This is a genomic window from Paraburkholderia ferrariae NBRC 106233, assembly GCF_000685035.1.
In the GTDB taxonomy this organism is placed as follows: domain Bacteria; phylum Pseudomonadota; class Gammaproteobacteria; order Burkholderiales; family Burkholderiaceae; genus Paraburkholderia; species Paraburkholderia ferrariae.
Map to the genome: position 1 here is coordinate 114,095 of NZ_BAYB01000018.1, position 57,147 is coordinate 171,241.

The following is a 57,147-nucleotide window of genomic DNA, read 5'->3' on the forward strand; positions in this document are numbered from 1 at the left end:
TGGACGACGGGCGTACGTCTCGGCGCGATTCCGTACTACATGTTCGTCGAACGGGACACCGGCCCGCAGCGCTATTTCGAGCTGCCGCTCGCCGAGGCCTACGAGATCTTCAAGGCCGCCTATCAGGGAGTATCCGGCCTGTCGCGCACGGTGCGCGGGCCGTCCATGAGCACGCTATACGGGAAGGTGGTAGTCGACGGCATCGCGACGATCGGGAACGAAAAGGTGTTCGTGCTGCAGTTCCTGCAGGCGCGCAATCCCGACTGGGTTCGTACACCGTTCTTTGCGAAGTTCGACCCCGCAGCAGTGTGGTTCGACGAACTTCAACCGGCCTTCGGCGAGTCCGCCTTCTTTTTCCAGAACCAGGGCCGGCCCGCGTCGCGCCAACCCGTCTATCTGCACCGTGACATCTCATCCGAACATCAACTCACTCTCGCAAGCCAAGACGATGACGAAATCAGTTCAGGTAGAACTGCTGTATCAACTTTGCGAAAAAGCGGCAGCCGAACGCGGTCTCAGTGAACAGCACGCGACATGGTTCGCACAAGGGCTGATCCGCACCTCGCTGATGGGGATCGACACGCACGGTGTGCGCCTCCTGCCTCTGTATCTGCGCGAGCTTGACGAAGGCCGCAGCAACGCGCGTCCGAACATGGAGACGGTACGGCAGTTTAACGGCACCGCGCTCATCCATGCAGATTCGGCACCCGGTGTTGTCGCAGGCGCTCATGCCGCCCGACTCGCGAGCGACCTCGCATTGGAGTACGGCGTCAGCGTGGTCACTGTCGGTCACTCCAATCACTTCGGCGCCGCGTCGGTCTACGGCGAGCGGATCGCGTCGCAAGGGTTGATCGGCATCGTGACCACGAGCGCCGCCGCGCGGATGGCGCCCTTCAACGCGAAGCGCGCGATGTTCGGCACCAACCCGATCTGCTTCGCCGCGCCGGCTCGCGGCACCGATATGTACCTGTTCGACATGGCGACGAGCCAGATCTCCTACTCGCAGGTCAAGCACTTCCGCCGCAACGGCCTCGAGCTAATGCCCGGATGGGCGCTGGACCGGGACGGCCACCCGGTCAGTGACCCCGCGCTTGTCGAATCGCTCGCGACGCTCGGCGGATACAAGGGTCAGGGACTCGCGATGATGGTGCAAATCCTCAGTTGCCTGTTGACGTCGATGCCATTCGATCACCAGCTATCGCATCTGGATGCCGAACCGTACAGCCACGGCCGCCAGATCGGTCATTGCCTGATCGCCATGGATCCGGCGCGCTTCGGTTCGCTCGATGACTTCAGGGCTGGCGTGTCCGAACTCATGCAGACGATTCGCGCAACGCCCGCTACAGAAGGGGCGCACGTGCAGATCGCCGGTGATTCGCAGAAGGCCTCAATCGCCCGACGCACACAGGAAGGCATTCCACTGAACGACGACGAGCTTCGCGGCCTGTCCCAGGAAGCACAGCGTCTCGGCCTCGCCCACATTTTTTCGCGCGATGAAGCGCACAAGGAGTTCGCATGACTGGCACCCCGACTGTCCCGTTCGACCAGCGCGACGGACATATCTGGCTCGACGGCGAGTTCGTCGAATGGAAGCACGCGAAGATTCACGTGCTCACACACGGGTTGCACTACGCGAGCTGCGTATATGAAGGCGAGCGCGTCTATTCAGGCAACGTATTTCGCCTGCGCGAGCACACGGACCGGTTGTATCGCTCCGCGCAGATTCTCGACTTCGAGATTCCCTATTCGAAAGAGGCACTCGAAGCGGCGACCGCGCAACTGATCGAGCTGAACGGCATTGTCGACGGGTATGTGCGGCCGGTTGCATGGCGCGGTTCCGAACAGATCTCGACCTCCGCGCGCGCGAGCCGCATCCATGTTGCGCTCGCCTGCTGGAGCTGGCCGAGCTACTTCGATCCGGAAGCGAAGAAGCGCGGCATCACTCTCGAAACCGCGCAGTGGCGCCGGCCGCCGCCTTCGTCGAGCCCCTGTCAGGCGAAGGCATCGAGCCACTATATGATCGCGACGCTGTGCAAGCACCATGCGGAAGCGAATGGCTTTCAAGATGCGCTGATGCTCGACTGGCGCGGCCGGATCGCCGAAGCGACCAGCGCGAACGTATTCTTTGTGCGCAATGGCGAACTGCATACGCCAACGCCGGACTGCTTCCTCGACGGCATCACGCGGCAGACGGTCATTGACCTGGCTCGCGAGCAGAACGTCAACGTGATCGAACGCGAGATTCTCCCCGACGAACTGGACTCGTTCAACGAGTGTTTCGTGACCGGCACCGCCGCCGAGGTGTGTCCGGTCAGCCGCATCGACCAGCACGCGTTCATGCCGTCGGCGATTACGTTCGATCTGATGACCGCGTATTCGGACCGCGTGCACAACCGTCGGGGAGTCGCTGTCCATGACTAGCGAGCCCGCTTTCGATCAGTTGCGGACGGCCTCGCCGTTCGATGCCGCCTCCGCGGAACTAGAGCGGCAGGGCTGGACCGTGCTGCCGCCGCAGGCGCTCGAGGCCGGCGTGCGGGCCGCGCTCGCGCGGTTCGGCACAATCGTGCCGCAATACAACGGTGAGGACACCTGGGAGGTCAAGGTGAAACCCGGCTTCGAGAAGTTGCCGTACTCACAGAGCAGCAACGGCATTGGTCCGCACACCGAAGTGCCGGTCGGCGATCCGCCGCCGCGTTATCTCGCGTTGCACTGCCACCGTCAGGCACGCTGTGGACAGGGCCACACGAGCCTCGCGGACGGCGCCGCGTTTTGCCGCTCACTGGACGCGAAACTGCAAAAGTACGTCCATGACGTGCCGGTGCAATTCGCCGCCACGCTCAAGCCGGGGGGCGCTTACCGGCAGATGCTGTCCGCACCGATCCTAAGCCGGGAGAGTGGGCGCCCGATTTTCCGCTTTAGCTTCAACCAGTTCCGATACGGCGACGTGAACCCGTCGGAGGCTGCGCTGAACGATGCATCCAGGCAGCCCGACACGGATAACCCGCTCGTCCGACTCGCGACGCTCGCGGCCGCGTATTTCGAATCAGACGCGCAACCCGTACTGATCCCAGATGGCCATCTGCTGATCTGGGACAACCACCGGCTGTTTCACGCCCGCAGCACATTTTCGGACCCCGCGCGCCATCTGACGCGGTACTGGCTGCATTCCAGCTAACCGAGGGATCATCCAATGACGAATGTAAACACGGCGCTGATCGCGCAACTCAACAACGCCTGGCCGCGCCGAGCGACCGTCTGCGATATGGAGCGATTCCGCGTGGAAGGCGAGTTCGACGCGAAGCGGCCGGACTATCCGGTCGCGCTCGTGCCATTCTTCGAGCACGAAGGCATCCAGCGACTCGATGAGCCGCTGAAGCGGCAAATACTCTCGTGGGGCTGGATTGGATACAACCGCCGCACGGTCGCCGCCGAAGATCACGTCGTCAATCCGGCATTGAACTATCTGGCCAGCGAAATCCTGCCGGACGACGACTGGATCTTCACCGAGTCGATCCGGCAAACGCTGATCGATGAGCACTATCACACGCTGATGCATCTGAACGCGATCCAGCGCACGCGTCACCAGCGTCAGATCGATATTGACATGGACTTGCCCATGTCGATTACCTACCTCGAGCTCGAGAAACTGAAACAGCAACTGGTCGAGCCCTGGGAGAAACAGCTTGCGGCAGTCGCCTTTGCGACGGTCGCGGAAATCAGTGTCAACGCGTTCCTGGACATTCTCGCTGACGACGAGACGATCCAGCCGCAGAACAGCAGCGTGGCGAAGCTGCACAACCGCGACGAGTACGCGCACAGCAAAATGCTCGGCGAGATCGGCAAGGTCGTATTCCACCGCCTGACTCCGAAGCAGAAGGCATTTTTCGTCGCTACGCTGCCGCTCGCACTACGCGCGTTCGTCGCGCAGGATTTTTCGATGTGGGAAGCGATCTTGAGGCAACTGAAGGTGCCGAACGCGGCGGGCATCATTCGCGACTGCCAGCAGCCGGGCAAGGAAACCGCGCTGACCCGCGATTACAGCGGCTTGCACCGTCTCGCGGACGAACTCGGCATTCTTGGCGAACTGGACTTCAACTTCGACGGCGATCGCGCAAGCGCCGCTGGTATGCAGCGCACAAATTGACGAGCACATCTCCCAACCTCTTTCCGAATCGACCCATGACCGACCTGGAAACGCCACTGTATGAGGTCTACGCGCTTCGTATCGGCAGCAACGCGCAACGCACCGCGCGTGAGAACTTCTTCTTCGATGCATGCTGTGGGCCGCCCGATGCATCGATGCCTCTTGATTATTTCTTCTGGGTGATCCGCGACGGCGCGCGCACCGTCGTGGTCGACACCGCGTTTCCGGTGTCGACCGGAGCGCGCCGCGACCGGCAGATGCTTCGCTCGACCGGCGAGGCACTGGCCGCACTGGATATCGATCCAGCCAAAGTGACCGACGTGATCGTCACTCATCTGCACTGGGACCACGCGGGTAACCTCGATCTGTTTTCGAACGCGCGCGTGCACTTGCAGGGTGCAGAACTGCGCTTCTGCACCGGCGCCGATATGCAGCATAAGCCGTTGCGCAAGCTCTACGAGCGCGACGACGTAATGCAGACCGTCAGCATTCTGTACGACGGCCGGCTTGTCGTGCACGAAGGCACGAAGACGTTCGCGCCAGGCATCGAGATGTGCCTCGTCGGCGGCCATACCCCGGGCAGCCAGGTGGTTCGCGTCGCGACGCGTCGCGGCAACCTCGTGCTTGCCGCAGACGCAGCGCATCTCTGGGCGAACGTGCGCGGCCGACGGCCGTTTCCTATCCTGCACGACCTGGCGAAGATGCTCGACGCGTTCGAAACGATCGACGCGCTCGCCGACGGTCCCGACCACGTGATACCTGGTCACGATCCACTCGTCGCTACAACATTTCCGCGCTTCGGCAACGACCCGAACACGTTCTGTCTTCACGAGGACCCGCTCTGCGGCCGGGCGAGCCGATCGACGCGGGAGGGCGGCTGACATGAGCGAGACCGTCACCCGGGGCAAACTGTTCGAGTACAACCAGTACCGCAGCCATTTCGCCGATGCTCAACCCAACGCGGTCGCATGGGCGTGGTCGGACATCGTCACCGGACTCGCCGCCTCGCGGCACGGGGAGCGAGGCACCTTCACGCTGTCGAAGGACGGCGCGGCGGCCGGCTGCGAGATCCTGCCCGGCATGGCCGTCAACGTGCAGGTCGTACAGGCTGGCGCGTCGACGCGGCCGCATGCGCATGCATGGTGGCATCTGTTCGTCGTGCAATCGGGTAGCGGCACCGCGTATCTCGGCGCGGACCCCGAGCCGGTGCGGCTTGCCACGCGTGATCTGCTGCTCGTGCCGGCGTGGTGCGACCACGCATTCCAGTGCGATCCACACGACGCGCTCATCCTGTTCAGCGCCAGCAATCTGCCGCAGCAAACCGGGCTCGGCAACCAGAAGGCCAGCGAACCCGTAGACGAACCAACAGGGACGGGACACCATCCATGAACTCCTCGAATCATGCGCCCATTGGCTTGTCTCAGGACCGCGGGGATAGGTACCGCTGGATCGTACTCGGCGTTGCCGCGCTCGCGCAGACGGCGGCGTCGATCACCGCGCAAGGGATCTACACGCTGATCCCGTCCCTTCAAAATGCCTTTCATCTGTCCGAGGCCACCGCCGCGCTGGCGGTTTCCGCCCTGAATGGCGGCCAGGTCGTGACGATGCTGATGCTCGGTTGGCTGATCGACCGCTTCGGCGAACGTTATGTCGTCGCGTTGACCATGGTGGCAATGGGTGTCGCGGCGCTGGCCGGTTCGTTCTTGTCGGCCAGCTTTTCGATATTGCTACTGTTTTTCGTGATGATCGGTACTTCGTATGCGTCGGTGCAACCCGGCGGCACGCGAGCGATCGTCCGCTGGTTTCCGCCCAACGAGCGCGGGATGGCGACCGGCGTGCGGCAGGCGGGTCTGCCGCTTGGCACTGCGGTTGCGGCGATGGTGTTGCCGCTGATCGCCGCAACCTATAGCTGGAATGCCGCGCTCGCGGTGCAGGGCGTGATCGGCATCGCCGGCGGTATCCTGTTCGGCCTTCTACATCGTGACGATCGCGGCCTGCAAGGCGCTGCCGCGGCCACCCCGCCGAATCTTCTGAAGGCAGTCAAACTCGTGATCGGTCATTCGGCGCTGTGGCCGGTGATGCTGGCCGGCGCGGTGATGGTCACGTTTCAGTACACCTTCGCCACGCATGCCATTCCGTTTGTCGCCGCGCACTTTCACTATCCGGTCGTCGCTGCCGCGCTACTGTTCTCCGTATCGCAATGGATCGGCATTCTCGGGCGTATCGGTCTCGCGTGGATCAGCGACCGCTTCTGGCCAAACCGCCGCGTACGCTCGCTCGGGCTCAGCATGGCCATTTGCGTCGCGGCAACGATGTCACTGCTGGTGCTGCCGACTGGCGCAGGCCATGTTCCTCTGACGGCGATTTTCTGCGTGATCGGACTGTTCGGCGTCGGCTGGTATCCACTCTATCTGCTGCAAATCGCGGAGATGGCGCCGAAGTCGGCGGTCGCCTCGACGATCAGCTTCTCAATGACGCTCAACATGGTGTCTATCTGCATCATGCCACCGCTGTTCGGCGTGATAGTCGACCACTTTGGCTACGGTTCTGCGTGGAGCGTGCTGATGTTAGTGGTTGTGTCCGGGATCGCTGTGCTGTGGAAAGGCGCGGCAACCGCGGAGCGCGCTCGCGTGAGCGTATGAACTTCGGCCCGGCGAGGCACGTTGCCCCCTGAACAGCCGGTGCAGCTTCGCCGCCCCCCATATTTATTCCAGTTTCCAGTTGCCTTAAAGGAACTCTAGATGAGCAAGAACCCGATCTATCTGTACGTCGGCGCCGATTGCATCAGCGCGTTCGCGATGTCCGCTTTCGTCGTCCTGAAAGAGAAAGGCCTCGACTTTGATCTGCGCACTGTCGATCTGAAGAATGGACAGCAACACAGTTCCGCGTATCGCGAGATCTCGCTGACACGCCGCGTGCCGACGCTGCTGCACGGGAACTTCGCGTTGTCCGAATCGTCGGCAATCGCCGAGTATCTGGACGAGGTTTATCGCGCGCCGGCGCATGCTACCGTCCTACCTGCGGATCGCGAGACGCGTGCGCAGGCGCGCCAACTCCAGGCGTGGATCCGCAGCGATTTCATGCCGCTGAAAAGCGAGCGCCAGGCCGACCGGATCTATTTTCCAGAGCCGGTCAAGCCGTTGTCGGACCCGGCTCAACGGGCATGCGACAAACTGCTCGCGGCCGCGGACCGCTTGATCAGCGACGACCGCTACGGTGTGTTCGGCGACTGGTGCATTGCCGATACGGACTTCGCGCTGATGCTGAATCGGCTCATCGCGTGTGGCGACCCGGTGCCACCGAAGCTCGTCCGCTACGTGGAACGTCAATGGGCACGGCCGAGCGTACAACAGTGGGTCAATCAGAAACGGGTATAGAGGCGCGCGGAGCTGGATGACATCGCACAATCAGGAGATCGCATGAGTATTGGATATGATGAGTTCAGGAAGCAGGGACATCGCGTTGACATGTCCCGCGGCAAACCTTCGCCGGAGCAACTGTCACTGTCGGCCGGGTTGTCGAGCGCTCTGTCGGCGGACGATTTTCGCACCGCCGATGGAATCGACTGCCGCAATTATGGGATTCTGGAGGGTATTCCCGAGGCTCGGTCGCTGGGCGCAGAGCTGCTTGACGTTGCCGCATCGCAGGTTCTCGCTTGTGGCAATTCGAGCCTGGAACTCATGTACGACTTCCTGGCGGGAGGGATGCTATTCGGCATGCCGGGCTTCAGGCCCTGGAAAGAGGCGCCGTCGGTTTCCGTAGTTTGCCCTGTGCCCGGGTACGACCGTCACTTCGCGATCTGTGAAGCATTGGGCATCCGGATGATCAATGTCCCCATGAATGCCGACGGCCCCGACATGGACCGGGTTGAGGCCATCGTCGAACGGGATGAGAGCGTCAAGGGTATCTGGTGTGTACCACTCTACAGCAATCCGAGCGGTGCGATCTATTCCGGCGATGTCATTCGACGTCTTGCGTCGATGCGTGCCGCCGCGCCGGATTTCAGGTTGCTGTGGGACGACGCATACCGGTTTCACCATCTAACGGACGAAAAATTCTCGACGGTCAATGTCGTTCGTGCCTGCGCTGAGGCTGGCAACGAAGACCGGGCGGTTGTTTTCGCTTCGTTGTCGAAAGTAACGTTCGCAGGCGCCGCCATGGCATTTTTCGCATCGTCGAAGAGGAACCTGGACTGGTGGTGCGAGCGGACAAGAGTCCGCTCCATCGGTCCAGACAAGTTAAACCAACTCCGACACGTGCGTTTCCTGCGGGACCTAAAGGGCATCGAGCAATTGATGGATCGGCATCGCGAGATCCTTGCGCCCAAATTCGACTTGGTGAAAACGAATTTCGGCAACATGTTTGGAGAGCGCGATGACGTCCGCTGGACGAACCCTAAAGGTGGCTACTTCATCGATCTTTCAACGCCAGCCGGTTGTGCGGCGCGGGCCGTGACACTCGCGGCCGACGCAGGAATCACGTTGACCGCCGCTGGCGCCGCGTTTCCGTACGGCAAGGATCCGGATGATCGCCATATCCGAATCGCACCGAGTTATCCGACTCTCGCGGAACTCGAAGCGGCCACGGCAGGCATTGTGCTGTCGGTGCTTCGCGCGATCGACAGCAGGTCTGCGCCGTAACCGGCAATGCTCGCTGGGGCGTCGATGCTCAGCGGGCTTTTCGGAGGGCCGCGCCCGCGCGGCTCAGAAGCGTGCGACGCGCGAACCATGTTCGGAACCACTTGACAACCGGTACGGCGGTTGCGATTTGAATATTGACCGACGCCACAGCGGAAGATTCGCCGGACACTGTTACGCAGCACGAACGCTCCATTACGTATGAGTCGCCTTCGTGCAGTTTTAACCTGGTGACTGGCACCGCTTCGCCGAGCCAGTCGAGCGTTGGATCGAGAAACGAGAGCTGCACTGCCCCTTCCGTCGCTACCAGGTGTGCGTTGCGGGGCAGCGGAATGGCGAGCGTTTGGTTGGTGTGTAGCCTTAGTGTCGACGACGTCGAACCAGGACGAGCGATTGGATCGTGCTTGTTCATGCCCCCTCCATGGTGACAGGAGTTATGTTCCCTTCAGAGCAGGGTAGCCGCGCCATGCGCCTAAGAACAGCAACAAAAGATCTCAATTTTTCCCGATACAGATGGCGATGCAGGTTACGCCTATCACTGTTGATCCTAACCATTCGCTCGAAGAACGCGTCGCACTGGAGATAACGCGCCGCAGCCACGAATAGCTTGCCCCCTTTGCTTGTGACTAGAAGGCGTTATGCATTTTTGTTAAGGATTACAAAGTAGATGGGTATAAATACGGAAAATACGACGAAATGCAAGCCAGCCAAGGTTTCGGGCAATTGTTCGTAGTCTCTGGCCAGCCGCCGGAAGCGGTTGAGCCATCCGAAGCTGCGCTCGACCACCCAGCGACGCGGCAGCGGCACGAAGCCTTTTTTCGCCTCCGCCAGTTCTCCGAACTGTGTCCGCTCCTGTTCGTTGGCAGGCGTCACATGCACGGCAAGCCGTTGTCCCGTCTCGTCCCCGCACCGTCCTCCACATGAATATGGAAGCACGCGCCAGTCACGACCCAGCGCGCGTTGGGCTGCCAGGTCGCGCCCAGCCGGTAATGGTCGGCACGATCGGGGAGACCCGCTGGCGTATCGGGCGCCGAGTAATGCGTATAAGCAGCCTGAATCATGAACTTTTGCACGCGAATGTTCGCTCTCGCGAAGTACTCGCGCGAGGCCGTGAAGATGTTGCTGGAGCGCCCGTACTGGTCGCGCAGTTCGTCGTAGATGCGGCGCAGACCGAGCATGCTCGTGCCCCAGTCGCCGCCCTCGGCTCTCCAGCGCGTGGCGCTGCCGGATGCCGTGGAGACGTGATTGACACGCTGCGCAACAGACAATTGAAATTGTAGTTGCCTCATAAAAATAATAAGCAATGCGAATGAAGTGAAAATTGGCATTCGCAATTCATTCGCTTCCTGTGCCGGGGCAGCGCGCCGCATTCCCGCAGCATCACGTGTTTCACCCCTTGATCTGGCGCTGATTCTTCAACCCAACATCGATATCGCAAAGCTTTCAAAACATTACATTAAGACTTCAATATATTACATTTACATTAATATCTATGTAATTTTCGGAAACAAAATGAAGTATTGCTGTCGATCTCCCTACGATTGAAATAAACGGAAACATATGGAATGATATCGATTCTCATTTGAATCGCATAAACCGGTTCATTCAACAACAACAGCCAGCCTCGCGTCGTGTCCTTGCCAGTGTGAAGAAGGGCGGCCAGCCAGCCAATGCACCCGGGCCGCCGTGCGCCTTCGCGCATGCCCCGCCGCCCGGGTCTTCGTCGGACAGGGACCCCATGTTGAACAGGACGCCGCTCGCGAGTGCGCTCGCGCTGGCTTTTGCCGTGCCTTTTGCTTCCCCCGCGCTCGCGCAGAGCGCCCCCGCTACGCAAGCTGCCCAGGCCGCCGCGCCCGCTGCGGCTTCCGGCGCAGTTGCCTCCGGCGCGGCCGAAGGCTCGACGCTGCCCGCCATCTCCGTTTCGAGCCAGGCCGCCCCGCAGGACTTCCAGGCGGAACGCTCGACGGTTGGCGCGAAAACGCCCACGGCGCTGCGCGATATTCCGCAGGCGGTCACGGTCATCAACAAGGCGGTGATGGAGTCGCAGGGCGCGACCTCGTTCCAGGACGCGTTGCGCAACGCGCCCGGCATTACGATAGGCGGCGCCGAAGGCGGCCAGATCGGCAACAACATCAACCTGCGCGGCTTCACCGCGCAGAACGACATCTATCTGGACGGCTTTCGCGACCGCAACCAGTACTACCGCGACACCTTCGATCTGGACGCCATCGAAGTGCTCTACGGTCCCTCATCGATGCTGTTCGGCCGCGGCTCGACCGGTGGCGTCGTCAATCAGGTGTCGAAGAAGGCGAACCTCACGCCCTCCGCCGAAGTCTCGACGACAGTCGGCACCGACGACCACTACCGCACGAGCGTGGACCTGAACCACCCGCTCGGCGACACGGCGGCGTTCCGCCTGAACGCATTCGGCCAGTCGCTCGGCTCCACGCGTGACGAAATGAAGAGCAAGGATTACGGCATTGCGCCCGAACTGCGCTTCGGTATCGGCACGCCCACCGAGGTCACGCTTTCCGCGCTGATCCAGCACAACGACGACATGCCCGACTACGGCGTGCAGTCGATCAACGGTCACGCATTCGCACCATCGAAGAGCACCTATTACGGCCTCACCGACGACCGCACGATCCAGGACATCCAGACCGTTACGGCGCGCGTCGATCACAAGTTCAACGATCAGTTCAAGATCAGCAACCAGACGGAGTTCTCGCATTCGCTCACGGATGCGCGCGAGACCGCGGCGGGCGCCGTGCTGACCGGGCCGCTCGCCACCAGCCCGGCGCTGAAGAACGGCAACTACACCACGCTGCCGCTCACCGACCTCTACGTGAAGCTCGCGAGCCACGACCGCGTGATCGAGAATCACTCGGTCTACAACGACACGATGGCCGAGTACAAGTTCGACACGGGCTTCGTGAAGCACGACCTCATCGCGGGCTTCGAAGCGGGCCACGACAGCTACACGAATCAGGCCTATACGCGCAACAACCTGCCGATTCTCTCGCTGCTCGACCCGGTGTATATCCCCACGCCCTCGAATGTCACGCAGACGGTGGGCAACCACGCGGAGTCGGGCGCGACGTCGCTCGCGGCGTACATGAACGAAACGATGTCGCTGGGCGAGCACTGGAAGCTGGTGGGCGGCGTGCGCTGGGACCGCTTCCAGGCGCATATCGCGAACACGGTCAGCTTGCCGGCGTATGCGGCCCAGACCAATACGTTCACGAGCGTGCGTGCGGGCGCGATCTATCAGCCCACCGACTGGCAGTCGTATTACTTCTCGTACGGCACGTCGTTCGACCCGTCGCTCGAGGCGCTCACGCTCACCAACAACACGCAGGACCTCGCGCCCGAACATACGAAGTCGTACGAAGTAGGCAGCAAGTGGGACCTGCTGGGCGGCAACCTTTCGGTGACCTCGGCGCTCTTCCAGCAGGAGATGGACAACGCCCGCACGCAGACTGCCTCCGGCGAATACCTGCTGGAGGGCGACGTGCGCGTGCGCGGCTTCCAGGCGGGCGTGACGGGGCACGTCACCGACAAGTGGCAGGTGTTCGGCGGCTACACGTATATGGACGGCGTGGTGCTCCACGCGCTGGACGGCACTCAGGGCCACACGCTCGCGAACACGCCGCGCAACACCTTCACGCTATGGACCACCTACGCGTTCGCGCCGCACTGGGAAGTGGGCGGCGGCCCGACCTATATGTCGGCACGCTCCGCGGCCAACACGAACTATGTTTCGGTGGGCGGCTATACCCGCTGGGACGCGATGGCCGAATACGAGCAGAAGAAGTGGGACGTGCGGCTGAATCTGCTGAACCTCACGAACAAGTTCTACTATGACGCGCTGATCCAGTCCGATGGCGGGCGTTCGGTGCCGGGTATCGGGCGCACGTTCCTCGCGACGTTCGACTACCGGCTCTGATCGCGGCACGCCGTTCAGCTGTTTTTGCCGTGTCACGCAGTGTCACGAAAAGCGCGCACAATGCGCGCTTTTGCGCGAGCGGCAAGGAGCGCATGAACGGCGTGAACCGGTCAGGCGCGGCGCAAGGAAAGGAAACACGATGCTAGTGCACATACCGAACGTACTCACGCAAGAGCAGGTGCGCAGCCTGCGCGAGCGGCTCGACCAGGCGGGCGACGCGTGGGTGGACGGCCGCGCGACGGCCGGCTACTCGGGCGCGCCCGTGAAGCGCAATCAGCAGATCGCCGAGCACACGCCCATCGCGCGCGAACTCGGCGACGTGATCCTGGCCGCGATCGAGCGCAATCCGCTCTTCATCAGCGCCGCGCTCCCGAATCAGGTGTATCCGCCGCTCTTCAACCGCTACGAGGGCGGCATGACCTTCGGCAGCCACGTGGACGGCGCGGTGCGCGTGCTGCCCAATGGCGTGAAGCTGCGCACGGACGTTTCGGTCACGCTATTTCTTTCCGCACCCGACGAGTACGACGGCGGCGAACTCGTGATCGAGGACAGCTACGGCGTGCAGCAGGTCAAGCTGCCGGCCGGTGACATGATCGTCTATCCGGCCACGAGCCTGCACCAGGTCACGCCGGTTACGCGCGGCGCGCGCGTGGCCAGCTTCTTCTGGGTGCAGAGCCTCGTGCGCAGCGACACGCAGCGCGCGCTGCTCTTCGACATGGACACCGCCATCCAGCGCCTGAACGCGAGCGATGCCGACGCGCAGGCGCGGCGCAGCCTCGTTGGTTGCTATCACAATCTTTTGCGTATCTGGAGTGAAACGTGAGTTTTCCCGAGACTGTCGAGATCGAGGCGGCACAGCCGCCGCGAGCGGCCCACTCGCCACTCGATGCCGCCGCGCGCGAGGACCGGTCGAAGCGTTCGCGCCGCGCCACCTTCATCAAATGGCTGCGCAAGGTGCACGGCTGGGTGGGGCTGTGGGGCGCGGCAATCGGGCTGCTGTTCGGCGTGACGGGGTTCGTGCTCAACCATCGCGGCGAGCCGCTGCGCATTTCGCCGGGGGCGCCGCAGGTTTCGACGATGCAGCTCAAGCTGCCCGACCCCGCGCCCGATACGCCGCGCGAGCTCGCGAAGTGGCTCCAGTCGCAGCCGGACCTGAAGCTGCCCGCGCGCATGGGCCGCGTGCAGAAGGAACCCGAGCATCCGGTGGCCTGGGGCGACCGCGAAACGGTTCAGCCCGAGCACTGGCAACTGATGTTTTCGTCGCCGCACGAGAGCGTTTCGGTCGAGTACTGGGACGGCAACGACTTCGTCACGCTCAAGCGCAATAACAACTCGCTGCTCGCCACGCTTACCAACCTGCACAAGGGCGTGGGCATGAGTATCGGCTGGGTGCTGTTCATCGACACCTTCGCGGGCGCGCTGATTCTGCTTTCGCTGACCGGCGTGCTGCTGTGGACCGAGCTCAACAAGCGCAAGACCGTGGGCGCCGTGCTCGTGATCGGCTCGATTATCGCGGCCGTGTGCGCGGGGCTTGCCTGACCGGCGAGGGACCGGATGACCGCCCAGGCGCGGCGATCAGTCCTCCTGATCGTTCACGCCGCGCCGGCGCAGCAGATAGGTATCCATGATCCAGCCGTTCGCGTCGCGCGCTTCGCCGCGCACGCGTGCGATCTCCTCCTTCACTTCGCTCAGGCGCCCGGACAGCAGGATCTCGTCGGGCGTGCCGACGTAGGCGCCCCAGTAGATGTCGAGGTCCTCGCCTGCCAGATCGCGGTAGGCGTTCTGTGCGTCGAGCATCACGACGACGCTGTCCGCATCCTCGGGAAAGCCTGCTGCGAGCCGCCGTCCCGTTGTGATTTCGACCGGCCGGCCGATGAAGTTCAGCGGCACGCGATGTTTTGCGGCCAGCGCCTGCACGCTGCTGATGCCGGGAATCACTTCGAAATCGAACGTGAGGCGGCCTTCGGCGAGTATCGCGTCGAGAATGCGGATCGTGCTGTCGTAAAGCGCGGGGTCGCCCCAGACCAGGAACGCGCCGCACTGGCCCGCTGCGAGCTCTTCGTCGATGAGCCGCTCGAACACGCGCTGCTTCTCGCGGTTCAACTCTTCCACCGCCGCGCGATAGTCGGCGCCGTCGCGGCGGCGCTCGGGGCTCGCCGCTTCGACGATGCGGTAGTTCGTGTTCTTGATGAAGCGCGCGCAGATTTCCTTGCGCAGCGCCACGAGCTTTTCCTTGGCTGGGCCCTTGTCCATGACGAAGAAGACATCGGCCGCGTTGAGGGCGTTGATGGCTTGCACGGTCAGATAGTCGGGGTCGCCGGCGCCGATGCCGATCACGAGTATGCGTTTGGTGTTCATGGTGGTGCTGTCCGTTCACTGGCTTGGGCGCCAAGAATGATAGCGCGACTTCGATCGCGCGCGAGCAGGCGGCCGCAGGCGTGGCTCGCGGCGCTTCCGATTCGCGAGGGTAATTTCCTTCAATACGCGCCGGCGCCTGGCGCTTACGCTCATCCTCATGATTCATCGCCCGCCGGGCGTAACGAGGATGAATGTGAGCATGACGCTTTCCATGGCCGCCTTCGCGCTGGCCATGTCGATTACCCCTGGACCCGTCAATGTCGTCGCGCTGGGCGCGGGCGCGCGCTATGGCCTGCGCGTGAGCCTGCGCCACGTGACCGGCGCGACGGTGGGCTTCGTGCTGCTCCTGCTGCTGATCGGGCTGGGCCTGCGCGAACTGCTCGTCGCGTGGCCGTGGCTTACGCGCGCGATCCGCTGGACGGGCGTGGCTTTCCTGCTCTATGTCGCGTGGCGTCTTGCCGTCGATGACGGCAACGTCGAAACCGATTCCGACGCGCGCGGCCCTTCGCTGATGATGGGCGCGACCATGCAGTGGCTCAACCCGAAGGCATGGCTCGCATCGGTGGCGGGCATGGGCGCCTATGCGGCGTCGGGCGAAAAAGCGCTGATCTGGCAGTTCGCCGCGATCTACTTCGTGATCTGCTATCTGTCGATCGCGTGCTGGGCGTGGGCGGGCGCCGCGCTGCGCCAGGCGCTGCGCGAACGCGTGCGGCTCGTGAACCGCAGCATGGCCGCGCTGCTCGCGGCCAGCGCCCTCTGGTTGCTGGTGACCTGAACCGCGCCTCGCACGCTTATGCGTTGCCGCGATACTGTCCCGGCGTGGCCGCAACGAACTGGCGGAATGCCCGCTGCAAGTGAGCCTGATCGGCGAAGCCCGCATCGGCGGCGACTTCGGCAATCGCGCGGCCGCGCCGCAACTGCGTGCGGCTGAACTCGATGCGCCGGTTCACCACATAAGCGTGCGGGGTCATGCCGTACTGCTCCCGAAACGCGCGGATCAGATACGAAGGCGAGAGCTCTGCCGCCGCGCAGATGTCTTCGAGCTTGAGTGCACGCGTGTAATTGCCGTCGATATATTCGGCGGCACGCGCGAGGCGATGATTCGGCTCGCGCCCTGTGACGGGCGCCGGGTTCAGCGTCTGCTGCAGCATCGAGAAATAGGCCGTTACGGCGCTTTCCTTGTGCAGCGTGTCTGCGTGCTCGTCGGTGAGCAGTGCGTAAAGGCGGTTGAGGCCCGCGAACAGATCGGCCCGCAGACTCAAGGTCTGCTCGAACGCACGAAAGCCCTGCTTCGGGCTAAAGCCGAGTTCCTGCTGAAGCCGCGCTAGCCAATCCACATCGAGATAGAACATGCGGTAGGCCCACGGCGTGTCCTTCGCCGGATTGCACGCGTGCACCACATCCGGATTGATGACGACAATGGCGCCTGCGCCCACGTGTTCGAGCGAGCGCCCGTTCAGATAGGTGCTGTGCCCGCCCGTGACCGCGCCGATGGAGAACGTGCTGTGCGCGTGCGCGCCGTAGCGCACGTTGCGGCCGTCGGCAATCGCGCGCGCTTCGACGAACGGCAGCGCGCCGTCGCGCCAGAACTGGGGCACGGTGTCGGCGGATTGCGCCGCGGAATGATGCGCGGATTGAGAGGATGAGGCCACAAAGTCTCCCCGGATGAAAGGCAGTGTTTCATCTTATCGCAAGGTGCAACGATGCGCTGGCGACGAAGGCGCTGCTCATGCGCATGCGAGCTTATATTCCTATGAAGATTCACAACAGCGTCACACACGCGCCGCGATAATTCCACGCTCGAATATTTGGCTTATGCGTCACGAGTCGCACAACGAGAGTGCGGCCGGCGCTGCGATGGCCCGGGGATTTCGACATGACTATTCGTCACCGCATCACGCTACTCATCGTTCTGATGTTCGTCGCGTTGTCCGCCATCGGCGGCTACGCGGTCTACCAGACGCGCCACAGCGCCGTCGACGTACGCCAGGTGACACAAGGCGTCGTGCCGAGCGCGCTGGCTTCCTCCGATCTCGTGGCGCTCGTGAAGGACGTGCAGCTCGCCACGATGACGCTCGTATACGCGCCCGATGCGAACATGGTCTCGCAGGCGCAAGACGACCTGAAGACCCGGGAAGCCGCGCTGCGCGCCGCGCTCGACGTGCAGCGCAAGGCCGCCGCGAGCCACGCGCAGGAAGGGCTCGTTGCGCAGGCCGGGGAGAGCGTCGCCAACTACTTCTCCGCGATCGACGACACCGCGAAGATGAAGGCGGCGGGCAAGAACGAACTGGCCCAGGCGTACCTCTTCGCCAACGTCGCGCAGTACCGCGACGAACTGGAGGGCATCGTCACGACGCTGCGCGTCGAGAAAAACCGCCAGAAGGACGAAGCGATCAAGGCCCTGAACGACACGCTCGACACCACCACGAGCGCGATTGCCGGCGTGACGGGCGGCGCGGTCGTGCTGCTCACGCTGATCGGCCTCCTGCTCTATCGCCAGATCACGCGCCCGCTCTCCGGCATGCAGGCGATGATGAGCGAGATCGCCGCGAGCCAGGACTTCACGCGCCGCGTGCCGGTGGGCCGCATGGACGAGATCGGTCACTCGATCGTGGCGTTCAACGGCATGATCGAGAAGATCCAGTTGAGCTCCGCGCAGCTCAAGCGCAAGACCGACGACATTCAGGCCATGCTGCAGAACATGCAGCAGGGCATTCTCACGGTGGTCGAAGGCGCGACCGTTCACAACGAATATTCGGCGTATCTGGAAGCGATCTTCGAAACGAACGAGATTGCAGGCCGTCCGCTCATGGACCTCGTGTTCGCGCACACGACGCTCGACGCGGATACGGTCGCGCAGATCGAAGCCGCCGTGGACGCGTGCCTCGGCGAAGAGAGCCTGAACTTCGCGTTCAACCAGCATCTGCTCGTCAACGAGATCACGCGCACGATGCCCGATGGCCGCGAGAAGGTGCTCGACCTGAGCTGGTCCGCGATCACGGACGAAAACGACGTGGTGGTGCGCCTCATGCTGTGCGTGCGCGACGTGACCGAGCTGCGCGAACTCGCGGCGGAAGCGGGCGAGCAAAAGCGCCGCTTGCAGATGATCGGCGAAATTCTTGCGGTAAGCGAAGAGAAGTTCCATCACTTCGTTGAGAGCGCCAAGGGCTTCATCCACGAGAACGAACGCATCATTCGCCAGCACGACTGCGCCGACATGGACGCCGTTGCCGCGCTGTTCCGCAACATGCACACCGTGAAGGGCAACGCACGCACGTATAGCCTGCAGCACCTCACGGGCGTGGTGCACGAAGTCGAGCAGCGCTACGACGCGCTGCGCCGCGAAGACCCGGACCACGAGTGGGATCAGCAGTCGCTGATTCAGGACCTCGAACGCGTCAAGGCTTCGCTCCAACATTACGCGACCATCAACACGGAAAGCCTCGGGCGCGGCGCGCGCGTGGCGGCGAGCGACGGCCGCGTGAGCGTGACGCGCGAGCAGATCGAAGCGAGCCTGCGCGCCATCGACGCCGCGCGCGACGACGACCTCGCGTCGCTGCGCGCCATGCGCCACACCGTGCGCGGGTTGCTGGCGCGCATCGGCACCGAGTCGCTGGGCGACGCGCTGGCGGGCGTGCTGGACTCGCTGCCCTCGCTGGCCGGCGAACTGGGCAAGGCGGCGCCTGTCGTGCGCATCGAAGACCACGGCTGCCGCCTCGTGAGCGCCGCAGCGCCCACCGTGAAGGACGTGTTCACGCATCTCTTGCGCAACTCGCTCGATCACGGCATCGAAATGCCGGCGCAGCGCCGTGCGCAAGGCAAGGACGAAGCGGGCCACATCGCCATCGCGGCGAACATCGAAGACGGCGCATTCAAGGTCACGCTCGCCGACGACGGCCGCGGCCTCGCGCTCGGGCGCATTCGCGCCATTGCGGTGGAGCGCGGCTGGCTTGCACAGGACGAAGCGGCGAGCGACGACACCATCGCCGGTTTCATCTTCCGCGCGGGCTTCTCGACCGCACAGCACGTGACGGAAGTGTCGGGCCGCGGCGTGGGTATGGATGCGGTGCGCGCGTTCCTCGAACGCGAAGGCGGCCGCATCGAACTGCGCTTTACGGACGATCGCAGCGGAGCGGACTATCGCCACTTCGAGACCATCGTTCATCTGCCGCGCGAATGGGCGGCGAACGGGACCGCAGGCGGCACCGGCGCGGATCGCGCCGCACACGAACAAACGCTGGCTGGCTAGTGCATGACGGGGGGTTGAAGTGGTGTTGCCGATCTTGTTGGGCGGCGCGATGGGCACCGGGCTGGTGGTGCTGGTCGCGCTGGTGATTTATGCGCGGCTGCGCTCGCGTTCGCGCCGGGCCTCCGAAGCGCAGCTTGCCGCACACGGCGCGGCGCTCGCGCAAGCCGAGGAGAACGCGGACGCCCGCGTGGCTGTCGTCGAGCAGGAAAGCGAGGCGCTTCACGCGCAGCTCGAAACGCTGCGCGCCGAGCTTGCGCAACGCCGGTCGCTCTCGGACGCGCTCGAAGCCGCGCTGGCCGAGGAGCGCGTGCGCAGCGAAGACGCCTTGCAGCGCGCTGCGCGCATTGCGGGCGAGGCCGCGCGGCTGCGGCTCATGTCGGCAACCTTCGAGCGCTGGCACGAGCAGATGATCTCGCTGATGGCGCAGAACCAGGACATGCACCGCAAGAACCAGGAGCTCTCCTCGATCGTGAGCCACGTGCTGATCGTCTCGCTCAACGCCTCGATCGAAGCGGCGCGCGCGGGCTCAGCGGGGCGCGGCTTCTCGATCGTCGCGGGCGAGGTGCGCGCGCTGGCCACGCGTTCTCAGGATCTCTCGAAGAGCTACCGCGACAGCCTGAACCGTAACGACCTCATTACGGCGGCGACCTTTCAGGACATCCAGGCAGGCGGCAAGATGATTGCGGCTTCGCTCGCCAGCGTGGAGTCGCTCTCGAACCAGTTGCAGACGCGTCTGGAAGAAGCGCGCGCCGGGGCCGAGGCATGATCGGTGCGCACGCAAAGGACAGCATCGAGCGCATCTTCTTTGCGGCGGCGCGCACGCGCCTCGTGACCGATGCGCAGCACAACTGCGAGATCGGCCCGTGTGCGGCCGACGCCGCGCAGGGCGCGCGCGTGGTGGTGCTCACGATCTCGTCGATGCAGTTTCGCCTGCTGTTGCTGCTGCATTTCGAAGACGACGAAGCCACGCGCCGCTACTACGTGGGCGACGCGCAGGGCGCGCTTACCGAAAGCTTCATGGAATTCGGCAACCTCTGCTGCGGGGCGATGAACCAGCAACTGGTGGAGCATTTTCCGGATCTGGGCATGTCCACGCCCTATGCGCTCAGCAGCGAATGCCTGCCCTATCTGCGCGAACTGAAACCGGACTACGTTTCCACCTACGCGCTGACGCTCGACCACAGCGTGCAGCTTGGCGCGACGCTGTGCGTCTGCTCGCAGACGGCGCTCGATTTCGTGGCGAACGCCGCCGACGTCGAAGCCCACGACAGCGCGGGCGAACTCGAACTATTTTGATCAACGACGCGCCGAACGGGGCGCGAAGGAGAGGGGCAGCATGGCAAAGATTCTGGTGGTGGACGATTCGAGCACGGTGCGCGACGAAGTGGCGGGCTTTCTGCGCAAGAACGGGCTGGACGTGGACACGGCGGTGGACGGCAAGGACGGCCTCGCGAAGCTGCGCGCGAACCCGGGCGTGAAGCTCGTGGTGAGCGACGTGAACATGCCCAACATGGACGGCCTCACGATGGTCGAGAAGATCCGCGGCGAACTCTCGAACACGGCGGTCAACGTGGTGATGCTGACGACGGAAAGCAGCCCCGCCATGAAGGAGCGCGGCAAGGCGGCCGGCGTGCGCGGCTGGATCGTGAAGCCGTTCAAGGGCGACGCGGTGCTGGAAACGTTTCGTAAGCTGGCGGGCTAAAGCTGGCCCCATTGGCCTCGCGGAATATTTCTGGCGTTTACATTCGATGACAACCGTCACGACGTAGCGCCGCTCGCACGGCGTTCGCCGTTACGCCGGAAATATTGCCCAACAATCCCGCCGTTGTCGCACTGGGGCCGCCCTGTTGTAATCCGCCGCTGATGACGCGAAGCGGGTGGGGGAATGGTCGAGCAGGGCGGCAACGACGAGGCGGGGCTCGCGCAGTGCATGGCCGATGCGCTGGGCGAGCGGCCGCTGAAGCTGGAGCGTCAGGTCTTCACGCACAGCGGCAATGCCGTGTACCGCGCGCGCATGGACGACGGTCGCTCGCTGGCCGTGCGCGTCAGCCCCGAAGCGCAAACGTTTTCTCATACCCGCTCGAATCTGGATGGGCTGCGCGGTCTGGGCCTGCCGGTGCAGACGGTGCTCGCGCAGGGCACCGTGGCCGCCGGCGGCGACTTCGTGGTGCTGGACTGGCTGCCCGGGCGCGATCTCTTCTACGCTTTTCCCACGCTCGATGCCAGGCAGGCCGAACGAATTGCGGAAACGATCGTGGCGTTCCAGTGCCGCGTTGCCACGCGCTTGCCCGTCGTGCCGGGCGGCGGCTTCGGCTGGGCCGCCATCGGCGGCCGCGCAACCCAGGCGCGCTGGACCGATGTGTTCGGCGCCCCCGCGCCGGCCTCGATGCATATCGCCATGCTCGCGCGCACGGATGCCACGCCGCTCGACCGTTTTCGCGCGCGCCTCGGCCTCGTGCGCGTTTCGCTGGAAGACTATTTCGCCACGCTGCGCCCGGTCTGCTTTCTCGATGACCTGACGATCAAGAACGTGCTGGTGGAGGAGGGGGAACTGAGCGGCCTCATCGACTTCGATTCCGTGTGCTACGGCGATCCCCTGCTCGTGCTCGGCTCGACGCTCGCGCATATCGACACGGAGGTGGGCGAGCGCGGCCGCCCCTATGCCGAGGCGCTGCTGCGCTGCTGGGCGCCGCAGGGCGTGCGCATGCGCGCAACGGCCTTCTATACCGCGCTGTGGGTCATCGGTTTTCTCTCGCAGGCTGTGGAGCAGCGCAACGAGGCGCGCATTCGCTGGCTCACCCCGGTCCTCGATCAATTGCTGGGCATCGGGGAGCGGGTGTGAGCGCGGAGCTCAGGGGACTCAGGGGACTCAGGCGGCGGCCATCACCTCGTCGGTCACGGCGGCGTTCGTGACCGATTTCGCCGGACTCAACAGCACCGGAATCGACTTCGACGTCGGCGTGCCCGCGCCATCGGCGACCGAGGAAAGCGGCACCAGCGGATTGGTCTCCGGGTAATACGCACCGAGGCAGCCGCGCGGAATGTCGTATTCCACCAGCAGGAAGTCTTCTACGTGCCGCTTCACGCCGTCGTCCCAGACGCTCGTGATGTCCACGTGCTGGCCCGGCGCGAAGCCCAGCATCGCAAGGTCTTCGCGATTCGCGAACAGCACGCGGCGCTGGCCGAACACGCCGCGATAGCGGTCGTCGAGACCGTAGATCGTTGTGTTGTACTGATCGTGCGAGCGCGTGGTCATGAGCGTCATGAGCCGCTTGCCGTGCGTGGCGCGGGCGCGGTGGATGGGCGTATCGAGCGCGATGGGATGCGCGACGAACTGCGCCTTGCCGCTCGGGGTCTTCCACACCCGGTCGCGCGAGGCCACGCCCAGGTGGAAGCCGCCCGGCGTCTTCAGCCGCTCGTTGTAGTTCTCGAAGCCGTCGAACACTTTTTCGATGCCGTCGCGGATCTTCGCATAATCGTTCGCGAGGCCGAGCCAGTCCACCTTGTCGCTGCCGAGCGTGGCGTGCGCCATGCGCGCGACGATGGCGATTTCGGACAGCAGGTTCGGCGAAGCGGGCCGGTTCATGCCGTACGAGATGTGCACCATGCTCATCGAGTCTTCCACGCTCACGCCTTGCGGCACGCCGTTCTGCAGATCGATTTCGGTGCGCCCGAGCGTGGGCAGGATCAGCGCGTCGCGGCCGTGGATCAGATGGCTGCGGTTGAGCTTGGTGGTCACGTGCACCGTGAGCTCGCATGCGCGCATGGCCTCCCACGTGCGCGGCGTGTCGGGCGTGGCGATCGAGAAGTTGCCGCCGAGGCCGATGAATACCTTCACGTGGCCTTCGAGCATGGCGTGGATCGTTTCCACCACGTCGTAGCCGTGCTCGCGCGGGGGCTCGAAATCGTAGGCCTGGCCGAGGCGGTCGAGAAACGCCTGGGTGGGCTTTTCCTCGATGCCCACCGTGCGGTCGCCCTGCACGTTCGAGTGGCCGCGCACCGGGCACAGCCCCGCGCCGCGCCGGCCGATGTTCCCGCGCATCATCATGAGGTTCGAGAGCAACTGGATGGTGGGCACCGAATTCTTGTGCTGCGTGAGGCCCATGCCCCACGTCGAGATCACGGCGCGCCCGTTCACGTAGATGTCCGCGAGCTTGAGCACGTCTTCCATCGGCAGGCCGGCTTCGGCCACGATCGTGTCCCACGATTCGCTGCGCAGGTCGGCGGCGAAGGCTTCGAAGCCCACCGTGTGCTCCGCGATGAAGTCCACGTCGAGAATGCGTTCGGTGCCGGCCGCGCAGGCCGCGTCGTCGAGTTCGATCACGCGTTTGGCCACGCCCTTGATGAGCGCGAAGTCGCCGCCGATGCGCGGGCGGATGAACACCGAGCTGATCTTCACGCCCGCGGGCGAGAGCATGTCGAGCGTGTGCTGCGGGCTCGCGAAGCGTTCGAGGCCGCGCTCCTTGAGCGGGTTGATCGAGACGATGGTCGCGCCGCGCTTCGCGCATTCGCGCAACTCGCCCAGCATGCGCGGGTGGTTGGTGGCGGGATTCTGGCCGAAGATGAGGAGCGTATCGGCATGCTCGAAGTCGTCGAGCGTGACCGTGCCCTTGCCGATGCCCACCGTGCCGGGCAGCCCGCGGCTCGTGGCTTCGTGGCACATGTTCGAGCAGTCGGGGAAGTTGTTCGTGCCGTACATGCGCACGAAGAGCTGGTAGAGGAACGCCGCCTCGTTGCTCGCGCGGCCCGAGGTGTAGAACGCTGCGCGGTTCGGGTTGTCCAGTGCCTTGAGGTGCTTCGCGATCAGTTTGAACGCGTCGTCCCAGGCGATGGGCACGTAGCGGTCGCGCGCGGCGTCGTAGACGAGCGGATCGGTGAGGCGCCCGTGCTGTTCCAGTTCGTAGTCGGACTGCGCCATCAGCTCGCTGACGGTGTGCGCTTCGAAGAAGGCCGGCGTCACGCGCTTGCCCGTCGCTTCGGCGGCCACGGCCTTCACGCCGTTCTCGCAGAACTCGAACGTGGAGGCATGCTCGCGGTCGGGCCAGGCGCAGCCGGGGCAGTCGAAGCCGTTGGGCTGGTTCTGCTTGAGCAGCATGCGGTAGTCGCCGCCCGGCACCTTTTCCTTGATCAGGTTGATGGCAACCTGCTTGAGGGCACCCCAGCCGGCGGCGGGATGATGATACGGCTCGATGCGGGCGGACGGCTTCTTCATGTTGCAGGATGCTGGAGTGCTGGGCACACGGGCCCGATGACCGCAAGCCTACTGTGTTCCTGTTGCGCCGGAGATCACAGAAAAACGGAAAGGGGAGGGATACAGTTGCGAGGATTTGGCATAGACTGCGGGGGTTGAGTTTCAGCCGCTTGCGACACGCGCCACTCTTGCAATCTTCGCCGCCCATGACCCGCTACGAACGCCTTGCCGACGATATCGAAGCCGCCGTGCGCCGCGGCGTGTTCGGGGCGGGCGAGCGCATTCCTTCCGTGCGGCGCGCGAGCGAGCAGCACGGGGTAAGCATCAAGACGGTGCTGCATGCCTACGCCCTGCTGGAGAGCCGCGGCGTGATCGAGTCGCGGCCGCAGTCGGGTTTCTTCGTGCGCGAAGCCATGCGCGCGCCCGCGGGCGGCGCGGCCGGCGCGGGGGCAACCCGGCTGGCTAATCCGGCTAATCTGGCTAATGGCGCGGGCGCACTAGCCCCGAAGCGCCGCGCGAGCCGCCCGTTGCCGCCCGCCGCCGCGCCGGTGGACGTGAGCCGCCTCGTGCTTTCCACGCTGCGCAGCATCGGCGCGCAGGACGCGGTGCCGCTGGGCTCGCCGTATCCGGACCCCTCGCTCTACCCCTGGCGGCGCATCAACCAGTACGCGAACGCCATCGCGCGCCGCCACGCGAGCTGGAACCTGATCGACGATCTGCCGCCCGGCAACCCCGAATTGATCCGCCAGATCGCGCGCCGCTACGCCGAAAACGGCATGCCGGTCGATCCCGAAGAGATCGTCGTGACCGTGGGCGCGACCGAGGCCATCAACCTGAGCCTGCAGGCCGTGGCTAAACCGGGCGACACGGTGGCGGTCGAATCGCCGACCTACTATGCGATGCTGCACGCCATCGAACGCCTCGGCATGCGCGCGATCGAAGTGAGCACGCATCCCGAGAGCGGCCTCGACCTCGAAGCGCTCGAACGCGTGCTCAAGCGCCAGAAGGTGGCCGCCTGCATGGTGATGCCGAACTTCCAGAATCCGCTGGGCTTTTGCATGCCCGACGCGCGCAAGGCGCAGCTCGTGGCGCTGGCCGCGGCGCACGACATGCCGCTGATCGAAAACGACGTCTATCAGGAGCTCCACTTCGGGCAGACCCGGCCCGCCTCGCTCAAGCATTTCGACACGCGGGGGCTGGTGCTGCATTGCGCATCGTTTTCGAAGAGCCTTTCGGCGTCGTATCGCATCGGCTGGGCCATGCCGGGCCGCTATCGCGCGCAGGTCGAAAAGCTCAAGTTCCTGAACACGCTGACGACCCCTTCGGTGCCCCAGGTCGCGCTCGCCGACTATCTGCGCCACGACGGCTACGACCGCCACCTGCGCCGCGTGCGCCGCTTCTACCGGCAACAGGCGCGGCTCATGCGGGCGGCGGTGCAGCGCTGCTTTCCGGCGGGCACGCGCACGTCCGACCCGCAGGGCGGCTACGTGCTGTGGGTGGAACTGCCGGACAGCGTCGATTCGATGCGGCTCTATCAGGCGGCCCTCGCGCGCGGCATCACGATCGGGCCCGGCTACATGTTTTCGATGCGCAACGACTTCCACCACTACATCCGCCTGAACTACAGCTACCCCTGGACGGCGCAGACCGAGGCGGCGCTCAAGACGCTCGGCGATCTCGTCGCGCAGATGGCCTCAGGAGAGAGACGATGACCCGAAACGACGACAACGACGACAACGAAGATAACGACGCCATCGACGAGAGCGGCGAAGGCATCGATCCGGTTCTCGTGGCCGTGCTCGCGCAGCTCTGGCGCGCGGAGCGCGAGACGCCGGGGCGGGCGTGGTCGCTTGCGAAGCTCTCGAAACAGGCCGGCGTGCCCATGAGCGGATTGCGCAGACAATTGACGGCACTCGTGGACAGCGCGCTCGTGGTGACGACGCTGGCGGAAGACGGCACGGGCTCGGCGAGCCTTTCCGAAGCGGGCCGCGCGCTGTGCGCGGAGGTGTTCGGCGAGGATGCGCCGGCAGGACCGGAAGGCGGCGAAGCCTGAAATGGCTCGCCCCAGGACAGGTTGTCCCGCAGACGCTAAGCTAGACCCCGGCAGCACTCCATCGATCATTACGACAACATGCCATGGATTACGTTGATAGCCTGCGGATCTTCCGCTCCGTGGTCGAGGCGCGCAGCTTCACGCGCGCGGCGGACATGCACGGAGTCACTACACCGGTCGTCTCGCGCACGATTGCGCGGCTCGAAAAGCGCCTCGGCAGCCGGCTCTTTCACCGCACCACGCGCGCCGTTTCGCTGACCGAAGCGGCCGAGCGTTTCTACGACGGCTGCTGCCGCGTGCTGGACGACCTCGACACGCTGGAGGCCGACGCCTCCGTGCAGACGCGCGAGGCAAGCGGCGTACTGAGGCTCGTGGCCCACACCACGGCCACGGTGAACCGGCTCGTGCCGCTCATTTCCAGCTTCAAGCGCGCGCATCCCATGGTGAGCCTCGACGTGATGCTTACGGAGCGCCCCGTCGATCTCGTGGCGGACGGCTTCGACCTGGGCCTCGTGCTGCCGTTCATGCTCAACAACGACACTACCGTCACGCGCCTGCTCGAACGCATCCCGCTCGCGCTCGTCACGACGCCGGCCTGGGTTGCGGAGCACCGGCTGCCCGTGCGCCCCGAGGATCTCGCGCAGCACGCCTTCGTCACCATGCCGCCCTCGCTGCGCAAGCCCGAACTGACGTTCCGCAAGGGCAACGAGGAAGTGAGCATGGTGATGCGGCACGAAGTGGCGTCGAACAATCCCGTGTTCAACCGCGAGATGGTGCTGGAGGGTTTCGGCATCGGGGTGCTGCCCACGTCGCTCGTGACGGCGGAACTGGCGGCGGGCAAGCTCGTGGTCTTGCTCGAGGACTACGAAATCGTCAACGCGTCCATCGAAATCCGCCTCGCCTACACCACGCGCACGCTGCTGCCCGCGAAGGTGCGCGCCTTTATCGACCACGCCACGGCGTTTTACGAAGACATGGGGCAGGAGCCTTTTCAACCGGAGCCGGTCCGGACCGTCAAGGCGAAAGCGAAATGAAGGTTTGAGCGTCATTATTGCCGCGGCGTTCACAATCTGATGCCGTGGCTGACGCTTGTGGCGGACCAGGGCGCCCGCTAATCTGTGCGTATGCACAGACAGCCCGCTCATTCCGCTTATTCCGCTTATTCCGCTCATTCCGCTCATTCCGCTCATTCCGCTCGATCCCGGCAACCCCAGCCACCCGGCAAGCAGCTTCCCGAGCATGACGACTGCTTTGCCGTGCGCCAGGCCGCCCGCCATCTGTCGCAGCTTTACGAGCGGCACCTTTCGGCCGCCGGGCTTACGCCGACGCAGTTCAGCATACTCGGCATGCTGGGGCGGGGGCCGAGCCTGACGATGGTCGAACTGGCCCAGGCGCTGGTGATGGAGCGCACGACGCTCGTGCGCGCACTGCGGCCGTTGTTGCGCAGCGGACTGGTGGCCGACGCCGCGATCACCCGCCGCCGCCAGTTGACGCTGACGCCGGGCGGCGAGGCGCGTCTTGCCGCGGCGGGCGTGCATTGGCGGGCGGCGCAGGACGAGTTCGAGCGCCGCTTCGGCCCGCGTCGGGCAGCGTGGCTGCGGCGCGAGCTGTTCCGCGTCACGCGCGCGGTTTGAGCGGGCCCGGGCATGCAGCGCTATTGTTCCTGAGCGTGAATGGCGCAGCCGCGTTTTTTCTTATCCCAATTCGTGCATATACACAGGTGATCGACATGTCGAGTCCTTCCACTCCCGTCTCGGGTCAGGGCGCGCCGGCCGCCGGACGCGCAGAGGCGCGCAGGCTGCCATGGATGGCGCTGGCTGTCGGCGCCGTCGTGCTGGTGCTCGCCGCAGCGGCCGGCGACTGGCTGCTGGTGCTGCGCTTCGAGCAGACCACCGACGACGCCTACGTGGGCGGCAATGTCACGGTGATGGCGCCGCGCGTGAGCGGCTTCGTGGACGAGATCCCCGTGCAGGACAACCAGTATGTGCACGCGAATCAGGTTTTGATCCGCCTCGACGCGCGCGACTACGACGCGAAGCTTGCCGAGGCCAACGCCGAAGTGGACAGCGCATGCGCCGCCGTTGCCGAGCTCAAGGCACGCGAGACGCTGCAGGCGGCCGTCATCAACCAGAACCAGGCCGAAGTACGCGCCTCGAATGCCGAGCTCACGCGCAGCGCCCAGGACCAGGCGCGCTACCGCGCTCTCGTGAAGGACGACGCCGTGTCGAACCAGCTCGCGGAGCGTGCCGATGCCGACTACCTGAAGGCCCAGGCCTCGGTGGCGAGCAGCGGGGCGGCCGTGCAGGCCGCGCAGCGCCAGATGGACGTGCTGGCCGCGCAGATCAACGACGCCCAGGCTCGCGTGGCCACCGCCGAGGCGAACCAGCGGCTCGCGGCGCTGAACGTCGAATACACGACGATCCGCGCGCCCGTGGACGGGTATATCGGCAACCGCACGGCGCGCGTGGGCATGCTCGCGAACGCGGGCGCGCCGCTCCTGACCGTGGTGCCGGCTTCCGACCTGTGGGTGGACGCGAACTTCAAGGAAGACCAGTTGAAGAAGATGCACGCGGGCGATCGCGCCGATGTCGAACTCGACGCGGCGAGCGGCGCGCTGCACGGCTACGTGGAGAGCCTCGCGCCCGCCACGGGTGCGACCTTTAGCGTGTTGCCGCCCGAAAACGCCACGGGCAACTTCACGAAGATCGTGCAGCGCGTGCCGGTGCGGATTCGCCTTGAGGTGCCCAAAGGCATGGAGGGCGTGCTGCGCCCGGGCCTCTCCGCCACCGTGAAGGTGTACCTCGGCGACACCGTGCAGACGGCGTCGGCGCACTGAAAAGGGTGAGCGACATGAACGCCCCCCACACCGAGGCCACGCTGGAGCGGCCATTCGCGCCGCCCGCCGCGAAGTCTGCGGCGGCCTCCGCGCCCAGGCCGCTCGAACCGCATCTCCAGCCCATGGCGCAGCGCGCGTTCGCGTTCGCGCTCATGTGCATCGGCTTTTTCATGGCGACGCTCGACATCCAGATCGTCGCCTCTTCGCTGCGCGATATCGGCGGCGGTCTTTCCGCGAGCCAGGACGAGCTTTCCTGGGTGCAGACCGCTTACCTGATTGCCGAGATCATCGTGATCCCCATGTCGGGCTGGCTCTCGAAGGTGTTGTCCACGCGCTGGCTGTTCGTCAGTTCGGCGGTGGGCTTCACGATCACCAGCATGCTGTGCGGCCTCGCCTGGGACATCAATTCGATGATCCTCTTTCGCGGCCTGCAAGGGGCGCTCGGCGCGGCCATGATCCCCACCGTGTTCACCACCGCCTTCATGCTGTTCCCCGGCAAGCAGCGGCTCGTTGCGTCCACCACCATCGGCGCGCTTGCTTCGCTCGCGCCGACCATCGGCCCCGTGATCGGCGGGTGGATTACCGATCAGTGGTCGTGGCATTGGCTCTTCTATCTGAACCTCCTGCCGGGCATAGCCGTGGCCGTGCTGGTGCCGCGCTACGTGCACGTGGACGAGCCGGATCTCTCGCTGCTCAGGCGCGGCGACTATCGGGGCATTGCGCTGATGTCGGGGTTTCTCGGCTGCCTCGAATACGTGCTCGAAGAAGGGCCGCGCAAGAACTGGTTCGGCGACCACGTGATCGTGGCCTGCACGTGGATCTCGGCCATCTGCGGTTTTCTCTTCATCGTTCACGCGATGACCGCGAAAGACCCCATCGTCGATCTGCGCGCGCTGGCCGTGCGCAACTTCGGCATTGGCAGCCTGCTCTCGTTCGTGACCGGCATCGGTATTTTCGTGTCGGTGTTCCTCACGCCGCTCTTTCTCGCCGAAGTGCGCGGCTTCAGTTCCCTGCAGATTGGCCTCTCGCTGCTTTCGGTGGGCGTGTTCCAGTTGCTTGCGCTGGGCGTATACGCGTTTTCCACGCGCTATTTCAGCATGCGCGCGCTGATGGTGTTCGGCCTCGTCATGTTCGGGCTCGGCTGCTACCTGTATGTGCCGCTCACGCACGACTGGGGCTGGCAGCAGTTCCTGCTGCCGCAGGCGTTGCGCGGCATCGGCCAGCAGTTCGCGGTGCCGCCCATCGTGACGATGTCGCTCGGGTCGCTGCCGCCCTCGCGGCTCAAGTCGGCCAGCGGCCTCTTCAACCTGATGCGCAACCTGGGCGGCGCGATCGGCATTGCCGTGAGCGCGACCCTGCTCAACGACCGTCTGAACTTCCACTATCTGCGCCTGAACGAGAGCGTCACGTATGGGCAGCCGCAGGTGGAGTCGCTGCTGGCGGGGCAGACCTCGTACTGGTCGTCGGTGGCGGGCGACGCGCTCGACGCCGGCGCGGCAGGGCTCGCGCACCTGCATGCGCTCGTGCTGCGCGAGGCCCTCGTGCTCACGTTCTCCGACACGTTTTTCGTTCTTTCCCTGTGCTTCGTGGTTGCCATTGCGAGCGTGATTTTCTCGAAGCCGATCACGCTGGGCGCGCCGCCGCCCGACGCTCACTGAGCCCCGGAGGTCAACATGGCATCTTCTTCGAACCTGTTTGCGCGGCGCGTTGCGCGCACGTTCATGACATCGCTCGCGAGCGCGGTGCTCGCGGCCTGCGCGGTGCAGCCCGCGACGCACGCCGACCTGCCGGCCGCGGTTCGCGCAACGGCGCCCGAAGCGTGGCGCATCGACATGCCGCAAAGCGCCGTGGATGCGCAAACGTGGTGGGCGCAATTCGGCGACGCGACGCTGAACCCGTTGCTCGACACGGTGCTGCACGGCAACCTGGACCTTCAGGCCGCCGCGGAACGCGTGAAGCAGGCGCAGTCGATCACCACGCAAAAGCACGCCGTGCTGCTGCCGCAACTGGACTTCACGGCGCAGGGCGCGTACCAGCGCGAGAACGTGCCGCCGCCGCTCGGCTATGCGAAACAGGCCGGCGCGGGCCTCGCGCTCTCCTGGGCACCCGACGTGTTCGGCGGCGAGCGGCTCGATCTGCTGGCGGCCCAGTCGAACCTCGTGGGGCAGCAGCATGCGCTCGACGCGGTGCGGCTCGCGCTGGCGGCCGATACGGCTTCGGCCTACGTAGATCTGCGCTGGGCACAGGCGGAATTGAAAATTCTTCAGGATAACGTATCGATCCGGCAGCGTGCGCTGGCGCTCACGCAGGACCGCCTGAAGTACGGCCTCTCCACCCAGCTCGACGTGACGCGCGCACAGACGCAACTGAGCGAACTCCAGGCACGCATTCCGCGCGCGCAGGCGAGCATCGAGCATCAGTTGAACCTGATCGCGGTCTATACGGGCCGCACGCCGGAGTCGGTCGCGCAGCTTGCGCTCGCGACACCCGCGCCGATTCCGGCGGCCCCGGCAAGCGCCCCCCAACTGCTGCCTTCGGAGGCGCTGCTGCGCCGGCCCGACGTGCTGGCGGCCTATGCAACCGTCGAACAGCGCGCCGCCGAAGTGGGCGTGGCGCGCGCGCAGCGCTACCCGAAGTTTTCGCTGAACCTCACGGACGGCGTGCTGGCCGCCTCGTATCTCGGCTTGCCGACGCTGACCGACAACCTCTTCGGCGCGGCGCTCGGCGCGACGAGCCCGATCTTCAACGCGGGCCGCATTAGTGCCGGCATCGACCAGAGCGAGAGCCGCATGCGCGAATCGCAGCTCGATTTGCAGCAGACCTTGCTGCAGGCGCTGCGCGAAGTGGAGGACAGCCGGACCGATCTCGTGAGCACGGCCGGCGAAACGCAGCAATTGACGCGCGCCGTGGCGGCGTCTTCGCAAGCGCTCACGCTCGCGAACCAGCTCTACAAGGGCGGCGCCACCGACTTTCTCGACGTGCTCACGGCGCAGCAGACCTACCTCGCCGATGCGGACCTGCTCAACCAGGCGCAGCGCGAGCACGCGCTCGCGGCGGTGGCGCTGTACCGCTCGTTGGGCGGCGGCTGGAGCCAGAGCGGCGACGTGATTGCGAAGACCGCCGATGCGCCGCGCGGCTGAAACCGTGGGAGCCGTGGCGCAACGTCCGCGCGGCGGCCCCGTCAACGGCAAGACGCTAGGCGCGGGTCTCGTCGAACGCCGCCGCGCGCCACTGCGCGGGCGTCATGCCCACATGGCGCTTGAACATGCGCTGGAAGGCAGCATCGGACTGATAACCCACCGCTTCGCCGATGTCGGCCACGGGCTGGCTGCCGTGCGCGAGCATGCGGCCCGCGAGCGTCATGCGGATTTCGGTGAGCACGTCCGCGGCCGAGCGGCCGAAGGCTTCGTCGAAATGACGCGCGAAGGTGGCGCGCGACATGTGGCAGAGCCCGGCGAGCTCGGGCAGCGTCCAGGCTTGACCGGGCGCCTCGAACATCGCGTCGATGGCCGGCTGCAGACGCGGGCGCTGGGCCAGCGCGAGCAGCCCGCGCGGCGGCGTTTCGGCGGCGCTCGCATAGCGCAGCGTGAGCGCGAAGAGCGCGCCCGAAAGATGGTTCACGAGCGATTCGCTGCCTGCCGCCGCTTCGAGCGCCTCGTCGCGCATGAGCGCGATGAGCTGTACGAGCCGCTCGGGCGGTGCGCCCGGCGACTGCGCGCTGCGCACGACGAGCCGCGCGGGCAGGTTCTCGCGCAACAGGCGCTGCGGGACGGCGGGCAGCAGGAAGCGGCCGCACAGGAGATCGGCGCTGGCGCCCACGCCCTGATTCGTTTCCACGGTCAGGCCGTTTTGCGTCTGCCGCTGCGCAGCGGCAGCCCGCTCGCCGCTGCCGTCGTGCAGCGTGTGCGCCCCGCCGGCGGGGAAGAGGGCAATGTCGCCGGCATGCATCGCGACGGGGGCGCCGTGGGCATCCTCGAGCACGGCCTCGCCGCTCAGCAGGATGTGATACGAGATCTCGCGCGCCTGCGCAGGCGGCTGTTCGATGCGCCAGGGCGCGCCGAAGTGGCAGCGCACGTCCAGACGCCCGGTGATGGGCATGAGCGCAAGCAGGCGGCTGAGCAGGTCCATGGCGGCAGGCCTCGGGGCAAGAAAGTGATGAGACGATCGAGCATGAATTTGCGCAATTCTGGCATTAAAAAGGGCGGTCTGCACGACTAGACTGGCATCACGCCATCGACGATGGCGATGCAAACCACCCAACTGCAAGGAGTCGATCATGTCCCGTTTCACCGCTATCCAGCCCGAAGCCGCCACTGGCGCCGCCGCCGAACTCTTCGCGAAGATCCGCAAGGCCGCCGGCAAAGTGCCGAACCTGTATGCCACGCTCGGCACGCACAGCCCCGAAGCCTTGCGCATGGCGCTCGATCTCGACGCCGTGCTTGCCGGCGGCGCGCTCTCGAAGCAGGACATCGAAACGGTGAAGCTCGCGGTGAGCGAAGTGGCGGGCTGTGATTACTGTGTGGCGGCCCATACGACGATCGGCAAGTTCGCCGGTCTCGCGCCGCAAGCCATGAAGCAGATTCGCGCGGGCGAGCCCACCGGCGACGCGAAGCGCGATGCCCTGGTGCATTTCGTGCGGGCACTCGTGACCACCTACGGCACCTTACCCGAAAACGAGGTGAACGCGATTCGCGAAGCCGGCTATACGGAGCGCCAGATCATCGAGATCTCGCTCGCGGTGGCGACGATCACGTTCACGAATCTCGTGAACCGCGTGAACGACACGACGCTGGATTTCCCGGCCGTGGCGTAAGCGCTTTTGCCAACCTGCGTGCGTCGGCGCTGCGAAGTCGTGACATAAAACGTGCCACTGTGTACGAAGTTTGCCTCGACGAAAGCCTTTGATTGTGTGCATATGCATACATAGAATGAAGCGGCGCACGCAGTCTGTATTTGACGGAGGATCGAAGATGAGCATTCGCGAGATCGTTTTATGCGAGCCGGTACGCACGGCAATCGGCGGATTCAACGGCGCGCTCAAGGGCGTGCCGGCGACGGCATTGGGCGCGGCGGTCGTGCGCGAAACGCTCGCGCGCGCGAAGCTCGATCCGGGGACGCTCGGCTCCGTGGTGATGGGCAACGTGATCCAGGCGGGCAACAAGATGAACCCGGCGCGCCAGGCGGAACTGGGCGGCGGCGTGCCGGTTTCGGTGCCGGCGCTCACGGTGAACCGGGTGTGCGGGTCGGGCGCGCAGGCCGTGGCGAGCGCCGCGCAGGAAGTGCTGCTGGGTCTTGCCGACGTGGCGCTCGCGGGCGGCATGGAGAACATGGATCGCGCGCCGTATCTTCTCGACGGCGGCCGCTGGGGCTATCGCATGGGCAACGCCGAGATTCACGACAGCATGCTGCGCGACGGCCTCGTCGATGCGTTCTCGGGCGAGCATTCGGGCTGGCATACCGAAGACCTCGTTGCGAAGGTGCAGCTCACGCGCGAAGAGCAGGACCGCTTCGCCGCGCGCTCGCAGCAGCGCTTCACGGCAGCGCAGGCGGCGGGGCGCTTTCGTGAGGAGATCGTCGGCGTGGAAGTGAAGGGCAAGAAGGGCGCCGAGGTGTTCGACACCGACGAAGCGCCGCGCCCCGATACGACAGCCGAGGGGCTCGCGAAGCTGCGTCCCGCGTTTCGTGCCGATGGCACGATCACGGCGGGCAATGCGCCGGGTCTGAACAGCGCGGCGTCGGCCATGCTGGTCGCCGATCGCGCGTTCGCCGAAGCGAAGGGCATCGTGCCCATGGTGCGGCTTGCCGCATGGGGCGTGGCAGCCGTCGAGCCGGGCCTCTTCGGGCTCGGGCCGGTGCCGGCGGTGAAGCTTGCGCTGGAGCACGCGGGCTGGTCGCTCGCGGACGTCGAGCGCTTCGAGATCAACGAGGCATTCGCGGCCGTGCCGCTCGCGGTCATCAAGCAACTCGGCATTCCCGAGGACATCGTGAACGTGGAAGGCGGCGCCATCGCGCACGGGCATCCCATCGGCGCGACCGGCGCGATTCTGACCACGCGTCTTGCATGGTCGATGCGGCGCGACGGCATACGCCGCGGCGTGGTCACACTGTGCATCGGTGGTGGCCAGGGTATCGCGCTGGCGCTCGAGAACGTATGATGAAGAGGCGCCGTGTGGCGCGAATCTGAAGAGGTGAACGGCAATGACGAAGCGGGTGACTCGCGAGGAATGCAACTGTTTTGCGCTGCGCCAGGCCGCGCGCTTCGTCACGCAGCTCTACGAGCGGTATCTCTCGCAGGCGGGCGTGACGGCTGCGCAGTTCACGATCCTCTCGCGCCTTGCGCGCCACCCCGACGCAACGGCCGCCGAACTTTCGAACGATCTCGTGATGGACCGCACCACGCTGGTGCGGGCACTCAAGCCGCTGCAGCGCGACGCGCTCGTGCTCGCGGCGGCGTCCGACTACGATACGCGCGTGCTGGTCTATCGCCTTTCGGCAAGCGGCCAGCGCCGCTACGAGAAGGCGCATGGGCTGTGGCAGCAGGCCCAGACCGAATTCGAACAGCAGTACCTCAAGCGCGACCGCGCGAAGGCGCTGCGCGCCGAGCTTTTTGCGCTGACCAAAGCGGCGGCATAGGCAGTTGCAATAACGGCTGCTTGAGCGACGCCCCGGACGCTCCCGGCCAGCAACCCGGCTACCCATCCGCGCGCGCAGCCAGCATTGCGATCTGGCGCGAAAATGGCATCATGACGTTTCCTGGAGTCTGACGCGAGGTAGAGCCGCGGTCGGGCCGAGTCAGGGCACCCACCGCCGGGTTCTCATGAAACGAAATCGATTGCCGCCGCCGCACTTCCTGCGCGACCACGCGCATTCCGCCTGGCGCGATCTCGCGCTCACGTCGGTGCCTGTGGCGCTCTTCTGCGCCGTCGTGGTGGCGCTCGTGGTATGGCTCGTCAATCCCTCGCCGCCGCGCTCCATCACGATCAGCGCCGGGCCGCGCGACAGCGCGTTCATGGCCATGGCCGAAGCCTATCGCACGATCCTCGCGCGCAACGGCGTGAAGCTCAACATCATCGAATCGGATGGCTCGGTGCAGAATCTGCAGCGCCTGCTCGATCCGAAACAGCATGTGGAAGTGGGCTTCGTGCAGGGCGGCGTGGCGGACGGCAAGGACGTGAGCTCGCTCATGTCGCTCGGCAGCGTGGCGTACCTGCCGATGGTGGTGTTCTACCGCGGCGCCGGGCTCTCGGCGCTTTCGCAACTGGAAGGCAAGCGCATTGCCATCGGGCGCGAAGGCAGCGGCACGCGGCTTCTCTCGCTCAACCTGCTCGACGCCAACGGCATCGACCCCGGCGGCGACACGACGCTGCTGCCGCTCGACGGCCTGCAGGCCGCCACGCAACTCGTTTCCGGCAACGTCGATGCCGCGATGCTGAGCGGCGACTCCACCACGCGCGCGCTCATGCTGCGGCTGCTCACGATCCCGGGCATTTCGGTGATGAGTTTCGACGAGTCCACGGCGTACACGCGGCTCTTTCCCTATCTGGAAGACATCGAACTGCCGCCGGGCGTGCTGGACCTGCGCCGGCGGCTGCCGCCGGACACGATCCACCTGATCGGGCCGACGGTGGAAATCGTCGCACGCGACACGCTGCATCCGGCGATCTCCGATCTCCTGATCGAAGCCGCGACCGAAGTAAACGGCGCGCCCGGCCTCTTGCAGCGCTCCGGCGAATTCCCCAACACCGAGATGCACGACTTTCGCATCAGCGAGGACGCCACGCGCTACTACCGCTCGGGCAAGAGCTTCCTCTACCGCACGCTGCCGTTCTGGCTCGCCAGCGTGGCCGACCGGCTGCTCGTGCTGCTCCTGCCGCTCGCGGTGCTGGTGATTCCCGCGCTGCGCATGATCCCGGCGCTGTACAGCTGGCGCGTGCGTTCGCGCATTTACCGCTACTATGGCGCCCTCATCGCCATCGAGCGCGACGCGCTGAAGCACACGAGCGAAGCGGAGCGGCGCCAGCTTCTCGAGGATCTGGACGAAATCGAACGTTCCTTGAATACGCTGCACATGCCGCTCGCGTATGCCGATGCGTTTTATGTGCTGCGCGAGCACATCGGTTTCGTGCGCGTGCATCTGGGCGCGAACGAGCCGAATACGCAGTGAAAATGCAGTGACGGATGCAGCGCCCGGCGCGCGAGCGATGCGCGCCGGATTGTTTCGCATCGCGAAGCGATCGGGATGATTGATGCGTTTCGCGAGACAGATCGCGCGGTCATTGCAGCGCGAATCATGGCGCGAATTACAGCACGAATCGCAGCAAGAATCACAGCAAGAATCACAGCAAGAATCACAGCGCGATTGACACGACGTGACTCGCCCCTTTACTTTTGCTGGCACGCCGCCTCTCGTTCGGGGCACCCGCCGTTGCTGCACCCGGACGAAAGTCCGATCCGTTAGGGGAACCAGGCACACCTTTTCAGCAACCGGGAGGACCGTAACGTGAAATCGTCCGGTGTCAGCCAGCGCCATGTCTGGCTCATCTGCGCCGCCCTTGCGGGCGCGCCGCTCTTTGTCGGACCCGCGGGCCCGACTGCCGCGCAGGCGCAGAACGCGGCAGCCCTGTCCAGCCAGCAACTCGACGCGCTCGCCGCGCCCATTGCGCTGTATCCCGACGCCCTGCTCTCGCAGGTGCTGATGGCCTCCACCTTCCCGCAGGACGTGGAGGCCGCGGCGGCCTGGTCGAAGGCCAATCCGAACCTGCAGGGCGACGCGGCGGTGAAGGCCGTCGCCTCGCAGCCGTGGGACCCGAGCGTGCAGTCGCTCGTGGCCTTCCCGCAGGTGCTCGCCACGATGGCTTCGAAGCCCGACTGGGTTCAGCAGATCGGCAACGCCTTCCTCGCCCAGCCCAACGACGTGATGGATTCGGTGCAGCGTTTGCGCGCTCAGGCGCAGAAGGCCGGCAACCTGAAGTCGAACGAGCAGCAGAAGGTGGTGGTCCGGCAGGCCACGAGTGCGGCGCCGAGCACCATCGTGATCGAGCCCGCCAATCCCCAGGTGATCTATGTGCCGACCTACAACCCCACGGTGGTCTACGGCACCTGGCCGTATCCGGCCTATCCGCCCGTGTACATGCCGCCGCCTCCGGGCTATGCGATTGCCGCGGGCTTCGTGAGCGGGCTCGCGTTCGGCGCGGGCATTGCGGTGGCCAACTCGCTGTGGGGCGGCTTCAACTGGGGCGCGCATGACGTGAACATCAACGTCAACCGCTACAACAACCTCAACGTCAACAACCGCATCAGCACGAACAACGCCACGGCGAACTGGAACCGCAACCAGAACATGGAACGCCGCGGACCGAATGGCAACGCGGGCAATCTCAACAGGCAGCGCAACCAGTACCGCGGTTACGACCAGTCGCGCCAGCAGGCCATGCAAACGCTGCAGAACCGCACCGGCCAGAACATGGGCGGCAGCGCGAGCGAGCGGCTGCAGGGTATCCAGAACGGCGGCAACCGGCCCAACGCGAACGGCGGCAACGCGCTCGGCAATCGCGGGCAAAACGCGAACCGCGGCCAGAACGCGGGCGGTCTGAACAACCGCGGACCGAACGCCAATGGTGTCAAGGGTGCCAACGGCCCCGGCAACCGCGCGCCGGATGCGAACCGCCCGGGCGACATTGGCAACCGCGCGCAAAACGCGAATCGCGACAACGCGCTGCGCGGAGCCGGCGACGGCAACGGCGCACGCGCCGACATGCAGCGCGGCCAGCAAAGCCGCGCGGCGTTCCAGAACCGCGGCGGCGGCGCGCCGCAACGCGGGGGCTTCGGCGGAGGCGGAGGCGGAGGCGGAGGCGGTGGTGGCGGCGGAGAACGCCACCTGGGCCGACGTTGAACCCCCTTACAGGAGTCTAGCGATGATCCGCATTCAAGCACGCCGCCTGTCGCAGGCCGCGCTTCACCGCCTCACGGCGAGCCCGCTTCGCTTCACTGTTGCGCTCGCATTGGCGTTCGGCGTTGGCGCCGCGCATGCGCAGGCTGTCTATCCCACGCCCGATGCCGCGGCGGACGCGTTCGAGAACGCGCTTGCCACCGGCGACCACGAGGCGATGAAGCATGTGATGGGCGCGAACTTCCAGCAGTTCATCCCGACGCAGAATATCGGCCAGGACGACATCTACGACTTCCTCGGCGCGTGGTCGAAGGGCCATCGGGTCGTGCAGGACGACAAGCCCGTGGCGGGCAAGGCGAGCGCGCACCTGCAGGTGGGCGACAGCGGCTGGACGCTGCCCATTCCGCTCGTGGAGGGTCCGCGCGGCTGGAGCTTCGATCCGCGCGAGGGCGCGAGCGAAATCCTCGTGCGCCGCATTGGCCGCAACGAGCGCGCGGCCATGCTGACCGCGCTCGCCTATGTCGATGCGCAGAACGACTATCACGCGCAGATGCAGCACTACGCGCAGCGCTTCGTGAGCGCGCCGGGCACGCACGACGGGCTCTACTGGCCGGTCGGGCCCGGCGAGCCCGAGAGCCCGCTCGGGCCGCTCGCGGCGACCATGCCGCACGACGCGAAAGTCACGCCGAAGGAGGGCTACCACGGCTACCACTTCCGCATTCTCACGGCGCAGGGATCGCATGCGAATGGCGGCGCGCGCAACTATGTCGAGAGCGGGCAACTGGCTGGAGGTTTTGCACTCATTGCCTGGCCCGTCGAATACGGCAAGACCGGCGTGATGAGCTTTATCGTCGATCAGGACGGCAAGCTGTACCAGAAGAACCTGGGACCGGACGGCGCGCGCGCCGCCGCGGCGACGAAGGCGTTCGACCCGGATCCGTCCTGGCAGCCTGCCGCACCCTGACGAGCCGTCTGACATATCATGCCGGGAGCGGGCACGTGACTTGCTGCTCACGTTTCCGCTCTTTCCTTTCGTGTGTGGAGATAACGATGCAACGACGACACTTCATCCTCACGGCAGGCGCGGCCCTCGCCACCGGGGGCTTTGCGCTCGCGGGCTGCACCACCACGCCGGGCTCGTCCTCGACGCCGGCGAGCAATGCCTCCAGGCGCGAGTCTATCGACGCGAGCGTGAACGGCACCATGAGCAAGCTTTACTCCACCGTACCGGGTTCGCATGAACTCGTCGCCAAGTCGCGCGGCGTGCTCGTGTTCCCGTCGGTGCTGCAGGCGGGCTTCATCGTGGGCGGTCAATACGGCGAAGGCGCCCTGCGCGTGGGCGGGGCATCGGTGGGCTACTACAGCACCGTTTCGGGCTCGTTCGGCCTGCAGGCCGGCGCGCAGTCGAAGGCCATCGTCTTCTGCTTCATGACCCAGGATGCGCTCGACCGCTTCCGCAGTTCGGACGGCTGGTCGGTCGGCGCCGACGCCTCCGTGGCGCTTGTGAAGATCGGCGCCAACGGCGCGGTCGATACGACCACGGCCACGGCACCCGTGGAGGTCTTCGTGATGACCAACGCGGGTCTCATGGGCGACATCTCGCTCGCGGGCACGAAGGTTTCGCGCCTCAGCATCTAGCCGCCTCGGCATCCAGCCGTATCCCGGGCTTCAACCCCGCGGAAAAACCGGGCGCGCAGCCCGGTTTTTCCCATCATCTGGGTAGCCGCCGGGCTTTCGCCGCGGCGTGCGCGCGTTTGCCCGCGCGCATCATGGATATCCCCTATGCAGCCCTGTGCCTGGCGTGCCGATACGCCAGAGTGGCCGCGCCCTCGAACGCTGGCCGGCACACCACGCTACGGGCTATCCAATGCTAAAGAACATCTCCATCCGCGGTGGTCTCACCTTCGTTATCGGCGCATTCATCGTGTTCCTGCTGATCGTGATCGGCGTGTCCTATGGCGCGCTCAAGCTCACGAACGACAGCCTCACGGACATCCGCGCGGGCGCCCATGCGCTCTCCGAACTCAAGAGCAGTTCGGAGATGCTGCTGCAGGTGCGCCTCGAACTGGGCGGCTACGAAACACGCTTCAGCGTGGGCAAGGCGACCGACGGCATGCTCGACCACGCGCATCGCGTGCTGGCCGAATCGAACCAGGAATTCCACAGCTACAGTGCCGGGCCCTTCGCCGATCCCGAGCAGGCGCGTCTCGTGCAGGCCGTGGCGAACGCGCGCACGGCGCTCGTCGACCAGGCGCTGGAGCCGGAATACAAGGCGCTCGTCGACAACGACTTCAACACCTTCCGCACGATCCAGGGCGAAACGGCCGACCGCTACTACGCCGTTTACTCGAAGGCGATCTCGGCGCTGGAAGACTGGCACGTGGCGCGCGGCCAGCAGGATGCCGATACGGCCGCGCTGCGCTTCAGGCTTTCGCTGATCGTGTTCGGCGTGATCGCGCTGGTGGGCGTGGTGCTCGGACTGATCGCGCGCGCGGGCCTCTCGGCGGCCGTCATCAAGCCGGTGAATCAGGCGATCCGCCACTTCCAGCGCATTGCGGCGGGCGACCTCGACGTGGACGTGCGCGTGCGCTCGAAAAACGAAATGGGCCAGTTGCTGGGCGCGCTCGTGCAGATGCGCGACGGGCTGACCGGCACGGTCTCGCGCGTGCGCGGCGGCACCGAGGAGATTTCGCTCGGCGCGAACCAGATTTCGGCGGGCAACGCCGACCTGTCGAGCCGCACCTCGCAGCAGGCCGCGGCGCTGGAAGAGACGGCGGCAAGTCTGGAAGAACTTTCCGGTGCGGTGCGCCAGAACACGGCGAGCGCGAAGGAGGCGAGCGGCCTCGCCCAGGGCGCGCTCGAGACCGTTTCGCACGGCGCCGACGTAGTGGCGCGCGTGAACGCGACCATGACCGAGATCTCCGCCTCGTCGCACAAGGTCGAGGAAATTACCGGCATCATCGAAGGGATCGCGTTCCAGACCAACATTCTCGCGCTCAACGCGGCGGTGGAGGCGGCGCGCGCGGGCGAGCAGGGCCGCGGCTTTGCCGTGGTGGCGAGCGAAGTGCGCAGCCTCGCCCAGCGTTCGGGCACGGCGGCCAAGGAGATCAAGGACCTGATTTCGGCTTCGGTGGCGACCGTGAGTTCGGGCGCGCGGCTCGTGGAAGACGCGCGCAGCACGATGGACGAGGCGCGCGACGCCGTGGCGCGCGTGAACCACATCATGCGCGAGATCGAGGCCGCGACGCTCGAACAGAGCGACGGCATCGAGCAGGTCAACCGCGCGATCGCGCAGATCGACGAGGTGACGCAGCGCAACGCGGCGCTCGTGGAAGAGGTGGCGGCTTCGGCGCAGTCGCTCGAATCGCAGGCCCAGGTGCTGCGCGAAGCGGTGGCCGTGTTCCGCACGAACGAAGCCGGCCCGGGCGCCCTGGCGCTTGCCGCACCGGCCTGATCCGGCAACTCGCGTGGCTCGGCCCCTGGTCGCTTAACCTCAGGTTATACCCCCTCGACAATTCGCATTTGAGTTCCTGTTTTTGCCCGGTGAGACTAGCCGCACTGGGCCGCCACCGGGCGGCCGCGAAGGACCAACGGGGCTATGCGAATTTGTGTGCTGGGCGGCGGGGTGATCGGCGTAACGACCGCTTACTACCTGGCCCGAGAGGGACATCAGGTGACGCTCGTCGAGCGTCGCGAGAACGTGGCGCAGGAGACCAGCCACGCCAACGGCGGACAGCTCAGCTATAGCTACGTCGCGCCGCTGGCCGATCCTTCGGTGCTGCCCAAGCTGCCGAAGTGGCTGTTTGCGCGCGATGGCGCGCTGCGCTTCGAGCCGCGCCTGGACCTGCGCCAGTGGCGCTGGTGCCTGCAGTTTCTGCGCGCCTGCACGCGCGCGCAAAGCCGCGCCACCACAGCGGAACTGCTGGGGCTGGGTTTTCTGAGCCAGCGCCTCATTCACGAGATCGTCGATCAGGAAGCCTTCGGCTTCGACTACGTGCGCAACGGCAAGCTCGTGGTCTATCGCGACGCCGAAGGCTTTGCCGGCGCGCGCGCGCAGGCCGCGTATCAGGCGGATCTGGGCTGCGTGCAGCACGCGCTGGACGGCGCGGCGTGCGTGGCGCTGGAGCCGGCGCTCGCGCACATCGGCGAACAGATTGCGGGCGGCATCCATACGCCGGGCGAGGAGGCCGCGGACTGCGACCAGTTCACGCGCGGCCTTGCGCGCGCGGCCGCGCGCGACGGCGTGGCGATGCAGCTTGGCACCGAATTTCTGGGGCTGCGCACGAAGGGCAGCGAAGTGCTGGCCGCGGAAACCTCGGCGGGCAAGATCGAGGCGGATGCCTATGTGGTCTGCCTTGGCTTCCAGAGCGCGGCGCTACTCGCCTCGTTCGGCGTGCAGGTGCCGGTCTATCCGCTCAAGGGCTACAGCCTCACGCTGCCGGCGGCGCGCGCCCCGGGCGCGCCGCGCGTTTCGGTGACGGATTCGCACCACAAGATCGTCTACGCGCCGCTGGGCGAGCGGCTGCGCATTGCGGGCATGGTGGATATCGCGGGCATGAGCGCGCACGCCGACGAAGCGCGCATTGCGCTGCTCGCACGCCAGGCGCGCGAGACCTTTCCGGAAGCAGGCGACTACGGGGCGCTGCAAACCTGGACAGGCATGCGCCCGGCCACGCCGGACAGCAAGCCCGTGATCGGCCCCACGCATTACCGCAACCTGTGGCTCAACACCGGCCACGGCGCGCTCGGTTTCACGCTGGCGTGCGGCAGCGCAAAGCTGCTCGCGGATCTGCTGGCGGATCGCGAACTGCCCCTCGACGCCGGCGCATTCGCGCCGAATCGCTGATGGGCACCCCGTTTTACCTTTAATCCAGTCGGGAGAAAGCACGATGAGCACAACGAAACTGGCCGGCGCGCTGTTGCTGGCGGGACTGTCGCTGGGGGCAGCGCACGCGGACGAATTGACGGGCACGCTCAAGAAGGTTCACGACAACGGCGTGATCGTGCTGGGCACGCGGGAATCGTCGATTCCGTTCTCGTACTACGACCAGAACCAGAACGTGATCGGCTACTCGCAGGAAATCGCGCTGAAGATCGTCGAAGCCGTGAAGGCGAAGACGGGTGTCGCGAACCTCAAGGTCAAGACCATTCCCATCACCTCGCAAAACCGCATTCCGCTCGTGCAGAACGGCACCATCGACTTCGAGTGCGGCTCGACCACCAACACCTTCGAACGCGAGAACCAGGCGGCTTTCTCGGACAGCATCTTCCTCTACGGCATTCGCTTCATCACGCGCAAGGACTCCGGCATCAAGGACTTCCCGGACCTCGCGGGCAAGACGGTCGCCACGACGGCGGGCACCTCCGACGAGCGCCTGCTGCGCAAGATGAACGAAGAGAAGCACATGAACATGACGATCATCAGCGCGAAGGACCACGCCGAGTCGTTCCTGAACGTGACGACGGGGCGCGCGGTGGCGTTCGTGATGGACGAGCCGCTGCTTTACGGCGAGCGCGCGAAGTCGAAGGACCCGCAGGACTATATCGTGACCGGCACGCCGCCTGTTTCGGAGAACTATGCATGCATGCTGCGTCGCGACGATCCGCAGTTCAAGCAGCTCGTGGACGAAACGGTTTCGAAGATGCAGACCTCGGGCGAGATGGCGAAGCTCTACGCGAAGTGGTTCACGCAGCCGATCCCGCCGAACGGCATGAATCTCGAGTATCCGCTCTCGCCCGAGATGAAGGAGCTGTTCGCGCACCCGAACGACAAGGCGCTCGATTAAGGGGTGCATGCCGGGGCGGCACCACGCGCGGTCGACACCACGCGGGCGGCGATGCGCAGTCGAGCGATGCGATCGCGCCGCGTGGGGCCGTTAGTCTTCGCGAGCCCTCGCTAGCAACCGGCCGCTTCCTCGCGGCGCGTCTCGACGATCCATTCCTGCAGCGTCACCTCGATGGTGATGAACGAGCGATTGCCGCCGCGAACGAAGCGGCCGGCGTACATCTGCCCCTCCGTATCCGCCACGATGCCGTTGAGCGACGTGCGTGCGGCGCCTGGGCCGGGGGTGTCGGCGCCTTGGCCGCCATCGGCCCACACTTCCCCCGATACCGTGAGGATTTCCACGCCGGGGCCGGGCACCAGGAGCGACTGCGCGGTGCTGCCGTGCCCACGCGCAAGCTGCGCCTCCACGAGACTGCCCACTACGCTGCGCACCACGGCGCGTGCGATCGCGTGCGCTGCGCACAGCGCTTCGAGCGCTTCCACAAGGTCTTCGTTCGGCTTGAGCCGGGCGACCACGAGACGGCCATAGTGGCCGGATTCGACGACGACGGGAGCGGGTGCGTTCATGAGCGGCGGACCGGTTGGAGCAGATCGAAGGTGGTTTCGGCGTCGGGCGACACGACGAGATCGACGCCGTCGATCAGGCAGAGGCGCAGATGCAGGCCGTCGCCCGCAACCCATGTTTCGTCGAGTATCAGGTGGCCGCCGTGCTGCCGCCCCTGCGCATCGACAAAGCCGCCGTGGCAGTGCAGGATGCGCGTGCCGTCCTCGCGGCGTCCGATGGTGACGGCCGCCCCGATCAGCGTGTTCTCGCCGTCGCAGACGATAGGCGCCCCATAGACATAGGGGCGCAGGCCCTGCGTCGCGCGCGCCATCACGTGATACTGAATGTGCGCGCACGTGCCGCCCACGATCCGGCCGCAGGCGGCCTGAGCGTGCCACGTGTCGAGCAGGGCGCGCAGCGCCGCGCCCACGCGCGTACCGGCCGGCAGCGCCACGCTGATTTCGCGCGTGCGCTGCGGCGTTTCGGCGGCAAGGACGCGCGGCGATTCGGCACGGCCCGGATGCATGACGGGGGGCGTGCCCGATGATGAAGCGGCCGGATTCCGGCGCAGGCGTTGCGCTCGTGCCGCGCGGCCTTCCGGCGAGGACATCGTTTGAAGCATGGGTGGGTTCTCCTGGCTGTGCCCGGGTAGGGCGGCAGCCATCATGCAAAAACGATGCCGGATGGGGCACGGGGTTCGCGCATCGCCCAGCCCGTGCGCCTTACGCTGCTATCGCGACCGCGCGTGTCTGCGCGCGCGAGGTGCGACACCTGTCGCATTTGTTGCGCGCCCACGCACCAGGTGTCGCGCGCCGCGTCAGACGCCCGGCTTCAATTCGGCGCCCTGTTGCTCCGCCAGTGTGACGAAGGTCTGGATGCAGGGGTTGTGGTTGAGCCGGTTCCACGTCACGTTCACATCGACGAACGGCGGATTCGCGAGCGCGCGGAATTTCACGTTGAGCGGCCGCGCGGTTTTCATCGAACGATGCACGAGCGCCACGCCGATGCCCTGGCCGACGAGGTTGACGATCGTCTGCTGGTAGTTGGTTTCGAGGCGGATTTTCGGCGTGAAGCCGCAGCGCCGGCAGTGCGTGACGATCGAATCGTAGATGTAGGGCGCGGCCACGCGCGGCGAAATGAGGAACGACTCGTTGCGCAACTGCGCGGCGTCGAGCGCGCCGCTGCCGCGCGCGAGCGGATGCCCGGCGGGCAGCGCGACCACGAGCGGTTCGCTGAACACGGTGCGGGTTTCGAGGCCGTCCAGATCGCTGGGCGGATACATGATCGCCACGTCGGTATTGCTTTCGCGGATGTCCTGCATCAAGAGGCGCGGGATCGATTCGGTGAGGTGCACGTCCACGCCCGGAAACGCCGAGGTATAGGCGCGCGTGATGGGCGGCACCACGCTATAGGCCGCCGCGAACATGAAGCCCACCGAAAGCGAGCCGCTGTGGCCTAGGCTGGCCGTGAGCGCGTTGCGCTTGGCGCGTTCGACCGAGGCCAGGATTTCTTTGGCATCCTGAAGAAATCGTTCGCCGGCTGCGGAAAGCTTGACGCTGCGCCGCGTGCGGTCGAGCAGCACGACCCCCAGTTCCTCTTCGAGCAGCGCGATCTGCCGCGAAAGCGGCGGCTGCGAGATGTGCAGCCGCTCCGCGGCGCGCCCGAAATGCAGGGTTTCGCCGAGCACCGCGAAGTAGTGCAGATGCCTCAATTCCATACTGATACCCCACAGGTATTACAGCGTGACAATTATTGTATTGGAAAATATCAATCGCGCGCACTAATCTCACCGTCACAGCAACGCAGCCCGGGAGCGCCACAAGCCACAACGGGCCGGCATGCGAAGACCAATAGCAGGCGGCTGCGGCCGCCGTTCCAGAGAACGGAGACATTCGTGAGCGCCCACAAAGCAGCCCACCACGTCCACGGCTGGCCCTGCGGGAACGACCCGCGCCACGACCCGGACGAGCAGGCAGAGATGGACAGCGCAATGCGTGAGGTCATGGCCCGCGGCAAGCGCTTTATCGATCGCGGTTTACCCGTACTGATTCTTGGCGAGACCGGCACCGGCAAAGAGTTGCTCGCCCGCGCATTGCATGCATACGGCGAGCGCCGCGCGGCGCCCCTCGTGGCGCTGAACTGTGCCTCGATTCCCGAAACGCTCATCGAGAGCGAATTGTTCGGCTACGCCCGCGGCGCGTTTTCCGGCGCGTTGCCGGGCGGCATGAAAGGCAAGCTGGCGCAGGCTCACGGCGGCACGCTCTTTCTCGACGAGATCGGCGACATGCCCGCTGCGCAGCAGGCGCGTCTTCTGCGCGCACTCTCCGAGCGCGAGATCACGCCGCTCGGCGCCCCCGCGCCCGTCGCACTCGACTTCCAGTTGATCTGCGCGACCCATCAGCGTCTTGAAGCCCTCGTGGAAGCGGGCCTCTTTCGCGCCGATCTCTACTACCGCATTGCTGTGGGCGTGCTGCATCTGCCGCCGCTGCGCGAGCGCGGCGATCTGCGCGCGCTCGCCGGGCGCATTGCACAGGAGGAGGCGGGGCGGCCGGTGACGATCGCGCCCGCTGCATGGGACCGGCTGCTGGCCTGCTCGTGGCCCGGCAACGTGCGCCAGCTACGCGCCGCACTACGTTATGCCTGCGCCGTGGCGCGCGAAGCACGGATCGAAGCGGGCGATCTCCCGCAGGAACTGCTGCAGATGCGTGCGCAAAAGCCCGTCTCTCACGCCGCGCCGCAGGAGCCGCGTACGGTTGGCGCACCGCTTGCCGGCGGCACCGACGCGCGTTCGCGCCGCGGCGCGCAACGCGAGCGCGTGCTTCACGTTCTGGCCCGCACCCGCTGGAATTTCTCGGTGGCGGCGCGCGATCTGGGCATCTGCCGCTCGACGCTCTACCGGCAGCTCAAAACGCTTGGCATTCCTCACATACGCGATGCAGGCACCGCGCTGATCGAAAGCGAAGCGCGCCAGAGGACGCCCGAAGCCGCCGATGGCGAGTGGCAGCCGCGAGGCCACGCCCAACCCGCCTGACGCGTCATGCCCGCAAGTCCGCAAGTCCACGAAACGGAGCGTGGCAGCCCGAGTCGCTCTCGCACCTTCAAGCAGTGTTCGTCGATGTTCACATAAAGCCGGCGCACCGGCTGTTCAGGAGACAACCATGCAGCACATCACCCGACGTTCGTTCCTGCAGGCCCTCACGCTTGCTGCCGCCGCACCGGCGCTTTCGATGGTATCGCCGCCCGCGCGCGCGGCCGAGTTCACGCTGCGTTACGCGAACAACCTGCCCGCCGCGCACCCCATGAATGTGCGCGCGAAGGAGATGGCCGCGCGCGTGCTCGCGGAATCGAAGGGCCGCGTGGAGATCCAGGTATTCCCGAACAATCAGCTAGGGAGCGACACCGACACGCTCTCGCAGTTGCGTTCCGGCGCCGTGGACTTCTTCACGCTCTCGCCCCTGATTCTCGGCACGTTCATTCCGGCTGCGCAGATCAGCGGCATGGGCTTCGCGTTCAAGGATTACGACAACGTCTGGGCCGCGCTCGACGGCGATCTGGGCGCCCACGTGCGCCAGCAGATTGGCGCGACCTCGATCTTCGCTTTCGACAAGATCTGGAACGGCGGCTTCCGGCAGATCACGATGGCTGCAAAACCCGTGGCGCAGCCCAAAGACCTGCAGGGCGTGAAGCTGCGCGTGCCGCCCAGCCCGCTGTGGACCTCGATGTTCAAGGACTTCGGCGCCTCGCCCGCGAGCGTGAACTTCGCGGAGGTGTATTCGGCCTTGCAGACGCACGTGGTGGAAGGGCAGGAGAACCCGCTATCGATCATCTACACGGCCAAGCTCTACGAAGTGCAGAAGTTCTGCTCGCTCACCAATCACATGTGGGACGGCTTCTGGTTCCTCGGCAACAAGGATTCGTTTGCGCGTCTGCCGCCCGACCTGCAGGCCGTGGTGCGCAACGCCGTGAACGACGCGGGGATGAAGCAGCGCCAGGACGTCGTGCAGATGGATCAGAACCTGCGCGCGAAGCTCGAAAGCGCGGGCCTGAAGTTCAACGAGGTGGATCAGACCGGGTTCCGCAAGCAGTTGCAGGCTGCGGGCTTTTATACGGACTGGCAGAAGAAGTTCGGCCCGCAGGCGTGGGCGTTGCTGGAAAAGTATTCCGGCAAGCTGGGGTGAATCATGCAGACTACGCAAACTCTCTCGCAACCCGGCGCGCAAGACGACGCGACCCACACCGGCCAGAGCGGCGCGCGGCACGCCCGCATGGCCGCGCGGGCCGCGATCCGGCTGATCGAATTCGCCGCGGTGGCGCTGCTCGTGGCCGAAGTCGCGATCCTGCTGTGCGGCGTGATCTGGCGTTACGGGCTCGACGCGCCGCTCGTCTGGTCCGACGAACTGGCTTCGGCGCTCTTTAGCTGGCTCGCGATGCTCGGCGCCGTGCTGGCCCTGCTGCGCGGCGAGCACATGAAGATGACCGCCGTGGTCAAGCGCTGGTCGCCCGCGTGGCAGGCGTGGGCGCAAAGCGTGGCTTCGCTCGTGGTGTGCGTGTTCGTCGCCATGATCGTGGTGCCGGCGGCGCAGCACGCGAGCGGGCAGATGGATATCTCGACGCCCGCGCTCGACATGCCCGACGGCTGGCGCGCGCTGGCGCTGCCGGTGGGCGCGGCCCTCATGTTCTGCGTGGCGGTGGCGCGCATGCTCGCGCTGCCCGGTGCGAAGGCGCGCGTCGCCGCCATCGCGACGGTCGGGGCTGTCGCCGCCGCACTCTGGGTTGCCGCCCCCGCGCTGCTGGCGATGGGCAATCTGAACCTGCTGGTGTTCTTCGTCGCGCTCGTGGCGGCCGCGATCGTGGTGGGCACACCCATCGCATTCGCGTTCGGCATCGCCACGGTCAGCTATCTCGTGCTCGTCACGCATGCGCCGCTCGACATCGTGGTGAGCCGCATGGACGAAGGCATGGCCAATCTCGTGCTGCTCGCCGTGCCGGTGTTCGTGCTGCTGGGCTCGCTGCTCGAAATGAGCGGCCTCGCGCGCTCGCTCGTCGATTTCATGTGTGCGCTGCTTGGCCACGTGCGCGGCGGTCTGCAGTTCGTGCTGCTCGGCGCGATCTTTCTGGTCTCCGGCATCTCGGGTTCGAAAGCCGCCGACATGGCGGCCGTCGCGCCGGCGCTCTTCCCCGAAATGCGCAAGCGCGGTTCCGATCCCGAAGAACTCGCGGCACTTCTCGCCGCGTCCGGCGCGATGAGCGAGACCATTCCGCCGAGCCTCGTGCTGATTACCATCGGGGCGGTGTGCGGCGTGTCGATCAGCGCGCTCTTCGTGGGCGGCCTCATGCCGGCCGTCGTTGCGACGCTGCTGATCGCCGCCGTGTGCTGGCTGCGCGCGCGCCGCGAAAGCGCGGTCAGCGTGGAGCGCGCGCCGCTCGCCCACATCGCGCGGACTTTTGTTGTGGCGCTGCCCGCGCTGGTGCTGCCGGTGCTGATCCGCGTGGCCGTGGTGGAAGGCGTAGCCACCGCCACGGAAGTCTCCACGCTCGGCGTGGCCTACACGCTGCTGTTCGCGCTGGCCGCGCGCGCGGCGGGGCGGCCCGTACCGCTGCGCCGTCTCTATCGCATGCTGGTGGATGCCGCTGCGCTATCGGGCGCGATCCTGCTCATCATCGGCCTTGCTACCTCGATGGCGTGGGCGCTCACGCGTTCGGGCTTTTCGGGCCAACTGGTGGACATGATGCAGAGCGTGCCGGGCGGCAAGACGGGCTTCCTGCTCGTGACCATCGTCTGCTTCGCGATACTCGGCAGCGTGCTCGAAGGCATTCCCGCCATCGTGCTGTTCGGCCCGCTGCTCTTTCCTGCCGCACATGCGCTGCATATCAACGACGTGCACTACGCGATGGTCGTGATCCTCGCCATGGGCATGGGGCTCTTCGCGCCGCCGTTCGGCGTGGGCTTCTACGCGGCCTGCGCAATCGGCAAGGTCTCCCCGGACGGCGTGGGCCCGCGCGTATGGCGCTATCTGCTTGCGCTGCTCGTGGCGCTCGTCGTGGTGACGTTCGTGCCGTGGATTTCCACCGGCTTTCTCTCCAGTACTGCCAACTTTTGATCCGCATTCCGGAGTCACACATGCTAGATATCACCGTTTCCGAAACTGCCGCCCGCCGCGCCGCGCGCGCGCGCGGACGCGTCGCGCTCGTCACCGGCGGCGCGATGGGCATAGGCGCCGCCATCGCCCGGCGTCTTGCGGACGACGGCTTTACGGTCGTCGTCGCCGATCTCAATGTCGAAGCCGCCGAAGCCACCGCGCGCGAAGCCTGCGAGGCGGGGCACGAGGCCGTGGCGCTGGCGCTCGACGTGGGCAGCCGGGCGTCGATCGAAGCGCTCGTCGAGCAGATCGGTACGCGCTTCGACCGCTGCGACGTGCTCGTCAACAACGCGGGCATTGCCAAGACCTTTCCGTTCGAGAGCTATCCGCTCGACCACTGGGGCGCCGTGATGGACGTGAACCTGACGGGGCCGATGCTGCTCGCCCAGCGCGCCGTGCAGCACATGATCCCGCGCCGCTGGGGGCGGGTGATCAACATCGCCTCGGTGGCCGGCATTCGCGCGAGTGCCGGGCGTACCGCGTACGGGACTTCGAAAGCCGCCGTGATCGGCCTCACGCGCCAGATGGCGATCGAGCTGGCGGACCGTGGCATTACCGCGAACGCCATCGCGCCGGGGCCGATCGAAACGCCGATGGTCGCGGCGCTGCATTCGAGCGTGGCGCGCGACAACTATTTGCGCTCGGTGCCGATGCGCCGCTATGGCACGCCCGATGAAATTGCGGGCGCTGTGGCGTTTCTCGCCTCCGATGACGCTTCCTATGTGACGGGCCAGACGCTTGCCGTGGATGGCGGCTTCGTGGCCGCGGGTGTGCTGGAAATCTGAGCTGACGCGCGAGGTAGCGCCCGATTCTCTGGCAATTCATTTAGTCATCCTGATTGAAAAGGAATATTCGTGAAAACAGATCCCCTCATCATTGGCTGGAGCCACCTGCCGTTCGGCAAATTCGATGCGCTGGAGCCGGAAGACATGATCGCCGACGCCGCGCAGAAGGCGCTCGACCACGCCGGCGTGGACGCCGCGCAGGTCGATTCGGTACACGTGGGCATGTTCAACGGCGGCTTCGTGTACCAGGACTTTCCCTCCGCGCTGGTGTTCAACGCGATGCCGGCGCTGCGCTACGCCGCCACCGTGCGCTGCGAGAACGCGTGCGCAACGGGATCGGCTGCGCTCTATTCGGCGCTCGATGCCGTGCGCGCAGGGCGCACGAAGGTCGCGCTCGTGATCGGCGTGGAAAAGATGAACGGCCTGCCCACGGCGGAAGTGGGCGAGGTGCTGCAGAAGTGCTCGTATGCGAAGGAGGAGGCGGGTGTGCCGGGCGGCTTCGCGGGCATCTTCGGCACCATCGCGCAGGCGTATTTCGAGCGCTACGGCGACCAGTCGGACGCGCTCGCGGCGATTGCCGCGAAGAACCATCGAAACGGCATGGCGAACCCGTACGCGCATATGCGGCGCGATTTCGGCTTCGACTTCTGCCGCACGCCTTCGGAGAAGAATCCGTTCGTGGCCGGGCCGCTCAAGCGCACCGATTGTTCCCTGGTCTCCGATGGCGCCGCTGCTCTCGTGATTGCCGCCGAAGACAGTGTGCCCGGCGCGCGCCGCGGCATTGGCTTTCGCGCGAGCGTGCAGGTGAGCGATTTTCTGCCGCTTTCGCGCCGCGACCGCACGGAGTTCTCGGGCGCACGCCGCGCCTGGCAGCGAGGACTTGAGGAGGCGCGCGTGACGCTCGACGATCTCTCGCTCGTGGAAACGCACGACTGCTTCACGATTGCGGAACTGCTCGAATACGAAGCGATGGGCTTGGCGCAGCCCGGCGAAGGCGCGCGTGCGATACTGGAAGGCGTCACCGCGCGCGACGGGCGCCTGCCCATCAATCCGTCCGGTGGCCTGAAGTCGAAGGGGCACCCCATCGGCGCCACGGGGGTTTCCATGCACGTCATGGCCGCGATGCAACTGGCGGCCGAAGCCGGCGACATGCAGATCCGCAACGCCAATCTCGCGGGCGTGTTCAACATGGGCGGCGCGGCGGTGACGAATTACCTGAGCATCATGGAGCGAAAGTTCTGATGCCCCGTCGTTTCGTTACCCGAGCAGAAGAAATAGAGGGAAGATCATGCTGAAGAATGTCATGAACTTGGGCAACTTGCTGACCCAGGTTGCGCAACGCCATGCAGACGAGCCCGGATTCATCACGCGCGAGGCCAACTGGAGTTGGTCGGCCATCAACCGCCGCGTGGATGCGGTCTGCGCCGCCCTGCGCGCGCAGGGCGTACGCAAGGGCGACCGCATTCTCGTGCACTCGCGCAACAATCTGCCCTTGTTCGAGAGCGCCTGGGTGGCGTTCAAGCTCGGCGCGGTTTGGGTGCCCACGAACTACCGCATTGCACCGCCCGAGGCCGCGTACCTGGGGCAGGCAAGCGGTGCGCGCGTGATGCTGTACGACCACGGCTTCGAGCATTACGTGGATGCCGTGCGCGCCGCGTCGCCCGCGCTCGAATGCGTGATTGCGCTGGGCAAGCCGCGCAGCGGCGAACTGGCCTATGAGGCGCTCGCGGCCCAGCCATCGGGCCGGTTCGAAGCCGCAGAGGTCGAGCGCGACGATCCGCTATGGTTCTTCTATACGTCCGGCACGACGGGCCAGCCGAAGGCGGGCACGCTCACGCACGGCCAGATGGCGTTCGTCATTACCAATCATCTGGCCGATCTCATGCCGGGGCTCGACGTGCATTCGCGCTCGCTCGTGGTCGCACCGCTTTCGCACGGCGCGGGCATTCACGCGCTCGTCAACACGGCCCGCGGTGCGGCAAGCATCTTGCCTGCGGGAGAAAAGCTCGATCCCGAAGAGGTGTGGCAACTGGTGGAGCAGCATCGCGTCGATAATCTCTTCACGGTGCCGACCATCGTGAAGATGCTCACCGAGCACGAAGCCGTGGACCGCTACGACCATCGCTCGCTCAAATACGTGATCTACGCGGGCGCACCCATGTACCGTGCCGATCAGAAACACGCGCTGCACAAACTGGGCCGCGTGCTTGTCCAGTACTATGGCCTCGGCGAAGTGACCGGCAACATCACGGTGCTGCCGCCGCATCTGCACGAGCTGGACGACGACGCGCCCGGCAGCCGGCCCGGCACCTGCGGCTATGCGCGCACGGGCATCGAGATCGCCATCCTCGACGACGCGGGCAAGCGGCTCGAACCCTTCGAAACCGGCGAAATCTGCGTGCGCGGCCCCGCGGTGATGAGCGGCTACGACAACAATCCCGAAGCGAACGCGAAGGCGTTCAAGCACGGCTGGTTCCATACCGGCGACCTCGGCCATCTGGACCGCGAGGGCTTTCTCTACATCACCGGGCGTTCGTCGGACATGTACATCTCGGGCGGCTCGAACGTGTACCCGCGCGAGGTGGAGGAAGCGCTGCTGCTGCATGGCGCCGTGCACGAGGTGGCGGTGCTGGGCATGCCCGATCCGAAGTGGGGCGAGCAGGGGGTGGCGGTCGTGGTGCTGCGGGAGGGCCGCGAGGCCACGCCCGATGCGCTGCTGGCGCACCTGGACGGCAGGCTCGCGCGCTACAAATGCCCGCGCCATTTCGTGTTCTGGGACGCGCTGCCCAAATCGGCTTACGGGAAGATCACGAAGAAGGACGTGCGCGCGCGGCTGCTTCAGGAGTGGGACGCGGTGTGCGCGGGAGCGGCGGAGAAGGTTTGAGGCAACGGGCGGCTCGATGCCCGGGGCCGCCCGCGCTACGCAGTCGCGCCTCTCACGCGCGCTTTCAGCATGTCGATGAACTGCTCCGCAGGCGGCGAAAGCGCGCCGCCCTTGCGCGTGACGATGCCGAAGCTTTGCGACTGCGAGCGCAGCGCAATCGGCAGGATCCGCAGCATGCCGTGCCGCGCGCACAGGCTCGCGATATCGGTGGGCAGCACGGAGACGAGCCCGGAGTCCTGCATCAGCAGCGCGATCGTCACGAACGTGGAGGCGGTGGAGATGGGATTGGTGGGCAGCGCGAGCCCCGCCAGATCCATTTCGCGCTCCACCAGCGCGCGCAACGGCATCTGCGTGGGATACACCACCCAGCGGTGGCCGGTGAGATCGCGCAGCTCCAGCTTCTGCGGCAACGGCGGGTGCGCGTGGCCCACCACGACGGAGAGCGGTTCGTCGCCGATCTTCTGATAGTGGTACTTCGAAGGCTGGTTGCTCACGGCCGAGCGCCCGATCACGAGGTCGAGATGCCCTTCGTCCAATTGGAGCAGCATCTTCGCGCTGGTGTCCTCGATCACCTCGATCGAAAGATTGCGCTGGCTCGCGTGGAGTTCGTCGATCACCGGCACCACCACCTCCGGAATCGCCCCCATGATCGCGCCAATCGCGAGCCGGCCGCCGCGGCCGCTGCGGATTTCCGAAATGTCGTCGCACAGCGCGCTCAGGTCCGTCGCCATGAGCCGCGCGTAGCGGATCACGCAATGGCCGAACTGGTTCGGGATCATGCCGTTCTTCGAACGCTCGAAGAGCGGGGCGTCGAGAATCGACTCCAGTTCGTGCAGCATTTTGCTCGCGGCCGACTGCGTCATCGACATCGCGCCCGCGGCCTTGTGCAGCGATTTGTGCTCGTCGAGCGCGATGAGAAGCTGCAACTGGCGGATTCTCAGCCGGGCGAGCAGGGTATCCAGGGTTTTCATCTAAGTCGAAAAAGCGATCACAAGATGGAAAATTCTCAATATACAGCCGTGAAAGCCGCCCCGTATAGTCACGGCTGGAGACAAGTCCTGGCGCCCCTTCCACACCGATGGGAGGCGCCTTCCTGGGATACACAATGGCAACCCTCAGCGACTCGACGGAAACCCTCATTCCTGCCTCACTCGTGATCCGGCTTCATCATGCCGACGATGTGGTCATCGCCCGCTCGCAGCTCGTAGGCGGCACGGCGCTGCCCGGCGAAGGCGTGACGGTGGCCGGCCTCATTCCGCCCGGCCACAAGGTGGCGGTGCGCGCGATCGAACCCGGCCAGCCCGTGCGCCGCTACGGCCAGATCATCGGCTTCGCGAGCCGGCCCATCGCGGCGGGCGAACACGTGCATACGCACAACCTCGCCATGGGCGAGTTCCAGCGCGATTACGCGTTCTGCGCCGATGCGAAGCCCACCCGCTACGCCGATGCGGGCGCGAACGCCACGTTCGACGGCATCGTGCGCGCGGACGGCCGCGTGGCCACGCGCAACTACATCGGCATACTCACCTCGGTCAATTGCTCGGCAACGGTTGCCCGCGCGATTGCGGACCACTTCCGCCGCGACATTCATCCTGAAGTGCTGGCCGCCTACCCGAACGTGGACGGCGTGGTGGCGCTCACGCACGGCGTGGGTTGCGCGGTCGATTCGGAGGGCGAAGCACTCGCGCTCCTGCAGCGCACGCTGG

General features: G+C 65.8%; 51 protein-coding genes and 3 pseudogenes (2 of these 54 only partly in view). 43 read left to right on the top strand and 11 right to left on the bottom strand.

Annotation, left to right across the window (positions count from 1 at the left end; translation table 11 throughout):
* The 10 genes from BFE01S_RS39390 to BFE01S_RS19865 form a co-directional block, all read left to right on the top strand.
* Positions 1-522, top strand: partial view of a KamA family radical SAM protein gene (locus BFE01S_RS39390; protein ID WP_245621146.1) — the 3' end only. It extends 918 nt beyond the left edge of the window; 522 of the gene's 1,440 nt are visible here — the last part of the coding sequence; the start codon falls outside the window, past its left edge; the stop codon is at positions 520-522.
* The gene (locus BFE01S_RS19825) at positions 449-1,519 is read left to right on the top strand and encodes an Ldh family oxidoreductase (protein ID WP_028226995.1); all 1,071 of its coding nucleotides are present in this window, start codon (positions 449-451) and stop codon (positions 1,517-1,519) included. Before BFE01S_RS39390 ends, BFE01S_RS19825 begins: the two co-directional genes overlap by 74 nt.
* Positions 1,516-2,421: a branched-chain amino acid aminotransferase gene (locus BFE01S_RS19830; RefSeq protein ID WP_028226996.1), complete on the top strand. Its 906-nt coding sequence runs from the start codon at positions 1,516-1,518 to the stop codon at positions 2,419-2,421. The genes BFE01S_RS19825 and BFE01S_RS19830 overlap by 4 nt, the downstream gene beginning before the upstream one ends.
* A complete protein-coding gene (locus tag BFE01S_RS19835; RefSeq protein ID WP_042338003.1) occupies positions 2,414-3,175 on the top strand; it encodes a TauD/TfdA family dioxygenase in 762 nt (253 codons plus the stop codon). The genes BFE01S_RS19830 and BFE01S_RS19835 overlap by 8 nt, the downstream gene beginning before the upstream one ends.
* A gap of 15 nt (positions 3,176-3,190) precedes the next feature.
* Entirely contained in the window at positions 3,191-4,144 is a 954-nt protein-coding gene (locus BFE01S_RS39395) for a diiron oxygenase (RefSeq protein ID WP_042338005.1), read from the top strand.
* Positions 4,145-4,179: 35 nt separating this feature from the next.
* A complete protein-coding gene (locus BFE01S_RS19845) occupies positions 4,180-5,025 on the top strand; it encodes an N-acyl homoserine lactonase family protein (RefSeq protein ID WP_028226998.1) in 846 nt (281 codons plus the stop codon).
* Between the two features lies 1 nt (position 5,026).
* Positions 5,027-5,533, top strand: coding sequence for a cupin domain-containing protein (locus tag BFE01S_RS19850; RefSeq protein WP_028226999.1), 507 nt, complete (start codon positions 5,027-5,029; stop codon positions 5,531-5,533).
* Positions 5,530-6,786 (top strand): MFS transporter, encoded by a 1,257-nt coding sequence (locus BFE01S_RS19855; RefSeq protein ID WP_028227000.1) that lies wholly within the window; start codon positions 5,530-5,532, stop codon positions 6,784-6,786. Before BFE01S_RS19850 ends, BFE01S_RS19855 begins: the two co-directional genes overlap by 4 nt.
* Positions 6,787-6,885: 99 nt before the next feature.
* Positions 6,886-7,521, top strand: a complete 636-nt coding sequence (yfcF, locus tag BFE01S_RS19860) for a glutathione transferase (protein ID WP_028227001.1) — start codon at positions 6,886-6,888, stop codon at positions 7,519-7,521.
* A 21-nt stretch (positions 7,522-7,542) separates the two neighbouring features.
* Positions 7,543-8,784 (top strand): aminotransferase class I/II-fold pyridoxal phosphate-dependent enzyme, encoded by a 1,242-nt coding sequence (locus BFE01S_RS19865; RefSeq protein WP_281177406.1) that lies wholly within the window; start codon positions 7,543-7,545, stop codon positions 8,782-8,784.
* Positions 8,785-8,812: 28 nt separating this feature from the next.
* On the opposite strand, the gene BFE01S_RS44435 is transcribed toward BFE01S_RS19865, so the two are convergent.
* The 3 genes and pseudogenes from BFE01S_RS44435 to BFE01S_RS44440 all read right to left on the bottom strand — a co-directional run.
* Entirely contained in the window at positions 8,813-9,193 is a 381-nt protein-coding gene (locus BFE01S_RS44435; RefSeq protein WP_156967082.1) for a hypothetical protein, read from the bottom strand.
* Between the two features lie 224 nt (positions 9,194-9,417).
* A pseudogene (locus BFE01S_RS19870) lies at positions 9,418-9,600 on the bottom strand (transposase); the annotation flags it as partial.
* A gap of 80 nt (positions 9,601-9,680) precedes the next feature.
* Positions 9,681-9,977, bottom strand: a pseudogene (locus BFE01S_RS44440) (porin); the annotation flags it as partial.
* 542 nt (positions 9,978-10,519) lie between these two features.
* Here BFE01S_RS44440 and BFE01S_RS19880 point away from each other — a divergent pair.
* From BFE01S_RS19880 to BFE01S_RS19890, 3 genes are all read left to right on the top strand, one after another.
* Positions 10,520-12,727 carry a TonB-dependent receptor gene (locus tag BFE01S_RS19880; RefSeq protein ID WP_028227005.1) on the top strand — a complete coding sequence of 736 codons (2,208 nt, stop codon included), beginning with the start codon at positions 10,520-10,522 and terminating at the stop codon, positions 12,725-12,727.
* A 139-nt stretch (positions 12,728-12,866) separates the two neighbouring features.
* Entirely contained in the window at positions 12,867-13,550 is a 684-nt protein-coding gene (locus BFE01S_RS19885; RefSeq protein WP_028227006.1) for a Fe2+-dependent dioxygenase, read from the top strand.
* Positions 13,547-14,266: a PepSY-associated TM helix domain-containing protein gene (locus tag BFE01S_RS19890; RefSeq protein WP_028227007.1), complete on the top strand. Its 720-nt coding sequence runs from the start codon at positions 13,547-13,549 to the stop codon at positions 14,264-14,266. Before BFE01S_RS19885 ends, BFE01S_RS19890 begins: the two co-directional genes overlap by 4 nt.
* 36 nt (positions 14,267-14,302) lie before the next feature.
* On the opposite strand, the gene cobF is transcribed toward BFE01S_RS19890, so the two are convergent.
* Positions 14,303-15,085 (bottom strand): precorrin-6A synthase (deacetylating), encoded by a 783-nt coding sequence (gene cobF / locus BFE01S_RS19895; RefSeq protein ID WP_028227008.1) that lies wholly within the window; start codon positions 15,083-15,085, stop codon positions 14,303-14,305.
* 193 nt (positions 15,086-15,278) lie between these two features.
* On the opposite strand from cobF, the gene BFE01S_RS19900 reads away from it, so the two are divergent.
* A complete protein-coding gene (locus BFE01S_RS19900; protein WP_028227009.1) occupies positions 15,279-15,860 on the top strand; it encodes a LysE family translocator in 582 nt (193 codons plus the stop codon).
* A gap of 16 nt (positions 15,861-15,876) precedes the next feature.
* Here the strand turns inward: BFE01S_RS19900 and BFE01S_RS19905 are convergent, their stop codons facing one another.
* Positions 15,877-16,737, bottom strand: a complete 861-nt coding sequence (locus tag BFE01S_RS19905) for an AraC family transcriptional regulator (RefSeq protein ID WP_028227010.1) — start codon at positions 16,735-16,737, stop codon at positions 15,877-15,879.
* Positions 16,738-16,961: 224 nt separating this feature from the next.
* Here BFE01S_RS19905 and BFE01S_RS39400 point away from each other — a divergent pair, with 224 nt between their 5' ends.
* The 5 genes from BFE01S_RS39400 (at position 16,962) to BFE01S_RS19930 (ending at position 22,176) form a co-directional block, all read left to right on the top strand.
* Positions 16,962-19,334: an ATP-binding protein gene (locus BFE01S_RS39400; RefSeq protein WP_042338008.1), complete on the top strand. Its 2,373-nt coding sequence runs from the start codon at positions 16,962-16,964 to the stop codon at positions 19,332-19,334.
* A 19-nt stretch (positions 19,335-19,353) separates the two neighbouring features.
* The gene (locus tag BFE01S_RS19915; RefSeq protein WP_028227011.1) at positions 19,354-20,100 is read left to right on the top strand and encodes a methyl-accepting chemotaxis protein; all 747 of its coding nucleotides are present in this window, start codon (positions 19,354-19,356) and stop codon (positions 20,098-20,100) included.
* Positions 20,097-20,630, top strand: a complete 534-nt coding sequence (locus tag BFE01S_RS19920) for a hypothetical protein (protein ID WP_028227012.1) — start codon at positions 20,097-20,099, stop codon at positions 20,628-20,630. The genes BFE01S_RS19915 and BFE01S_RS19920 overlap by 4 nt, the downstream gene beginning before the upstream one ends.
* A 40-nt stretch (positions 20,631-20,670) precedes the next feature.
* The gene (locus BFE01S_RS19925) at positions 20,671-21,036 is read left to right on the top strand and encodes a response regulator (protein WP_028227013.1); all 366 of its coding nucleotides are present in this window, start codon (positions 20,671-20,673) and stop codon (positions 21,034-21,036) included.
* A 183-nt stretch (positions 21,037-21,219) separates the two neighbouring features.
* Complete coding sequence (locus BFE01S_RS19930) at positions 21,220-22,176, top strand: phosphotransferase family protein (protein ID WP_028227014.1); 957 nt, start codon at positions 21,220-21,222, stop codon at positions 22,174-22,176.
* Between the two features lie 27 nt (positions 22,177-22,203).
* On the opposite strand, the gene BFE01S_RS19935 is transcribed toward BFE01S_RS19930, so the two are convergent.
* Positions 22,204-24,546 (bottom strand): FdhF/YdeP family oxidoreductase, encoded by a 2,343-nt coding sequence (locus tag BFE01S_RS19935; RefSeq protein WP_028227015.1) that lies wholly within the window; start codon positions 24,544-24,546, stop codon positions 22,204-22,206.
* A 185-nt stretch (positions 24,547-24,731) separates the two neighbouring features.
* On the opposite strand from BFE01S_RS19935, the gene BFE01S_RS19940 reads away from it, so the two are divergent.
* From BFE01S_RS19940 to BFE01S_RS19970, 7 genes are all read left to right on the top strand, one after another.
* Positions 24,732-26,237, top strand: coding sequence for an aminotransferase-like domain-containing protein (locus tag BFE01S_RS19940; protein ID WP_028227016.1), 1,506 nt, complete (start codon positions 24,732-24,734; stop codon positions 26,235-26,237).
* Complete coding sequence (locus BFE01S_RS19945) at positions 26,234-26,578, top strand: hypothetical protein (RefSeq protein ID WP_042338010.1); 345 nt, start codon at positions 26,234-26,236, stop codon at positions 26,576-26,578. The genes BFE01S_RS19940 and BFE01S_RS19945 overlap by 4 nt, the downstream gene beginning before the upstream one ends.
* Before the next feature lie 83 nt (positions 26,579-26,661).
* Positions 26,662-27,612, top strand: a complete 951-nt coding sequence (locus tag BFE01S_RS19950) for a LysR family transcriptional regulator (protein WP_028227018.1) — start codon at positions 26,662-26,664, stop codon at positions 27,610-27,612.
* Between the two features lie 222 nt (positions 27,613-27,834).
* Positions 27,835-28,212, top strand: coding sequence for a MarR family winged helix-turn-helix transcriptional regulator (locus BFE01S_RS19955; protein WP_028227019.1), 378 nt, complete (start codon positions 27,835-27,837; stop codon positions 28,210-28,212).
* Positions 28,213-28,307: 95 nt separating this feature from the next.
* The gene (locus BFE01S_RS19960) at positions 28,308-29,414 is read left to right on the top strand and encodes an HlyD family secretion protein (protein ID WP_028227020.1); all 1,107 of its coding nucleotides are present in this window, start codon (positions 28,308-28,310) and stop codon (positions 29,412-29,414) included.
* Positions 29,415-29,536: 122 nt separating this feature from the next.
* Positions 29,537-31,072 (top strand): DHA2 family efflux MFS transporter permease subunit, encoded by a 1,536-nt coding sequence (locus BFE01S_RS19965; RefSeq protein ID WP_042338061.1) that lies wholly within the window; start codon positions 29,537-29,539, stop codon positions 31,070-31,072.
* Between the two features lie 63 nt (positions 31,073-31,135).
* Positions 31,136-32,554, top strand: coding sequence for an efflux transporter outer membrane subunit (locus BFE01S_RS19970; RefSeq protein ID WP_028227022.1), 1,419 nt, complete (start codon positions 31,136-31,138; stop codon positions 32,552-32,554).
* A gap of 55 nt (positions 32,555-32,609) precedes the next feature.
* Here the strand turns inward: BFE01S_RS19970 and BFE01S_RS19975 are convergent, their stop codons facing one another.
* Complete coding sequence (locus tag BFE01S_RS19975; RefSeq protein WP_028227023.1) at positions 32,610-33,542, bottom strand: AraC family transcriptional regulator; 933 nt, start codon at positions 33,540-33,542, stop codon at positions 32,610-32,612.
* A gap of 148 nt (positions 33,543-33,690) precedes the next feature.
* On the opposite strand from BFE01S_RS19975, the gene BFE01S_RS19980 reads away from it, so the two are divergent.
* From BFE01S_RS19980 to BFE01S_RS20025, 10 genes and pseudogenes are all read left to right on the top strand, one after another.
* On the top strand, positions 33,691-34,227 hold the full coding sequence (locus tag BFE01S_RS19980; RefSeq protein WP_028227024.1) for a carboxymuconolactone decarboxylase family protein: 537 nt from the start codon (positions 33,691-33,693) through the stop codon (positions 34,225-34,227).
* A 157-nt stretch (positions 34,228-34,384) separates the two neighbouring features.
* Positions 34,385-35,569 carry a thiolase family protein gene (locus BFE01S_RS19985; RefSeq protein WP_028227025.1) on the top strand — a complete coding sequence of 395 codons (1,185 nt, stop codon included), beginning with the start codon at positions 34,385-34,387 and terminating at the stop codon, positions 35,567-35,569.
* 43 nt (positions 35,570-35,612) lie between these two features.
* Positions 35,613-36,047 (top strand): MarR family winged helix-turn-helix transcriptional regulator, encoded by a 435-nt coding sequence (locus tag BFE01S_RS19990; protein ID WP_028227026.1) that lies wholly within the window; start codon positions 35,613-35,615, stop codon positions 36,045-36,047.
* Between the two features lie 184 nt (positions 36,048-36,231).
* Complete coding sequence (locus BFE01S_RS19995; protein WP_028227027.1) at positions 36,232-37,578, top strand: TAXI family TRAP transporter solute-binding subunit; 1,347 nt, start codon at positions 36,232-36,234, stop codon at positions 37,576-37,578.
* Between the two features lie 336 nt (positions 37,579-37,914).
* Positions 37,915-39,306: a DUF3300 domain-containing protein gene (locus BFE01S_RS20000; protein WP_028227028.1), complete on the top strand. Its 1,392-nt coding sequence runs from the start codon at positions 37,915-37,917 to the stop codon at positions 39,304-39,306.
* Positions 39,307-39,328: 22 nt separating this feature from the next.
* Positions 39,329-40,267, top strand: coding sequence for a DUF2950 domain-containing protein (locus tag BFE01S_RS20005; protein ID WP_042338013.1), 939 nt, complete (start codon positions 39,329-39,331; stop codon positions 40,265-40,267).
* An 86-nt stretch (positions 40,268-40,353) separates the two neighbouring features.
* Positions 40,354-40,941, top strand: coding sequence for a BPSL1445 family SYLF domain-containing lipoprotein (locus BFE01S_RS20010; protein ID WP_028227030.1), 588 nt, complete (start codon positions 40,354-40,356; stop codon positions 40,939-40,941).
* A gap of 229 nt (positions 40,942-41,170) precedes the next feature.
* Positions 41,171-42,757 carry a methyl-accepting chemotaxis protein gene (locus tag BFE01S_RS20015; protein WP_028227031.1) on the top strand — a complete coding sequence of 529 codons (1,587 nt, stop codon included), beginning with the start codon at positions 41,171-41,173 and terminating at the stop codon, positions 42,755-42,757.
* A 126-nt stretch (positions 42,758-42,883) separates the two neighbouring features.
* Positions 42,884-44,149 (top strand): annotated as a pseudogene (locus BFE01S_RS20020) (D-amino acid dehydrogenase); the annotation flags it as partial.
* Between the two features lie 43 nt (positions 44,150-44,192).
* On the top strand, positions 44,193-45,089 hold the full coding sequence (locus BFE01S_RS20025; RefSeq protein ID WP_042338014.1) for a glutamate/aspartate ABC transporter substrate-binding protein: 897 nt from the start codon (positions 44,193-44,195) through the stop codon (positions 45,087-45,089).
* A gap of 110 nt (positions 45,090-45,199) precedes the next feature.
* On the opposite strand, the gene BFE01S_RS39405 is transcribed toward BFE01S_RS20025, so the two are convergent.
* The 3 genes from BFE01S_RS39405 to BFE01S_RS20040 all read right to left on the bottom strand — a co-directional run bounded on the left by BFE01S_RS39405 (position 45,200) and on the right by BFE01S_RS20040 (position 47,349).
* Positions 45,200-45,655 (bottom strand): PPC domain-containing DNA-binding protein, encoded by a 456-nt coding sequence (locus BFE01S_RS39405; protein ID WP_042338015.1) that lies wholly within the window; start codon positions 45,653-45,655, stop codon positions 45,200-45,202.
* Positions 45,652-46,254: a PPC domain-containing DNA-binding protein gene (locus tag BFE01S_RS20035; protein WP_156967083.1), complete on the bottom strand. Its 603-nt coding sequence runs from the start codon at positions 46,252-46,254 to the stop codon at positions 45,652-45,654. The genes BFE01S_RS39405 and BFE01S_RS20035 overlap by 4 nt, the downstream gene beginning before the upstream one ends.
* Positions 46,255-46,449: 195 nt before the next feature.
* Positions 46,450-47,349, bottom strand: a complete 900-nt coding sequence (locus BFE01S_RS20040) for a LysR family transcriptional regulator (protein WP_028227035.1) — start codon at positions 47,347-47,349, stop codon at positions 46,450-46,452.
* Between the two features lie 177 nt (positions 47,350-47,526).
* Here BFE01S_RS20040 and BFE01S_RS39410 point away from each other — a divergent pair, with 177 nt between their 5' ends.
* From BFE01S_RS39410 to BFE01S_RS39420, 6 genes are all read left to right on the top strand, one after another.
* Positions 47,527-48,663: a sigma-54 interaction domain-containing protein gene (locus BFE01S_RS39410; RefSeq protein ID WP_245621147.1), complete on the top strand. Its 1,137-nt coding sequence runs from the start codon at positions 47,527-47,529 to the stop codon at positions 48,661-48,663.
* Between the two features lie 127 nt (positions 48,664-48,790).
* On the top strand, positions 48,791-49,810 hold the full coding sequence (locus tag BFE01S_RS20050) for a TRAP transporter substrate-binding protein (RefSeq protein WP_028227036.1): 1,020 nt from the start codon (positions 48,791-48,793) through the stop codon (positions 49,808-49,810).
* Between the two features lie 87 nt (positions 49,811-49,897).
* Positions 49,898-51,733, top strand: coding sequence for a TRAP transporter large permease (locus tag BFE01S_RS39415; RefSeq protein ID WP_042338064.1), 1,836 nt, complete (start codon positions 49,898-49,900; stop codon positions 51,731-51,733).
* Between the two features lie 20 nt (positions 51,734-51,753).
* The gene (locus BFE01S_RS20060) at positions 51,754-52,557 is read left to right on the top strand and encodes an SDR family NAD(P)-dependent oxidoreductase (RefSeq protein WP_042338016.1); all 804 of its coding nucleotides are present in this window, start codon (positions 51,754-51,756) and stop codon (positions 52,555-52,557) included.
* A gap of 69 nt (positions 52,558-52,626) precedes the next feature.
* The gene (locus BFE01S_RS20065; protein WP_042338017.1) at positions 52,627-53,799 is read left to right on the top strand and encodes an acetyl-CoA acetyltransferase; all 1,173 of its coding nucleotides are present in this window, start codon (positions 52,627-52,629) and stop codon (positions 53,797-53,799) included.
* Positions 53,800-53,845: 46 nt separating this feature from the next.
* Entirely contained in the window at positions 53,846-55,441 is a 1,596-nt protein-coding gene (locus BFE01S_RS39420) for an acyl-CoA synthetase (RefSeq protein WP_042338018.1), read from the top strand.
* A gap of 35 nt (positions 55,442-55,476) precedes the next feature.
* Here the strand turns inward: BFE01S_RS39420 and BFE01S_RS39425 are convergent, their stop codons facing one another.
* Positions 55,477-56,412 carry a LysR family transcriptional regulator gene (locus BFE01S_RS39425; RefSeq protein ID WP_042338019.1) on the bottom strand — a complete coding sequence of 312 codons (936 nt, stop codon included), beginning with the start codon at positions 56,410-56,412 and terminating at the stop codon, positions 55,477-55,479.
* Between the two features lie 134 nt (positions 56,413-56,546).
* Here BFE01S_RS39425 and BFE01S_RS20080 point away from each other — a divergent pair, with 134 nt between their 5' ends.
* A protein-coding gene (locus BFE01S_RS20080; RefSeq protein ID WP_042338020.1) for a UxaA family hydrolase crosses the window boundary here: on the top strand, positions 56,547-57,147 show its beginning. Its footprint extends 977 nt past the window's final position; the window shows 601 of its 1,578 coding nt (coding positions 1-601); the start codon lies at positions 56,547-56,549; the stop codon falls past the right edge of the window.

Bases quoted from the DNA above. Each gene is read 5' to 3' on its own strand.
- BFE01S_RS19825 (WP_028226995.1), top strand. From the start codon at position 449: ATGACGAAATCAGTTCAGGTAGAACTGCTGTATCAACTTTGCGAAAAA.
- BFE01S_RS19830 (WP_028226996.1), top strand. From the start codon at position 1,516: ATGACTGGCACCCCGACTGTCCCGTTCGACCAGCGCGACGGACATATC.
- BFE01S_RS19835 (WP_042338003.1), top strand. From the start codon at position 2,414: ATGACTAGCGAGCCCGCTTTCGATCAGTTGCGGACGGCCTCGCCGTTC.
- BFE01S_RS39395 (WP_042338005.1), top strand. From the start codon at position 3,191: ATGACGAATGTAAACACGGCGCTGATCGCGCAACTCAACAACGCCTGG.
- BFE01S_RS19845 (WP_028226998.1), top strand. From the start codon at position 4,180: ATGACCGACCTGGAAACGCCACTGTATGAGGTCTACGCGCTTCGTATC.
- BFE01S_RS19850 (WP_028226999.1), top strand. From the start codon at position 5,027: ATGAGCGAGACCGTCACCCGGGGCAAACTGTTCGAGTACAACCAGTAC.
- BFE01S_RS19855 (WP_028227000.1), top strand. From the start codon at position 5,530: ATGAACTCCTCGAATCATGCGCCCATTGGCTTGTCTCAGGACCGCGGG.
- yfcF (WP_028227001.1), top strand. From the start codon at position 6,886: ATGAGCAAGAACCCGATCTATCTGTACGTCGGCGCCGATTGCATCAGC.
- BFE01S_RS44435 (WP_156967082.1), bottom strand. From the start codon at position 9,193: ATGAACAAGCACGATCCAATCGCTCGTCCTGGTTCGACGTCGTCGACA.
- BFE01S_RS19880 (WP_028227005.1), top strand. From the start codon at position 10,520: ATGTTGAACAGGACGCCGCTCGCGAGTGCGCTCGCGCTGGCTTTTGCC.
- BFE01S_RS19885 (WP_028227006.1), top strand. From the start codon at position 12,867: ATGCTAGTGCACATACCGAACGTACTCACGCAAGAGCAGGTGCGCAGC.
- cobF (WP_028227008.1), bottom strand. From the start codon at position 15,085: ATGAACACCAAACGCATACTCGTGATCGGCATCGGCGCCGGCGACCCC.
- BFE01S_RS39400 (WP_042338008.1), top strand. From the start codon at position 16,962: ATGACTATTCGTCACCGCATCACGCTACTCATCGTTCTGATGTTCGTC.
- BFE01S_RS19920 (WP_028227012.1), top strand. From the start codon at position 20,097: ATGATCGGTGCGCACGCAAAGGACAGCATCGAGCGCATCTTCTTTGCG.
- BFE01S_RS19925 (WP_028227013.1), top strand. From the start codon at position 20,671: ATGGCAAAGATTCTGGTGGTGGACGATTCGAGCACGGTGCGCGACGAA.
- BFE01S_RS19930 (WP_028227014.1), top strand. From the start codon at position 21,220: ATGGTCGAGCAGGGCGGCAACGACGAGGCGGGGCTCGCGCAGTGCATG.
- BFE01S_RS19935 (WP_028227015.1), bottom strand. From the start codon at position 24,546: ATGAAGAAGCCGTCCGCCCGCATCGAGCCGTATCATCATCCCGCCGCC.
- BFE01S_RS19940 (WP_028227016.1), top strand. From the start codon at position 24,732: ATGACCCGCTACGAACGCCTTGCCGACGATATCGAAGCCGCCGTGCGC.
- BFE01S_RS19945 (WP_042338010.1), top strand. From the start codon at position 26,234: ATGACCCGAAACGACGACAACGACGACAACGAAGATAACGACGCCATC.
- BFE01S_RS19950 (WP_028227018.1), top strand. From the start codon at position 26,662: ATGGATTACGTTGATAGCCTGCGGATCTTCCGCTCCGTGGTCGAGGCG.
- BFE01S_RS19960 (WP_028227020.1), top strand. From the start codon at position 28,308: ATGTCGAGTCCTTCCACTCCCGTCTCGGGTCAGGGCGCGCCGGCCGCC.
- BFE01S_RS19965 (WP_042338061.1), top strand. From the start codon at position 29,537: ATGGCGCAGCGCGCGTTCGCGTTCGCGCTCATGTGCATCGGCTTTTTC.
- BFE01S_RS19970 (WP_028227022.1), top strand. From the start codon at position 31,136: ATGACATCGCTCGCGAGCGCGGTGCTCGCGGCCTGCGCGGTGCAGCCC.
- BFE01S_RS19975 (WP_028227023.1), bottom strand. From the start codon at position 33,542: ATGGACCTGCTCAGCCGCCTGCTTGCGCTCATGCCCATCACCGGGCGT.
- BFE01S_RS19980 (WP_028227024.1), top strand. From the start codon at position 33,691: ATGTCCCGTTTCACCGCTATCCAGCCCGAAGCCGCCACTGGCGCCGCC.
- BFE01S_RS19985 (WP_028227025.1), top strand. From the start codon at position 34,385: ATGAGCATTCGCGAGATCGTTTTATGCGAGCCGGTACGCACGGCAATC.
- BFE01S_RS19990 (WP_028227026.1), top strand. From the start codon at position 35,613: ATGACGAAGCGGGTGACTCGCGAGGAATGCAACTGTTTTGCGCTGCGC.
- BFE01S_RS19995 (WP_028227027.1), top strand. From the start codon at position 36,232: ATGAAACGAAATCGATTGCCGCCGCCGCACTTCCTGCGCGACCACGCG.
- BFE01S_RS20005 (WP_042338013.1), top strand. From the start codon at position 39,329: ATGATCCGCATTCAAGCACGCCGCCTGTCGCAGGCCGCGCTTCACCGC.
- BFE01S_RS20010 (WP_028227030.1), top strand. From the start codon at position 40,354: ATGCAACGACGACACTTCATCCTCACGGCAGGCGCGGCCCTCGCCACC.
- BFE01S_RS20015 (WP_028227031.1), top strand. From the start codon at position 41,171: ATGCTAAAGAACATCTCCATCCGCGGTGGTCTCACCTTCGTTATCGGC.
- BFE01S_RS20025 (WP_042338014.1), top strand. From the start codon at position 44,193: ATGAGCACAACGAAACTGGCCGGCGCGCTGTTGCTGGCGGGACTGTCG.
- BFE01S_RS39405 (WP_042338015.1), bottom strand. From the start codon at position 45,655: ATGAACGCACCCGCTCCCGTCGTCGTCGAATCCGGCCACTATGGCCGT.
- BFE01S_RS20035 (WP_156967083.1), bottom strand. From the start codon at position 46,254: ATGCTTCAAACGATGTCCTCGCCGGAAGGCCGCGCGGCACGAGCGCAA.
- BFE01S_RS20040 (WP_028227035.1), bottom strand. From the start codon at position 47,349: ATGGAATTGAGGCATCTGCACTACTTCGCGGTGCTCGGCGAAACCCTG.
- BFE01S_RS20050 (WP_028227036.1), top strand. From the start codon at position 48,791: ATGCAGCACATCACCCGACGTTCGTTCCTGCAGGCCCTCACGCTTGCT.
- BFE01S_RS39415 (WP_042338064.1), top strand. From the start codon at position 49,898: ATGGCCGCGCGGGCCGCGATCCGGCTGATCGAATTCGCCGCGGTGGCG.
- BFE01S_RS20060 (WP_042338016.1), top strand. From the start codon at position 51,754: ATGCTAGATATCACCGTTTCCGAAACTGCCGCCCGCCGCGCCGCGCGC.
- BFE01S_RS39420 (WP_042338018.1), top strand. From the start codon at position 53,846: ATGCTGAAGAATGTCATGAACTTGGGCAACTTGCTGACCCAGGTTGCG.
- BFE01S_RS39425 (WP_042338019.1), bottom strand. From the start codon at position 56,412: ATGAAAACCCTGGATACCCTGCTCGCCCGGCTGAGAATCCGCCAGTTG.